This window comes from Ensifer sp. 22521 (assembly GCF_052044795.1).
In the GTDB taxonomy this organism is placed as follows: domain Bacteria; phylum Pseudomonadota; class Alphaproteobacteria; order Rhizobiales; family Rhizobiaceae; genus Ensifer.
This window is the reverse complement of record NZ_JBQENM010000023.1, coordinates 56110-109927: the sequence shown is the minus strand read 5'-3', so window position 1 is coordinate 109927 and position 53818 is coordinate 56110. Positions and strand designations below refer to the sequence as shown.

Sequence of the window (53818 nt, the reverse complement as noted above, 5' to 3'; positions counted from 1 at the left end):
CGACCATCAGCGAGCCGCAGATGGCCGCGCGCAGCCGGCGGCCATTCAGCACCATGGGCAGGACGTTGACGCCGACAAATCCGGAAATGATGCCCTTGTCGTTCACGTGCACGAGCGGGCGTATCTGCGGATCGCAGCCGGGCGCATCGAGGTAAAGCTGCTGCATGTAACCGGCAAGTGCCGACGGCGGCGTGCTCTGGTCGTTGCGGAACACCCGCTGGAACATGCCTGCGATCGCTGGGATGTCCGCGCGTTCAAGCGAACGGATTTCGCTCATTTTCACCCGTTTCCGGCCGCAAAAAGATAATCATACCAAATATAAACTTTCTATCGGTCCCGCCACATCGAGTTATGAATCTAGTACTTTAAGTCGGGCCAAATATTCGATTTGTGCGAAACGAGACCTAACTCTCTGAAAGAAGACGAATAAAGGCTCTTCATCATTGGTGCAATGCCCCCAGGATGGTGACATCATGTCATCTCCCACTTTGGAGCCACGTCTGCGGCCGCTGAGGGTATGACGCGATAGTTGCATTAACATAATCTCACACTCAAGCTTGTGCCAAGTAGAATTACACCTAAACGAGCCCAACCCGGAATGGCATTGAACGGACTGACGACAGACATATTTGGCGCTTGCGACGCCGCAGAACTGACAATTCGCGAAGCGCATCGAAGCCCACGGCAGGAATTAGTCAATTGGAAAAGACCCCGGGGATAGGGAAAATGAGGGCCGCGCCCGGCTATCCTTTTGGCCGGGGCGGCCATATCGCCTCCACCTCGAACTACCAGGTTTGGCGACCGTACCAGTCATCAACTTCGCGGCGAACCCGGTCCCGTTCGATCCCGTAAAGCTCCTGAATTCGGCCTTCGAGTTGCTCGCGGTTACCAGCGATCTGATCCAGATCATCGTCGGTGAGCTTGCCCCATTGCTCCTTGATTTTGCCTTTGACCTGCTTCCAATTTCCTTCGATACGGTTCCAGTCCATTCTAGGATCCTCCTCAATTTACAGACGCCACCCCAACTCGCGAAGGCCGAATTGGTTCTTGCCAGGCCGACAAAAGATTGAGCGAAAGAAAGCCGGAACCGCCGAGAGCCAAATCCAGGATCAAGGTGGAACGGCAGAGCAGAACGATGCAGCCCAAAGTCAGAAATCGGCAACCAAGGCTGGCATCGTGCAGCCTCCCAATAGGGTGAAGCCACTCAACTGGCCAAAGCAAGTCCAAGGCGTCTGATCAAGGGCAGAGCGCCAAGTCTGCGACCAACGTGGCAGTCGAACGAGCAACGCGAGACCGCGCATGGTCGTAATGAACCAAGACGCGATGCGCCGTCGCACAAGGGCGGAAAGATCGATATAGATGGCTCCGTCCGGCGATCCAGGACGAATTGTGCTATTTCTCCGAAGGAGGCACCGAAACGCGCACGCCGATAAATGACCGGACCTCGCGCTGACGCGGCCCAAGTCCCCCATGAAAGCAGTTCGAATTGCCGCGCAGCGGAACATTTTCGAATGTCGAACGTACTAATTGGGCCAGGTAACACGAAACCGCACATGAATGCCCGGTGGGAAGCGAGCAGAACCGATGCCGTCACGCCCGTTCGATGAGGACGCAGTCGCCGACGACGTCCTTCGCGCGCGTTTCGCTGCGATCGTGGAATCGTCTTTCGATGCCATCGTCAGTAAGGATCTGGATGGCACTGTCCGTACTTGGAACGGAGCCGCGGAGCGGCTCTTCGGCTACATGGCAGACGAAATGATGGGGCAATCCATCCTCACCATTATCCCGCCGCATCTTCACGAAGAAGAAGTGAAACTACACGACCGCTTAAGGCGAGGGGAGCAGATCGAGCCGTTCGAGACAGTACGCCAACGCAAGGCTGGAAGCTACGTTGCCGTTTCGCTGACGGTCTCGCCTATTCGAAACGGCGTGGGCAAGATCGTGGGTGCGTCGGTGGTTGCCCGCGACATTACGTCGACCAAAGAAAAGGAACGGCGCATTCGCCTTCTTCTGCGTGAGGTCAACCACCGAGTTCGGAACCAGTACGCAATCATCCTTGCAATGATCAGGCAGAGCCGCAGCGAGGCATCCAATGCCGCCACTTTCCAAAAACGTCTCGAAGAGCGCATCTGGGCATTGGCGGCCTCTCACGATTTGATTGCGTCGGCCGACTGGAAGGGGGCCGATCTCGGTAATCTCGTCGAGACACAGATGGCGCCCTTTCAACCGGGTGATACCTATGAGATTGCAGGGCCGTCGCTTGCGTTGGTACCAGTCGCGATCGAGAACCTCGGCATGGCGATCCACGAGCTGGCTTTAAATTCGCTGCGCAGCGGCGTCCTGAAAAATCGAACCGGAGCGATCTCCGTGCAATGGGCGCTTGCCCAACGGGGGCCAATCCGAGGTTTCTCGATCACATGGGAAGAGCGGGTCGCACCGGGAAACAAAGGTCCGAGTTTTCCGCACTCCGGGTTCGGAGCCGTCGTGCTGAGGCGCAGCGTGGCGCAAGCGCTGAGCGCGACGGTGGACGTCATCTGCGGTGACGGAGTGCTCCGGTGGCGGCTGGCGGGACAGGCGGATCGTTTCCTGGAGCCATACCAGACTGCCGCGGAGCCACGCCCGACCGATGGGTCATAGCGGCACAGCGGTTCGCGCAGTCATCCTGCTAGGTGCTGGCGACGTTCGTTCATGTATTTGTCCAGGTCACGGCGCGCTGGCCCGACAAGACCGAAAATCTCGCGCGCAACCAAGGGCGTCAAACCGTATTTAGCAATGAATTCCGCGAGGTCGTAATGCCCGGAGTAGACGGCTTCCGACGGATTGATGATCTTCGCGCGCCCTCGTTTTGCAGGTGCAGACGGTTTGCTCCCATAGGAAGCGGGCTGGTCCTGTGCCATCTCAGATCTCCTGATGCCCTATGACGTCGGTATTCGCCTTGCAGCCCACGCCGACCCGTGGGGCATTGCGTAACTGCGCCCAAGTGCTCCAAACGGCTTTTTGTTCCCTGTAGAAACCTTCGAGCACGACGGAAGAAGCTGGTCGACGCTGTCGCATCGTCAGGGCGGTGGCGAGAGGCGGTCGGTTGAGGTTGGTCAGTCGATCTTTCCCATCAGCGCCGTGCCGAGACTGCCCATGGCAAATGAAGCGCCGAAGGCGAAGATCTGCATGAAAAGGGCGACGGGTTCGATTGAGCCGTTGTGTCCAAGTGCCTGGGGGTTCTGGGCAACGATCACCAGGGCGGTCATTGCGCCCAGCAGGAAACCGGACGACAGGTGCCAAAAAAGAAAACGCAACAAGCTAGGCATTTTCCACCTCCGAGAGGCGAGTGCCTTCGGCAACAAGGGCTGTCGCGACCAAGCGATCAATCGGAACTGATCGCCTCGCGGCTCACACGTTCCTCCAGCATCACCAGGTAGGATTGCAGGCGGAGAAGCTTCTTCCGATTGTCGGCAACGAGCGCTTTGATCACCTTGGCGCGGTTGACGCCGGGCGCCGCGCGAACGACCTCGCTCGCATCCGCAAGGATTGCGTCGATCTCGTGTTCGAGCCCTTTCGTCATTTGTCGCAGCATTACCAATTGGTCTTCGAGCCGATGTGCATCCGCATCTGCATCGAGATAAGGCTGGTTGCGTCGTCCAGCATCGAGCGTCGGCGCTTCTTTGCCCATCATCGTGCACTCCTCCGGCAGCCGAACCGACTAGCACGCAATTGGTTCCCGGCATGTGATTTCGCTGGGTTAACGTGCGGCCGCAATGCTGCAATTGATCGTCGTTGCTAACCGGAAATGAGCTTCACAGCCTCCGGATCATGGACGCCCGATCGAAACAGTTTTTGAGGAGGGGAGCACCGACGAGGCGACGCCGGTGCGTGGCCTCGTCGGATCTATCGAGACTTCTTCCGCCCGCGCCGTGTTAGAAACCGGGCAAACTGGGCTTCCTCCGTTCGAAGGCCGTTGGCCGACTTCCCCTTGCTGCTTCCACGCGGGATTGTTTCTCCCGGATTTGAAAGAGCGAGAACGGCCGGATGGACATAGCTCTTGCGACAAACGGCAGGCGTGTTGTGGAGGACTTCCGCCGCCGCCTCGCACATTTGCTTGACTGTTGGGTGCCGGCCCTCCTGCAGGGCTTGTCGCGCGACAGTAAAGGCAGCAACGCTTCCCGCCCAGGTTCTGAACGTCTTGGCGGAGATCGGGGCACCGGAAATATCGGCAAGGTAACGATTGAAACGCCCGGACTCGATAGGTTTAGCCTTGCCATCGGGCCCCACTGACACGAAGAGCTGCCGCCCAGGAAGCTCGGCAATCTCCTCCAGAATCCGCTGTAGTCGGGGATTGCGCAGGCGCCTCCGGACCCGCTGCCCACCCTTTCCCTTGAAGTTCAGTTCGATGCGCCCGTCGCGGATCCTGAGATGTCGCTTGAGAAGGGTAACGGCGCCGTAGCTGCCGTTCTGTTCCACGTAGCTCGAATTCCCGATGCGAAGAGGCGCTTGGTCGAGCAAGGCAGTCAGTACCGCAAGAATTGTGGTCGGGTCGTCAATCGGCCCATTCATCTGTTTGCGGACGGTTCGTCGCATCCGCGGGAGCGCTTTGGCAAAGGCAGGAAGTTGGTCGTACTTGGCGCGGCTTCGCAATTTCTGCCAGGCATCGTGATAGCGATATTGCTTACGGCCGCGCGCATCATAGCCGGTCGCCTGAAGGTGACCGTTCTTATTCATGCAGATCCAGACACGGTCGTAGGCTGGCGGTAATCCAAGCGCTTCGATACGCGCAATGATGCTGGGGTTCTTCAGGGGCGCGCCGTTCGGACGTCGATAACAAAAGCCGTTCGCCGTGCGCGACCGGCTGTAGCCCGGTTCCTTGTCTGAAACGTAGACAAGGTCGGGCTCAGCCGATGATGCACTCTGGCCTATCTCCAATCAGATCCGCCCCATCAACAAGAGGACCAACAGGACGACGACCAGAACGCCCAGGAGACCGGACGGCCCGTAGCCCCAACTCGAAGAATGGGGCCATGCGGGAAATGCGCCGACCAGCAGCAGGATCAGGATGATCAGCAGTACGGTTCCAAGCATCTTGCGGTCCTTCCGCTATTCATGCCCTTGGTTGATAATCATTGCAGGACCTCGATGACCTCGCGGGTCTGCGGATTGATGAGCACTCTCCGGTCGTTAAGGACGACGTAGCCATAGGTAGGCTGATCCGGGATCGTATGGATCTCGACGGTGTCGGGAAGGCGTGTTCCGACCACGAGGTCACCCTGATAGACTACGGAAGGGCTGCTCTGCTCGAGGACGTATGTTTTGACTTCACCGGGCACGACCACGGTCGTCTGCGCCACGGCGATACCGCCGAAGGACAGACCCGCGAATACACTTGCTAGGATGATTTTCTTCATGATCAAGCCTCCTGACTTGCGGGGACTAACCGACGAAAGCGGGAATGGTTCCGAAATGCCGCAAACAGCACCGGGCGGAGCGGCGCGGGTGGGCGAGCGTCTTCGGTCGGTTGCAAGGGTGCGGTGACGATGTCTATTAGCGGCTCAGAATCTGTTGCCTATCCAAGGGAAATATCGCGCTTTACCTCCGGGTCTGATCGATGCCGGAACCCGCGGTCGTCCTCCGAGTTTATTGTCGAACAGGAGGAACGATGGTGAAAACGATCGAAACGAATGTCGACGCCGGTGCCGAACGTGGCTTCGAGTGTCAGTTGGCAATGAGCGATCAATTTCGGCTCCTGACGGAATTTGCCGAACGTGCCGGTTGGTCGTGGGACGAAATCGCGATCGCGTTGCTGGAGTTGACCGATGACTATGTCGCCGCCATGCGCATGCCATTGGAAGCAGCCGTGGAACGCGCCAAATTTGTCCCGAAGAGCAACACACGGCACTGAGCCGCGAAGCTTGGCTTCCACTTCTGTGGGGCGTATCCTTCGTACGGTTTCGCCACCAGTGGCGACACGCATGCGCGACACAGGGACTGTAGGAACGACCAAAGGTAGAAGGAATGGCTTCGGGCAAGAAGACAGATGATGAAAACGTTAGCTTGCTGATGGGCACTTCGGCTCCTCGTGCGGTCGAGCCGGACGTGGGACGCGTGGATGATGTCCCGGACGGGCTGTTGATACTCGCCAACAGGCTGCAGAGGGCTCTCGATTCCCGGCGAGCCGCAACCGCGCCCAGCGCCAGAAGGACTGAGGTGGACAGAAAGACCGAGGACGAACAATGATGCCGGGCCTGCAGCATTTGCGGGTGCTGGTGGCGGAGGATGAGTTCTACGTCGCAAATGACATCGCCCTGTGGCTCGAGCGGGCCGGGGCGACCATCGTTGGCCCCACACCCACAGTGCAAGAAACCTTGAAGAGCCTGTCGACGGTGGACGATATTCAGGTTGCCATCCTCGACATCAACCTGAATGGAGAGTTGGTCTTTCCCGTAGCGGACGAACTCGCACGCCGTTCGGTGCCCTTGATCTTCTTCAGCGGCTACGATGATTTGAGCGTTCCTGAGCGGTTCAGGTCGGCGGCACGTCTTAGCAAATGCGCGGGCTCCTCAGACCTGGTGAGCGCCGTTTTTGAGCAACACCTCCTGAATGTGTCGACCCTTGCCCCAATCTACGGTGGCCTATCCGATCAACTCGTTACAGATCTCGTTCCTGGCCTGCGACTCCGGGCCAGGGTGCTGATGTCGAGCGTCAAGGCGGCGGATTTTCTCGTCGAGCGCACACTCGAACGTGCGATTGTCTTGGCTGCCACGAGAGAGAGGGCACAGCCGCTCGATACGTGGCTACATGAGTTGATGACGATCATTTACAGCGAAGGCCCATACGGGCCGAACTGAGAGCGACCATACCCGGTTACCCAAATGATGGGGTGGGTGTGAATGGGTGGTTCACGGACTTCGTCCGGGTTGGGCGTTCGCTTTTCATCCGGCAGATCTTCGGGTTCTGGTTCCTCGATCGGGCGCGGTGTCCGGTTCGGCTCTGGTACTGGGCGCGGCTGCTGGCCGGGTCTATATGGGCTCGGGCTCATTTCGCTCTCCTCGTTTCCATGAAGAACCGGCGTTTTCCCGCATGGTTCCGAGACGATTTCGAGGATCGTTGCGGGCGGCGCTTTCGAGGGTATCGGACAGATCCGCCGATCCTGCTCGTTCGTCGTCAGACGGGGGGCACCGCCGACGATCGGAGCACTGCTTCCAAGACAATGCGGGAACGGCATGCGTGCCTCACCTGGCGCGTGATGGACGGATTCCGGCATTGTCACAGAACCCTTGTCGGTGCGGAAATCGGCCGAGGCGGAAACGGAACAAATCCAGGTTTTCAGAGTTTGCAGAGCAACACTTGAGGAGGTCAGTGCCATGGACGACAGGGATGAACTCATTCGCCGGCGTGCCTATGCGATATGGGAAAGCGAAGGACGGCCCGAGGGTCAGGACGCGCGACATTGGGAACAGGCAAGCCGGGAACTAGCTGAACGTGAGCGTCCCCATCCCACGCAAGACGCCGACGACGATACCGGAACAATTGTTGCGCCGTCGACGGCTCCGCACGGAAAGGCCGGTCGCCCCGCCGATGAATCCTGAACGTGGAAGGAGAACTCTCATGCGAATTGCTGACATCATGACAAGGGACGTTCACGTCGCCAGCCCGGACGATACGATCTCAACGGTGGCGCGGGAGATGGCCGCAAACGATATCGGCTTCCTGCCGGTCGGCGATAACGATCGCCTGGTCGGCATGATCACCGACCGCGATATTGTCGTACGCTGTGTCGCAGACGGTCGCGACGACAAGACCCGCGTCGGCGATATCATGACTGCCGACGTCAAGTACTGCTTTGACGACGAAGACGTGTCCGAGGTTGCCCGCAACATGGGCGACGAGCAGGTGCGCCGCCTGCCGGTTGTCGATCGCAACAAGCGCCTCGTTGGCATCGTTTCGCTGGCAGATGCGGCACGACGAGATCCTGCTTTGGCGGGCATTGGCCTCAAAGGTGTAACCGCCCCTGGCGGCGCTCACAACCAAAGACCATAACGATGGGTGACACCCGTGATCGGCGCTCACTATGGCGCTCCCCAGTCCTGCTGTCCGCGCCCGAGGAGCGTGCTTGGGCGCGAGAAGTCGCCGTTCACGCTCATGCCGGCCAGCGCGACAAGGCGGGCGATCCCTACATACGGCATTGTCAACGCGTTGCCGATGCCGTTCAGGGCGACAAGGCCAAAACCGTTGCCTTTCTGCACGATGTCCTGGAAAAGTCGCCGGGATGGACAGCTGAAAGGCTGCTGGATTCCGGCTTTTCGCCCGAGGTCGTTGCCGCCGTCGAATGCCTGACGCAACGGCCCGGAGAAACGAAGGATGCGTTGACGATCCGTGCCGCCGCCAACCGGCTTACCCTTGAGGTGAAGCGGGCGGACCTCGGCGACAATCTCGCCCAGATTGAACGCCAAGGCAAAAGCGGCGCGGAATACAGGCGCAGGTTGCATCTGCTTGAGGAAGTCGTCAGCGATAAGCACGCGACGGAAGACGACGAAGACGCTGCGGCAGGCCTAACGAGCCAGGCGCGGCTTGCCCGCATTGATGCCGCTCGCCGCGCACTTCGTAGCCAATATACCGCTCGTGTCGCGAAACGATCTTTCGTCGTTCTTTTCGGCCTGGCGATCGTCGGTGCGTTCTATTTGACCTTCATGCAGTGATCCGAACGTGCCGGTTCATTCAACCGGCACGCCGTTCATGCGGTAGGCGAGCTCGTCACGAGCTCGACTGAGCCGGCTCTTGATGGTTCCAACGGCGCAGTCGCAGATATCGGCGGCCTCCTTGTAGCTCAGGCCATAGCCGGCGACGAGGACCAGGACCTCCCGATGCACGGGGGCCAGCGTTTCCAGCGCAGTGCGCAATTCGCAGTTTAGCACACACCACTCCTGCGGTGGCGCCATGGGTATCGGCAACTCGGCGCAATCGATGACGCCTGGCGCTTCACGCCGCCGCAATTTGTACTGTGTTCGGAACGTATTGTGCATGATGGTAAAGAGCCACGACTTCAAGTTTGTGCCGGGCTCGAAACCATCGATACCGCGCAGCGCGCGGAAAAGCGTTTCCTGCAGGAGATCGTCCGCCTCGAAGTTGGAGGTGACAAATGTGCGTGCAAACGCTCGCAACGCCGGAATGAGTTCAACGACCTGACTCTCCAGCGGCTGAGTTTGCGCTTCCTTTTTGAGGGTGGAAGGCATCGGAAAAACTGCCTTTCTGAATAGCTAAGTTGTTCTTTTAACAATGCGCGGCTGGCTTTTATGTTCCCTCGCCCGCGCTACGCGTTCCAAAGGGCCAGCGCACCTCTAAGCCTCAGGAACAAATCTCAACGGAACTCCAGCAGCCAAGGCGAGGTTGTCGAGCCCGTAAAGTGCTGGCCGCGCTTTTGTGGGGCTGCCCGTGATGACGCGTGCTGGGAAAGGCTCATGGCACGACCTCGTCGTCCAGGAACACGTGGAAGACCTGGGCATCATTCCAGGCCCAGAACGCCCTCAGCGAATTGGTGGACATCGTCAGCCGCGCGGAAATCCGCGCCCGATGACGAAGGCGACCGCGGCATAGGTGAAGAGTGAAAGCGTGAGCCATTTCAAAAACGTGGCATAGAGTCTGCACTGCGCGAAAATCCCAAGAAAAACTCACAATATGCCAAATATCACGCCGTTGGGAACGTCGTGCCGCAGGTTAAATTCGCAACGAAAGGCAATGCGCGCCATTGAGATGAACACATCTTCCACCACCAATTGGTTATATCGACGCATACCACCTAGGTGGGATATTTGATACCTATATCATCGGAACATACTCGGATGGCGTACTTCCTTTTTCATTCGCAAGGGTCCAATTTGATCATATTCCAGAGGAGACCTTTGTAGTAGGGTGAAATCTGTTGCTTACTGTAGAGTATGCGTGTTTCGCGACAGAGGAGAGCCGCAGTCAAGTTAATGCACCAGTATGCTCTCTAAGTAGTTTCCGAAGTATATCGTATGACCGAGTAGTGTGGCGTGAGGGATGCATTGCCGCGCGTGGTCTCAATATTTTCGGATCGGGGAGCATCGAAGTTATGATCTTAAAGGCATCGAACGGAAAGCAAATCGCTCGCGATACCACACACTCATTGGCCAGCGAACACTTCGAAACCGTCAATCCGCCAGAGCCGTCAACACAACAGGAGCACTTGCTCGTTATTATCGACGGGCGCGCGCTTGACCGGCAATGCCTGGCGAAGAGTATCGTCGCACAAAAGTCGGACATGCGTGTGCTGGCCCTTGGTTCAATCGAGGAATGGAGACAGCAACACAGTCAACAACCGCGACTGTCCGCGATCCTGTTAAATATCGGGAGCAGGAAGATCTCGGAACACACCGTCGCCGAAGAGATTCGTAGGTTGTCGTCGGAATTCGACCCCGCGCCAGTCATTGTCTTGGCCGACACGGACGAGCTTGGTCAGATCATGAAGGCGCTCGAATGTGGGGCGAAAGGATACATTCCTTCCTCCGTCAACATCGACGTATGCATAGAGGCCGTCTACCTTGCCTTGGCGGGTGGCATCTTCGTTCCCGCCAGCAGCGTATTTGCGGTGCGGCAGTTGCTGGAGACGGGCAACACAGTCGCGCGGCCGTTTGCCAGCATGTTCACTGCCCGCCAGGCCGAAGTGGCTGAAGCCCTAAGGCGCGGAAAGGCCAACAAGATCATTGCCTATGAACTCAACCTTCGGGAGAGCACAGTCAAGGTTCATGTCCGCAACATCATGAAAAAGATCAAGGCTACGAATAGGACCGAAGTTGCATACAAGATAAACGATCTGTTCCCCGATCACGTTCCAGCAGACGACGCCAACCGACGCCATCGCTGATGAGATTAAGATCGATGCATAGTGCGTTTCAATCTGTGAAGCAGTTCCGCGCGCACTTCTCTTGCATAAGTAAAGGCTTCCGCCTATTCTGAGCGTCCAGACAATCAGCAGCTGCGCCATTGGCGATAAAGTTGCCCTGCCGGCGCCGAAAGCGAAAACGTACCAGACATGCGGGGGATACTCACCTGCAGTGCGGTAGCGTATTCAGATTTTCCAATAGCGTTCAAAACGACAATTAGTTCCAGTCTACTGCTGGACATCGGCTGTTTCGAAAGTCTGCTATCTGAGACGGATCCCCTCCCGGAACTCAAAGCGAACCCGCCACCATATCGGTTGACCCGTATCGTACCCTTGCATCGTTCAGGTGAACTTTGCTTCAACTCTCCCTTCTGCTGCTGATTGCGTCGATCTGGTTTCCGGGCGCCACACGGATTGCCGGGACGGATGGTTCGCTTTCCTTCCTGTTGGCTCTGTCTTGCGCCGTGGTCGGCATAGCATCCTATGGGGCGCTCGGAAAACGCATCCACCGAACTGAGGCGACCTTGGCAACGGCATTGCTTATGACAGCCGGCCTGATCATCATTTTGTCCCTTTTGTCGATGCTCCACGCCGACAATCCGATGCGGACAATGCGGGCGATCTTCGCGCAGATCTTCGGTTTTGCCACGATCCCTGCGATCGCTGCGATCTCTGTCAGGCCGAACGGCGGTGTTCTGATCGAACGGCTGGTTTCGGCGATGATCATCATGAGCGTCGCAACAGCTTGCATCGTTATCGCCGGGCTCGGCGGCGCCAAGTTCGCGGATAGGGCAGAAGGCTATTTCAAGCACGCAAATCAGTTGGGAATAGCGCTTTCGGCTGGCCTGCCGCTGATTGCCGCCCGACTGGTTAGCGCGCGCAAACACCGAATGTTGCTCGCCGGCTGTCTGGTTGCGGTACTCCTGGGCCTGGTGAAGTCCGGTTCCAAGACCAATTTCGTCGTCGGCGTCAGTGGCCTCGGGCTCTTCTTCGCCTTGTATGCCACCTATCTCGTGGTCAGGAGACAGCGCCCGTTGACGGTCATCGCTGGAGTGGTCGCGGCGCCTTTGGTGCTCCAGACAGCACTGTTCATCCTGCAATCCCTCAATCCGCGCGCGCACCGACTTCTGATGACCCAATTGTCCGGCGGCGAGGCGCATTCGATGATCTCGCGCGAGCGGCTGTGGTCCATCTCGATTGATCTGGGTCTTGCGCATCCGTTCACGGGCGTCGGCGCGGGCCAGCCAATCGGCGATATCGCGCCCCACAGCCATAACCTGTTCATCGAATATTTTCGCACCCTGGGTGTCCCCGGACTCGGGCTGATCACCATCATGGTGTTGCTGGTCGTTGTTGTCCTTGCCGGTGCTGTTGTCCCCACGGTGATAGGCGAAGGCAAGAGCAAGTACGCGACCAGCACCAATGCCATGCTGCTTGGATCCGCAGTTTGTGTTTGGAACTATCTTGTGGCCAACCAGATGAGCGACTCCTTCGGCCCATCGACGGCGCCGTTCTTCTGGATCCCGCTCGCGCTGCTGATCGCCTATCGCAGCATGCGGCGATCGCCGGCGCCAGAGACAGGTGAGCGCCTGACTTACCGCGAGGCGATCCCACAGGCTGCGCAGGCTTTGGCACATGAGGGTAGCCGCCTTGGATAGGGATCCTGCGGGGTCGCTGCGGCTGCGCGCCATGGCGGGGGCGGAACCCCAAGGCATCGGCGCCCGACCGCTTCCAGCGGGTATTCGTTTCATCGAGTTCTTCGGTCTTCCGGGAATCGGGAAGACAACCGCTTCGCGCCTGTTGGCTGAAAGGCTGCGGCGTACCGGTTCACTCGTCGATGAAAAAAGGGTGACGTGGGAAGACAAACCTTTGGTCACGCGTCAGCTGAACAGGCTGAGGCTTGTCCTGCCAAGGTTGCGCAATCATGACTTCCGCTCGATCGCATTGCGAACGGCAAGGTTTGTCGCCGAGGATGGTCAGGAGGCGCCTGCGGACCTGATGCGCTGGATTTGGTATCTGTGGTCGGTTGCCGCTTACCTTGTCGAAGAGCGATCGAAGGAAACCGACTTCACAGTCCTTGACCAGGGACTGCTGCAAGGCTTCTGGTCTGTCCTGCTGAAGAGCCGACATAGGGGAACTTCAGAGCACTGGCTGGATATCATGTCCGCCATTGGACTGGACGACATCGTCTTCGTCGACTTGCGCGGTAGTACCGATCTTGCGCGCAATCGGATCCGAGGCAGGGATGATCGCGCCTCCAGGCTGCAACGCGAGCCTTCAACGGGCGAACTGTCGCTCTGGACCAAGGCGGAACGCGCCTATTGTACGATTGCAGCCGACCTTTGGAAGACACAGACCGCAGCGCGCGGCACGCCGATGCTTGCAGTCGTGGACATGACCGCTTCTGCCTCACCGGACGAGGTAGCGGACAAGACGTTGCAAGCGGTGCTTCTGGCCTGCCAGCGTAGGCATAATGCTATCGAACCCGGAGGCCATTGAACGTGAAACTCGATCGTCGATCTTTCATGCGCCTTGCTGGTGTCGGTCCCGCCCTCGCACTGTTGACCGGTTCTGGCGTGACCGACGACCGGCAGGCACCACGCGACGAAGACGATCTGCACGGTACACGCGTCGTGTTAAGAGGCGAATTCGGCTACGCGCAGAAGATGTTGCGCAACCTTCCGCCCGAAACCACGGTTGATGCTACGCGGGCTTTTTTCACTGTCGCCAACAGCCGGAACACGGCTCCGAATGCGATCCTTGGATGCGATATCGGTATGCAGCCGGTCAATCCCTATCCCGTCGTCCTTCGCGATTGCCCCGAGGTTCATTTCGTCGGTGGGCGCATCAACGGCGAAGTGCCGCTTGATACGGACTGGGCGCACACCTACTGCAACAGTGCTGGCCTGCTCGTCAAAAACGGGACGACGCGGCCGACAATCGAGGGCCTGCGGGCGCGACGTTGTTGGGATGGCATTCGCCTGACAGACCAAGCAAACGGCTTTCTGCTCAAGAGCTGCTGGCTGAGCGAGATCAGGGACGATGCGGTGGAAGATGACTACCTCCTCGGCGGTGCCATTCAAGATTGCCTGTTCGACGGCTGCTTTTCGGGCGTAAGCCTCGACCCGGCATCGAATGATCGCGATGGCAGCAAAGAGCTCGTGACGATAGATCGATCACTGATCCGCATGCAGGCTTACCTTGCCAAAGGCGACTTAGTCCACCAAGCGCCAATCAAAGCCTCCGACGTATCCCCACAGCTGAAAATTACGAACTCGGTATTCGCGTTTTCTTCGCCAAAGATGCGAGGTTTTCGGCGTTTGGAACGAACCTGGCAAAGAGTGTCTGAAAGCCAAGGCAATATGCTTTTGTGGCTCCCAGATGAAGCGATGCCACCAGAGCTGCCGCTTCCACCCGCAGGATTTGATTTGCTGACGGGCAATGACGCCCGCAACTATTGGAACAAGTCCCGCCGACAATGGATCACCGCACATCCGCAAGTTCCCCGATTTTTCAATGACGAACTGTGACGTCTTCAAACCGAATGCGCGAGTTGTGCCGGGCAGGGCCTCTGACAAACGCGCTCATGATCTTGAAGAGCATTGAACCCGATCTGAGGTGAAAGCCATGAAAGCAAGACAAGTCGAACTGCTGTGCACTCTGGGTCCGGCATCGCTCAACGACAGGGTGATCCATTGGTTGGAGCGGACAGGCACATCGCTCCTGCGTCTCAACCTGTCGCACACGAAGGTCGAAGATATCGAGCGCATTGTCGGCTTCATCAAGCAGCGTACATCCGTTCCGCTTTGCCTGGACACAGAAGGCGCCCAGGTCCGCACAGGGCCATTTGCCGATGGCAAGGTGACCGTGCGAGAAAATCGGTTTCTGACTGCGCATGCCCGACCAGTCGCGGGTGACCAGTCCGCCATCAGTCTCTACCCGGCATACATCGTCAGCAAGCTCGAAGTCGGCGACTTCGTCAGCATCGATTTCAATGCGGTCCTGTCTCAGGTTGTCGAGAAAGGCGACGGCGAGGTTGTTCTTCGGGTTCTGAACGGCGGAGAGATAGGGCAGAACAAGGCCGTGACGGTGCAGCGTACCATCGAGATGCCGCCGCTCACGGAGAAGGACATCGCCGCGATTGCCATCGGCCGGCGAATGGGCATTCGCCACTTTGCGCTTTCCTTCGCCCATCGTGCCTCCGACGTGGATGTCATCCGCTCCCATGCCGGCAGCGACGCGACGATCATATCGAAGATTGAGTGCCTCAGTGGACTGCGTCATCTGGCAGCCATCGCCGAAAGGTCTCAGGCGATCCTCATCGACCGCGGCGACCTTTCGCGCGAAGTTCCGATCGAACAGATCCCGGCCATACAGAAGATGATCATCAGTCAGGCGAAGGCGCATGGCGCCAAGGCCTATGTCGCAACGAATCTGCTCGAGTCGATGACCAGCGCGCCCACTCCCACACGCGCCGAAGTCAACGATATCTACAACACGTTGGCCGATGGCGCCGATGGTCTTGTTCTGGCGGCAGAGACTGCGATCGGCCAGTATCCAGTCAATTGTGCGCGGATGGTGGCAAAGGTCGCCCAGCAATTCCTGCGGAACGCTAACAATAGCGGGCGGCCCATCCGCGTGCGCCCTTCGGCGCTCACTCCGGGAGTGGAACCCCATGGCGGGCGCCTCGTCTGTCAGGCGGTAGGTTCGGCCGAAATCCGCGACATCAAGCATTTGCCGGTGATCACGGTCGCTGATGAAGAGTTGACCGACGTAGAGCAAATTGCCCGCGGCACCTTCTCACCAATTCGCGGTTTCATGGAAAAAGCCTGCCTGGAGAGCGTGCTCGAAAAAAAGCGGCTGCCTGGCGGGCCAATCTGGACAATGCCGGTTCTGCTGGCCGTGCCGAAAGAAACAGCGACCCGCTACGCCAAGGGCGACCGCATCCTGCTATCCACGCAAGGCGGATCGCCACATTCCGTACTTGATGTATCCGAAGCCTACGAATTCCAACCTGATCGTCTCGCGCGCAAATGGTTCGGCACGGACTCAAGCGAGCATCCCGGCGTCGCCCGCGTACGCGCGCGCGGGGGGCATTTTCTCGCTGGCCACGTCACGCTCGTGCAGCCGCTGCAATTGCCCTGCCGGCGTTATGACCTGACCCCGTCGCAATTGCGGACAGTTTTTGCTCACAAGGGCTGGAACCGGGTGGTCGCATTCCACGGCCGCAACCTCGTTCATCGCGGTCACGAGATGATTCAGCTCGAGGCCCTGGAGCGCACTTATGCCGACGGCCTGTTGATCAACCCCATTGTCGGACCTACCAAGCGTGGAGACTTCCTGCCGCACGTGATCCTCGACGGCTATCAGGCCATGCTGGACTACGGCATTTACCCAGCGGGCAAAGTGGTGCTGTCAAGCTTCATCACCTATCCACGATTTGCTGGTCCCCGCGAGGCCGTATTCACGGCGCTATGCCGCAAGAATATGGGCTGCAGTCACATCATTGTCGGGCGCGATCACTCCGGCGTTGGTGACTTTTACGGAGTAAATGCCGGTCGCGAACTTTTCGACGAGCTCGGTGATATCGGCATCGAACCGATCTTCTTCGATGCCATTGGTTATGACACCCAATCCGAACGCTATGTCGACTTGAGCGCCTGCAGAACAGCCAGCCCCATCAGCGGTACTGAAATCCGGCGCGCGCTGAAGGCAGGCGAAGCATTGCCGAACTGGATGATGCGTTCCGAGGTGCAGGATGTCGTTCGGGCAGAGCTGATGATGAAACACGCGCTGTTCCAGGAATAGTGCGAGGATGGGGAGGATAGATTGTGCAGACAAGGACGCATCTACAGCCCGAAAACCGGCACGTGCGCGCGCTTCCGCAGGCCGGAACGGTCCTATGGTTGCTTGGACCAACTTCGTCCGGCAAGACCACGCTGGCAACACGCGTGGTTGCCGATCTGAGGAGGGCCGGGATTCCCGCCATTCTCTTCGATGGTGATGAGGTGCGCGGCTTCTTTGGCGCTCAGCTTGGTTTCGGTGCAGAAAGCCGGCTCCTTGTGGTTTCGGTTCTTGCGCATCTGGCGAACAAAGCGGCCGAGGCCGGCCTGAATGTGGTTGTCGCGGCGCTCACAGCGGGTGAGGATGCACGCGAATACGTGCGCAAGAATGTCAGAAACCTGACGACGGGCTATGTTGCCTGCTCCATCCAAGGCTGCGCAGAGAGAGACCCGAAAGGGCTCTACGGCAAGGCGATGCGCGGCGAGATCGATACCCTCATCGGCTACAATAGTATCTACCGGCCGCCGGAAAACCCAGACTTCGTTCTCGATACGGAACTCCATTCGCTCGATGAATTGGCTGCCCGTGTCGTCGCCACCTACACAAGGATCGACGGTCGTGCGTGACACCCGCGGCTGTATTGTTGACCGTCCGGTCGCGCCGATATCCGAGGACGCGTTGTGAGCGATTCCGAAACTGCTCGTTTCTTCCTGTCCCTGGTGTTGCTGCTCGTTGCAGCTCTTGCCGGAGGTCATCTGTTTGAGCGGCTGAAGATGCCGCGGGTCATCGGCGAGATAGCCGGCGGCATCGTCCTTGGCCCATCGCTGCTCGGCGCGATTTCGCCCGAAGCACACAAATCGCTGTTTGTGGCTTTCCCAGCGCAGGCCGCTCTGCTGACCGCGTTCTATTGGTTCGGCCTTGTCCTTCTAATGTTCACGGCAGGTTTCAAGGTTCAGGCAGAGGGAGTTGGGGGCGCTGGCCGGATTGTTGTCGCGCTGGTGGTCGGCGCGCTGATGATCCCGTTCACGTTCGGTTATGCGAGCGCCTCGCTTTTTGCAGATACCCAGCTTGGCGATCCCTTCGCCTTTAAATTGGTTATGGGCATAGCTGCCGCCGTCACGTCGATCCCGGTCATTTCGCGCATATTCCTTGATCTCGGCGTGATGGGAACGCCTTTCGCACGCAACGTTATTGGTGCCGCCACGATCCAGGATCTCATCCTCTGGACGATCCTTGCTGTCGCTACCGCAGTCCAGCACGGTGAGGCGGCGAATGCGCTCGGAATCGGGCGCGTGGTCGCCATTACGCTCGGTTTCGTGCTCGCCTCTCTCTTCTTCGCACCCGCAGCCGTAAGAGCACTCCGCCGATGGATGCTCGGCAAATTCAGCGAGGCGCCTTTCACCGGTTACACCATGTTGCTGTGCCTGATCTTCGTCGCTGTGGCGAGCCTGTTGAATGTGAACATCGTTTTCGCAGCGCTTGTCGCGGGCCTTGTTATGGCTCGGTTTCCCTCGCGGCACCTTGCTCCCGTCAAGCAACACATCGCCGACATCGCGATCTGGTTTTTCGTCCCGATCTATTTCGCGCTTGTCGGGCAAAGGCTAAATTTGGCGCAGGAGTTCGATGCCGGTCTGACTGTTCTGTTCATAGGCATGAGCACGGCTATCAAGCTGTTGAGTTGCACGCTTGCCGCGAGAGCCGCCGACTGCGACTGGGTGAGAGCATTCGACTACGGCGTCTCCATGAACACCCGCGGCGGGCCAGGCATCGTGCTGGCCAGTGTGGCGCATGCCGCTGGCATCATCGACGGACGGATGTTCACGGCCCTCGTGCTGGCCTCGATCCTGACCTCGTTTGCCACGGGGCTCTGGTTGCGTTGGCGGATCGTGCGTGATCCGAAGGTGTTTGCCGAATTGGCCGGGTCGCCGGCCGAGTGAGGGTAGGTGGCCGCCAGTACCGCGGGTTGAGGGGGGGACGGAAGCCGATGCAGGCCCATTTGCGAGCGCCAGGCGAGGGTGCGTCGGCGCGCTTCGTTACCCAGGCGCGGCTCGTGCGTATCAGGGGGCAGAATGTTCTGTTCAGTGCGTCGCAGCACGCGATCTTCGCCCTGAACGATACGGCCGCCGATATCTGGCGGTTGTTGGAGGAGGGACTGCCTGCCGAAGCCGTTGCGCGTGGTATTGCGCGTGACCGCATTGGCACCCGGGATGCGCACGGGCAGGTCAAGGCAGCGCTGGAGGATTGGCAGCGTCTCGGGCTGATCCGGCCCCATATCTCGCCGCACGACGTTGCGGCACAGGGGTATGTGAGCCAGATGCTGAGCGTCGCCGGCCGCCGCATGCGCATCCTCTATCCAAAAGCCCACGCTCTTCCGACGATGACCATATTCAGGCACCTCGAAGTCGGCGAGGGCGATACCGACGTCGTATTCCAGTTGGCGGCCTATGCTGGCCGGCTGCACCTGTTTCGCAATGGCGAGTGGATCGTGGCGTCGGCTCCCAACGAGATGGCGACGATCTTGAAGGGGGAAATGCTGAGTGATGTCCTTAGGGCCGCCACCTATGAACTGGCTCTCCACGCGGCCGCTCTTTTAAAGAACGGGCGCCTTGTTCTGCTGTGCGGCGAGCCGGGGGCGGGCAAGACAACATTGACGCTTGCGTTGGTTCATGCCGGGTTCGGCTTCGCGTCGGACGATGTCGCGCTGCTGAATGCTGATGGATGCTGTGTCGGGCTTCCATTCGCACCGGCCGTCAAGTCGGGTGCCTGGCCGCTGTTGGCGGATTACTTCCCCGACCTCGACACCACGCCAACGTTCCGCCGCCCGGACAACCGGCGTGTACGCTATCTTGCGCCAAAAGCGTCCGCCGCGGTCACAACGGAGTCTTGGCCTGTGGGTTGGGTCATTCTGCTCCAACGAGATCGCGCTGCCCATCCCGGCCTGGATCCGATCAACCCGGTGGATGTCCTGAGGGGCCTGGTTGGCGGCGCATTCGCGCCGAGCGGTGAACTCGGCGACACCGGCTTCGACGTCCTGACCCGCGTCATAGCGTCGGTGAGAGCCTACCGCCTGACCTATTCAGGGCTCGACGACGCGGTCGGGCTGGTCGAGCGAGCCTGCGAATGATACCTGTCGCGAACTCGCTCGACGCGTTGATCGCTGGCCTGTGCGGTCGGTTGGAGGAGCCGCCGGACTGGCAGGGAATGATCGCGCTGGCGAACCAGACCCTGCTTACGCCGGCCTTGTTCGCGTCATTTGAACGGGCGGGTCTCTTGGAACGCGTGCCGGGAGATGTGCGTGACTATCTTCAGTTCATTCGCGACTGCAATCGAGAGCGCAACCAACGCTTGCGAAGGCAATTGCATGAAGCCGTTGCAGCTCTGAACGCAGTTGGCATTGCTCCGGTTTTATTGAAGGGTGCAGTGCCGCTGTTTCTCTCCCAAGCAATTCCGGACCGGATAACGAGCGACATCGATCTGGCCGTCACGGCGCGCGACGAAGCATTGGCTCAAACCTGTCTCGAAGTCCTGGGTTACGTCCCCCTGTCCCATGGCCGCGGCCTGGCGCGCGATCAGGACGTCGGCGTGCTGGAGCTGCGCGCGCATCGTACCGATGGCTTTTCGCGTCCCAAGCTCGTCCGGCAGAACGATCTGCTGGTGAAGATCCCTCCGGCTCAGTCTCGCGCCCTGCACTGGATCGTGCATGACCAGCTCAAGGAAGGTGACTACTGGCGAGGACGAATAGACCTCAGGCACATGTACGACCTGGCCCAGCTTGCCGAAAGCGAACCTCTCGACTGGGCTGGACTTCGAGCGACCGTGGTGGACAAAAGTGTACGCAATGCGGTCGATACGCAGTTGCTGGCCCTGTATCGCTTCTTCGGGACGAGCATTCCGCGCGAGTGCGCAGAGCGCCCAACGATCCGGTTTCAGCATTGGAGACGCGTGTTTGCCTCGCGTCACCCGATCTTGGGCGCGCCGTTGCGACTGGCTGGCAACGTGGTCTGGGGCGCAAGACGGTTTTCACGCGTGCGAGACCTGGCGCGGCACGATCCGGCCTATCTCGCTCGCCGGATCGCGATCGTTCTCTTAAACAGAAATATTCGCTCTAAGGTATGAAGTATGTATATATTGATGAAAGTTGTTGATTGCCTTGCTTCATTCAAGGTGTTAAAATCCAGAAACAATCTTAAGTCGCGTCATCGGAGAGTGTCATGTCTATAAGTTCTCAGCATGATGTGAAAAAAATACAAGAAGAACTTAGCGCTGAATCCGAGGCGCGTCGAGATTTTCTCTTAAAAGCAGGAAAATTTGCTTCGATAACTCCGCCCGCCATTACGTTGTTGCTCGGTACAAGCTTGAGCTCACGAGCGATTGCCAAATCCTGTGGATCGCGCCCTAAACAAAAAGCGCACTCGGGAAAGGGATGGGGAGACAAGAAACATGCCCACTACGGGTCACGCGGCCAACTGAAAAAAGTCGCCGGCCTGGATTTTGAGAAGCGCAAGAAATAAACCGCACTGACGCAAGTCAGGTGTCTTGGGATCACGCGGTGATCCTTAAGTGTTGACGAAGCCGGCGGAAATGCCGGCTTCTTTCGTTTCATCATATCTCATGCTCAAAAGCGGCAGACCAAGTCCCTTCAGACAAGCAGGCTTGCGCGGACGAAGTTGTCGTCGTGGAGTTGTTCGGCATGCACGCCGAGCAATGTCAGGTGGTCTGTGCCGCTGAGATTGGCCACCACGTTCGCGCCCTGGTTCGACGCCACTTGCCGGAACTCATTGGCGCTATCGATGCCGTAAGCACGCAGATCGAGTGCATCCCCCGTGCCGGCGCCGGCGCGGAAATTGACGATCGTGTCGTTGCCGTCACCAGCCTGGAAGACAAAGAGATTGCTGTTCTTGCCGCCGACGAGCGTGTCGTTGCCGCGCCCGCCCGTTAATGTTGCATTGCTTCCGAGCCCCCAGAGATAGTCGGCAGCTGTCGTGCCGTTCAGCACATAGCCTCCGTTTGAGATTGTCGGGGCACGGCCTGCAGGCGTCGCGATGAAGTAGGTATCCGTCAAAGAGCTGGTGACGGTGGTGCCGTTGAAACTGGTCACGTTGTAAAACTCGATCAACATTCCCTGATCGGTGATTGTTACGAGGCTGGCGCCGACATTGGGGACGTCGCGCCCCGCACCGCCAATGCCCGTGGTGGTGTAGGGAAGTTGGAGCCCGTCGCCGTTATCGTCTCGGTTTTCGCGGTAGTAGTTGTGCTGGTGCCCAGCGAAAACCGCGTTCACGCCCCAGGGTTCGAAGGGCCAGCGCATCGTGCTGGTGCTGCCGCTCGGATTGTAGGCCGTGTGGTGGAAGTAGGCGACGTTGAAGCTTGCGTTCGACGCGTCGAGCGTTGTGTGCATCCACTGGCCCTGGACCGACGTCGAACTACGGCCGTCTGGATCCTCCTTGTTGCTGTTGAGGGCAAAGAAATGCACCGGCCCGATCTGAAAATCGTAGTAGCGTTCGTTGTCGGGCAGAGTGAAATAATTCAGGTAGTTGGTGACATTGTTCTCGCCATATTCGTGGTTGCCGAGTACGGGGAAGAAGCGGTTGACGGCGCTGCCGGCGCCATAAGCGCCCTGATAGTTGCCGATGTAGTCGTGATATTGCTGGCCTACCGCCCCATCCAGGGTTTGCGGTGCGTAGACGTTGTCGCCGACAGTAAGGGCGAAGTCGACATTCCAGCTGTGAATGAGAGTCGAGACCGCCTTTTCTCCATTGAGGCTTGTGTCTCCGAAATCGCCGAAGACCGCAAAGCGGTAGAGGGTCTGCGGTCCCGCTTGGGCTGCGACGCTGACGATGTAGTCGTGCTCGGCCGTGCTACCGTCTAAGGACGTTGCCGTTACGTGAAGGGTGATCGAAGGTTCGGTCTGGGCATTGAGAGTGCCAGTACCCGATCGTGTAATCACGCCGTTGGCATCGATGGTAAAGCGGCTATCGCTTAGATTGTAGGTGACAGTGGAGCCTATATCGGGATCGCTTGCCGAGGCGGTGATGCCAACTCTGGTGCCGGCGGGAGAACTCTGGACGATCCGGTTGGTGGCTGTATCGGCGTCGGCCGGCGTTCTGAAGGTGACGGGTTCATCACTGTCGAGAACGCCGAGAGTGTAGGTCTGGGTGGCGGTGCTACGATCGGCCGAGGTTGCCGTGACAGTCAGCGTGATCGAGGCCTGGGTTTCGAAGTCGAGCGTGCCGACACCGGAGCGGGTAATCACACCATTCGAGCCAATAGAGAAGCGTTGGTCGTCGACGCTGTAGGTAACGGTCGAGCCGGCATCCGGATCGCTGGCCGAAGCGGTAATGCCCAAGGCCGTGCCCGCGATGGCCAGCTCCGCGATCTGGTTCGCACCGGGATCTGCATCGGAGGGTGTGTTGAAGACAACGGGCGCGCTTGCCGGCGGTACGTAGTATTCAATGTGCAGCAGCGGCGCTGCCGCGGCATTGCTATCAAATGCTCTTGCGGTGCGCGTGCCGGTACCTGTTACAAGGAGCACCATGTCGTTGAGCGCCGTCCAGCCGTTGCGGTCGATGATCTCCTGAACGATCGCCTTCAGGTCCGGCGTTCGCTGCGCGAATCCTGCCGCTCCCCGGGTTGTCCAGTCCGCAGGCGCCCATGCGACCGATGCGTCGGTTGCGGCACGGTTAGACACATTGAACTGAGCGGTCGTAAACGCGGCGGCATCGTCCACATCCTGGCCGCGGATCATGAGCGACACAGCTCCCGTGCTCACCTGGTCGACGGTAAACTGAATGTAGGCATTGGTGATGATCGCGCCCTTTGGGATGTCGATGCCGGTGAAGCGCATGCCGACGGTTTGGACCTTGGCGCCGTCGACCGTCAGTTCCAGATCGCTGCTATTGGCAGAGACCGAGCCCGAAGCGGCTTCTTCAACATCGTCGAGGCTGGCGATCACTCTTTTCTCGAAGACCAAGCTGTTGGTGGCAGGCGGACTGGTGATGACAGTGTAATCGTGGGTGGCTGTGCTGCCATCGGACGAAGTCGCCGTTACATGCAGCGTGATCGTCGGCTCGGTATCTGCATTGAGCGTTCCGATCGCGGAGCGCGTGATGACGCCGTTGCCGTCGATAGCGAAACGCGGATCGTTGAGGCCGTAGCTCACCGTCGAGCCAGCATCCGGATCACTGGCCGAAGCAGTGATGCCTATCCGGGTGCCGGCGGCAGCATTCTGGTCGATCCTGTCGGCGGTCGGATCGCTATCGGCCGGATTGCGAAAGGCGATTGGCTCCTGACTGTTGAGAACGCTGACCGTAAAGGCCTGAACGGCCCTGCTTTGGTCGGATGAGGTTGCCGTGACCGTTAGCGTGATCGAGGTCTGAGTTTCGAAATCCAGGGTGCCTGTGGCCGATCGGGTGATGACGCCATTTGCGTCGATGGTAAAGCGTGCGTCGTCGATGCTGTAGGTGACGGTGTCGCCGGCGTCGGGATCGGCCGCCGAAGCGGTGACGCCGATGGCCGTGCCGGCGGACGCGAGCTCGGCGATCTGGTTTGCGCTGGGATCGCCGTCAGAAGGCGTATTGAAGACGACCGGATCACTGGTCGGCGGCACGGAATATTCGACATGCAGGAGCGGTGCGGCAGCCGGGCCGCCATCATAGGCTCTTGCGGTACGCGTACCGGTACCGGTGATCAGGAACACCATGTCGTTGACCGCTGCCCAGCCGTCGCGGCTGACGATTTCCTGGATGATTGCGCTGAGGTCAGGGGTGCGTTGGGCAGGGTCGGCCGCTCCGCGCGTCGCCCAATCCACCGGTTCCCACGCAACCGATGCGTCGGTGGCCTGACGAGAGGTGACGTTGAACTTCGCAGTGGTGAAGGCCGCAGCGTCGTCCACGTCCTGGCCGCGGATCAAGAGCGAAATCGTCCCCGTGCTCACCTCATCGACGGTAAACTGGATGTAGGCGTTGGTGATGATTGCTCCCTTGGGGATGTCAATGCCGGTAAAGCGGATGCCGACGGTCTGGCCCACGCCGTCATCGACGGTCAATTCGAGGTCACTGCTGTTCAGGGACACCGAACCGGTTGATCGCTCCTCCGCGTCGTCTGCGCTTGAGGCCACGCGCGCCTCGAAGATCGGATCGGCCGCAAGTGCCGTGACTGCAGCACTGTTTAGAGACGCCGTGTCGGTATCGGGTGTCTGCGACATCGGCTCCGTTGCCGGCGCGATCGACCGCCGCAGTCCACTTGGCTGCGTGTCAAAGTTCGTCGTCTGCTCAGGGGCGCCGGCTGGCGCTGGGTTGCCGATCGTCGCGACGACAGGGCCCTGGTCATCGTTCGCAACGGTGGAGGGACGCTCGCTGCGGTTGACGGATGCGAAGAAACCCCAGGGGTCGCTAAGGTCAATTATCGATCGTGGTTGAACTGCCCTCAGCCCGATGAAGCCAATCGGATCGGCGTCGAGATCATCGAACACGTAGTTGCCGTTGACGTCAAAACTCAGCGCAAAATCCAGCGCGAGCAGTTTTGGGTCGTCGAGGGCGGACGGGATGCGAGACAGCTTGGACATGTCCAATCTCCTTTCCGCGGGTTGCGGACAATTGGGGCAAGCCGGCAAGGCCGGTGCTTCCAGGCCCGCCGTGCGGCCAGGCGCACGACGGGGTCACGTCAGGCTGTGGCCCGACGGCCGATCATGTACGTTGGTCGCGCTCACGCAAGCAGCCAGTGGTCGAGCTGGAACTCGTAAAGCTTGCCGTCATTTTCGTTCGGGTTGGAATCGTTGTCGACGCCACGGTCGACGATGTAGAGGCTCATCTGGTTCGCGTCATCGCTGCTCGGCGCGAGGGCCAGACCGGCCACTTTGCGGGCATTGGCCGCCGAAATATCGAGTGTGCCCAGCTGCTGTCCCGTCGTCGACATCATGACCACCTGAGTACGCGACTTGACGACATAGAGCAGGTCGTGAACAGGATCGTACTCGACGCAAGGATCGCCATTCGAGAGCGTGCCGATCGAAAAGCTCGTCACCACGTCATCGCCGCCGGTGGAAGCCACTCCATCGAACTTGCCGTTCGCGCCCGGATTGATCGTGTAGATATTTGCCGAGCCGTCCGCGAGATAAAGCACACCGCGCTTCGTATCATAGGCTAGGCCCTCAGGGTCAGAACTCCCGAAGGCGGACGTCTTGAACGAAGTCACGATGTCATCGGCTGTGCTGTAAAGTCCGTCCGTTCCCGGGTTGAGTTCGTAGACGCTCTTCGTGCCGGTATCATCGGAGAAATAAAGGTGCCGATTGGTTGGATTGTAGGCAACGCCACTTGGCTCGTCCGAGAAACTGGTGGTGGTCATCGACCTCACCAAGCTACCGTTCAGGCTCATCTCAAAGAGGTTCTTTCCCTGGAATATCGACATCTCATCGACTTCGCCGTCGGAAATCATCAAGGTGCCGAGATGGGAAATGTAGGTTACACCCGATGGGTCCGGGCTTGCCGGCGACCACTGCGAGGTCAGAACGGTATGTACGAGCGTCGCCGACGTGGGCGGACTGGGCGTACCTGAGGTGACGTTGACGCTGTAGTCATGGGAGGCGGTACTGCCGTCCGAGGATGTCGCGGTGACGGTCAAGGTGATCGAAGGCTGGGATTGGGCATTGAGCGCACCCGTGCCCGAGCGGGTGATGATGCCGTTCGAATCGATTGCGAAACGCGTATCGTTCAGGCTGTAGGTGATGGTCGAGCCGGCATCCGGATCCGCCGCTGACGCCGTGATGCCGATCTTGGTGCCCGCGGGTGCGTCCTGGGTAACCTGATTTGTGGCCGCATCGGCATCGGCCGGGGTCTTGAAGGCGACCGGCTCCTGGCTGTTGAGAATGCCGAGAGTGTAGCTCTGGGTGGCCGTACTCTGATCGGATGATGTCGCTGTCACCGTCAGAGTGATCGAAGTCTGGGTCTCGAAGTCGAGGCTGCCGACGCCCGAACGCGTAATGACACCGGTCGCGGCGTCGATGGTGAAACGCGCATCGTCTATGCTGTAGCTCACCGTATCACCGGCGTCGGGATCGCTTGCAGAAGCGGTGATGCCGACGGCCGTTCCGACAGCAGCCAGTTCCGCGATCTGGTTGGTGATGGGGTTGGCATCGTCCGGAGTATTGAAGGCAACAGGTGCGCTTGCCGTGGGTATGTAATATTCGATGTGCAGAAACGGCGCGGCCACGGCATTGCCATCGAAAGACTTGGCAGTGCGGGTGCCGGTCCCCGTGACCAGGAAGGCGATGTCATTCAACGCCGCCCAACCGCCACGATCTATAATCTCCTGAATGATCGCCTTCAGGTCGGGCGTACGTTGCCCGGTGCCAGCCTCACCGCGTATCGTCCAGTCCGCCGGTGCCCAGCTGACCGATGCGTCTGTGGTCGGTCGTGAGGAGACATTGAATTTTGCGGTGGTAAACTCGGCAGCGTCGTCCGAATCCTGACCACGGATCAGTAGTGAAGCTAACCCCGTGCTCACCTCGTCCGTGGTGAACTGGATGTACGCGTTGGTAATGATCGCACCCTTCGGGATATCGATGCCGGCAAAGCGCAAGCCGACCGTTTGGCGCGTGCTGTCATCATATCCAAGTTCAAGATCATTGACATTGCCGGTTATTGAACCAGAGGCCTTTTCCTCGGCGTCATCGGCCGCACCTGACACGCGTGTCTCGAAAGTCGTCGGTGTGCTGCTGCTGGAAACCGCAAAACTCTGAGCGCTCATCGTCTTGGCGGCTCCTGCGTCGCCGTCAGACGCCAGGGTTGGGGATACGGTCTCGGTGTGGTTCGCCACCCCGCTTTCGGCTGGAGCCGTGGCGTCGTCGTGGTGCGTTGGCGCGCCCCATGGATCGAAGCCAGTGGGCCAGCGGTCCCAGTCGCCGATCCCCTCGAACGAGACCGTCGCTCGCAGTATGTCTTGGAAAAATGAAGCCAATGCATCGGCAGCGGAGATGCCGGTCAGTGTCATTGATCCGTCAGCGGTCAGCCCATCGCCCTTGAGGCCATAGTCGAGGTCGATATCTGCCAAGAGCTGTTTGACGCTAGGAAACCGAGCCAGGCTGGTCATGTCGTATCTCCAATGAAAGAACGCAAGGGGCAAAACGCGTTGAACCGGCGGCTTTTCCTTGGGTTCGGTTCGGTTTTGATCGGCATTGGCGCCGATCGGCTCAATTGTCTCTGGCCGCTGGACCGGTTGTTTCTCCGTCCTTCGGTTCTGAACCAATCTCCAATGCGTGACCTTATGCCTTGGCTTCGGTCACAGAGGGCTCGGTTCCCGGTTTCCCATTCTCCTTGAAGAGCGCAGCCCAATCCTGCCGGGCTCGATACGAAGTCATCAGGACAGCCGGGATATCGCCCAAGCGCCTTCCTCCTGGATTTTGCCGCGCCGCTCGTAGGCGCGCTGGTCACGCAGGATCTGGATGGCGATCGTCAAAAGCTTGCGTGCAATCGCCCCACGCGCCTTATTGATTTCTCTGATCTTCAGGTGCTCGTGCTGGGCGCGAAGCTCAGGATCGCTGGCGACGGCCGGTGCGACCGCTTCGACGAAGGCCCAGCGCAGCCACTTGTTGCCCTGCTTGATGATCTTGCCGTAGTGGGTCTTACCGCCACTCGAATAGGTCGACGGTATGAGGCCCGCATAGGCGGCCAGCTTCTTCGGGTTGCGGAACCGGCTGATATCGTCGATCTCCGCCTCGATCAGCCTTGCGAAGAACTCGCCGATGCCGGGGATCGTCTTCCCGTGTCGAACGCCAACCGGATAAGCCGAAAGGCTGCAAGCGTGACTGTCCCCCGATCATCACCTGCATCTCAGTGATCCGTTCTGTCCAGAGGCGACCTCTTTCATGTCACCTCCTTTTTCCGAGGCGGCTCTGCGAGCCAGCCTTTGCGGGTCTGCTATCCGTGTGGATGCTCGCCGAACGCCGGGCATCCCGGGGCAACGCCGAAGCCCGCGGCTGAAGGAGCGGCGCCGTTGGTCAAGGCGGCGTCGCACGTTCAGATCGCGGGGATGGGCTTTAGAACGCTGGAGCATCGTCGGCGGGACTATGCCCGCCGAATGTTGAAGAGCGACCTCCTTATCCTGGCCGGCTTCGACGCAGCCACGCCGGCGCCATCCCTGCGATCAGGCGAAGCATCGACTGTCCGTCCCGCCCAAGAAACAGCGTCGGCAACAGCCAGCATGACACCAGCCCCGACGCGCCGGCGGCAATCGCCACATTGAGAAGGAGAACGAGGGGCGCCACTTGGACTTGGCGCAATTGATCGACCGCGATCCAGGCACACGCACCGACCACGCTTGCAAGTGCAAGCGCTGGCGCATGTGCCCCGATGAATTCGGACCAACTGATCCCGGTAACGCGCAGGCTCAGATGCGCCATCAGCATGAAATTGGACGCGACTGCCGCGACGACGCCGGCCGCCACACCTGTCACGCCCCAGAAATGTCCAAAGAAGGCGCCAGTCGCCACGGTGACCACGAATATCGCCTGCCGCCATGCCCTTGCGTATACGACACCGGTGGCACGCGAGATGGAGTCGCTGAGCTTGTAGCTTGTGCGGAACAACATACCGACGGCCAGGATCTGCAAGGGAGCGACGACCGCGTTCCATCCCGGACCGAGCAGGACCAAAACGAGCTCGGGCGCTGTTATCGCGACGACGACGCTTGCCGGCAGCACCACAAGTGCGCAGGCCGCCACCGCACTGCGATAGGCGCGAGCGAGCCGGGCGGGCTCCTGTTGCACGAGGGCCATCGTTGGAAACAGGACGCGGTCGAGAATCTGGCCGATGATGACCGCCGGCGTCGTCATGAGCTGCGAGGAAAGCGAATAGATGCCGAGCGCTTCCGCTCCGAGCCAGCGCCCCACGATGATTTTGTCCACTTGGGTTGCGAGGTAGTTGCACACGCGAGCTATGGTGAACCCGCCACCGAAATAAAGCAGCTCTCCGGCTGCCCGTCGCTCAAGCAAGAGCCGCTTGGGATGTGGTTGGCCGATGAGCAGCACGACCGTGCGCAGCAGGTTCTGGGTCATGAGTGCACCGACAAGCGCCCAGACGCCGAAGCCAGCCAAGGCAAAGATCGGTGCTGCGATCACGAAGCCGACGGCAAAAGTCGCCGCGTCGACGGCGGCCAGCCACTCGAACCGCAAAGCCCGCTGGGCAACGGCTTGCGCCACCAGTGCGATCCCTTGGCAAAGGAAGACCACACTGGTGGCACGCACGACCGTTGCCAGTTCGGTAAGTCGCATGGCGTGGGCGATAGCCGGTGCGACCAACCAGACCAGTCCGGCGATCAGGAGGCTAAGGACCAGCGACAATGTAAAGCCGACCCGAAGGTGACGCTCGTCGAGTTCGGGTCGCTGCACGATTGCCGGCGCAACACCGAGGTTTTCGAAGATGGTTGCGAGCTTGATAATGACAAGAGCCGCGGCATAAAGCCCGAACTCACTGGGAGAAAGGAGCCGGGCGAGCACGAGGAGCGCGACAACCTCCGCCAGGGCGAGGGCCCCCATGGACAAACCCGTCCAGAACATGCCCACGACACTGCGCTTTGCCAGTCCCTGTCGGATATCGCTCACGCCTTGCACTCCTCAGGCGAAGGACCTAACACGGCGCCCTTGCCGGCCTTCTCTGATCGAAGCGGAAGGGGTACTTCGTAGCCATATACGCGCATCTCTTCTTCGACTTCCGGCAGGATCGCCTGCAGTTGTTCTGGATCGAAACGAAGCCATTTCTCCTGGCGCGTGGGGTCGACCATCTCCTTGGCGACACGAAGGATATCATCGCTGCAGACGAGCCCGCAGTGGTCGTAGATGCGGCGCAAGGTCGTCTCGGTATCCTGCATCAGGTCCTCATAGCGACAGGTCAATACGCGGCCTTCTCCGAGCTGGGCGAGATCTTCTCTCGCCCGGCGGTTGCCACGCGCCCATTGGCGGGCAATTACGGTCAGCTTGTCGTGTTCCCTCAGATCCTGATCGATCCCCTCGTATTTCGGCCCGTAGATCGGCGCGTATTTCTTCCGCAGTATCTTCTTGACGAAGATTTGTCGGATCAACGCGCCGGCATAATGGTGAAGCTGTGTTATTGGAGTTGTCGCAAGCGTTCTCTTCATTCCCTTCAGCGTCTTCGTTCGCTGCCATTTCAGTTCCATGGAGCTGATATAGGAAAACGGATTTCTCGTGATGAAGAGGAAAGTCGCCTCAGGGAAAATCTGGTGCACATAGGATGAGCGAAGGACGTTGGACGGGGTGTTCTCCATGATCTGCCGGCCACCGTTCCTTACCTGAAACTCGAGGAAGCGGCCGCGGATGTAGCGGATAACCTTTTCCGTCGCATCGCGCTCGGTAAACACGTCGTGGCACCGCCCGGGATCCGCGTAGAGCCAGAGCGCCCTCGGCTCATACCAGGTCACCACATCAGGATGCAGGCCGATCAATTTCTGTGTGATGGTCGTGCCTGATCGATAGTTACCAATCAGGAATATCGGGGGTCTGAGTTTGGTCGCGATCACGGCAAACCTCGTTCTGTGGAGATACCGGGCAAAGCAAACGGCAATGGTGGCCCAACCTGGGTTGAGCCTATTCGTCCCTGAAAGCGCGCATCATCTGGTCCGACAAAGGCTTCATCAGATAGGACATCACTGTCCGATCCCCGATCGTGATGAACACTTCGGCGGGCATGCCGGGAACGAGGGCCAAGGGGCTTGCGTGTGCCGGACTATCGAGCGTCGGCGTGATCCGCGCGACGTAATAGCTCTCGTTCGTTCGCTGGTCATGCGTGACGTCGGCCGAAATCAATGACACGACACCTTGGAACTCCGGCGTAATGCGCTGATTGAAGGCGGTAAACCGCAGCAGGGCGCTTTGGCCGACTTGAATCTGGTCGATGTCTTGGGGGGCAACCTTTGCCTCGACCGCCAAAACATCGTGATCCGGAATGATCATCATGATCGGCTCGCCCGCGCCGATCACGCCGCCAATGGTGTGCACCGTCGACTGATGGACGGTACCGCTTGCGGGTGCACGGATATCGACGCGCAGAAGTTGATCCGTGGCCGTAACCTGGCGTTCCTCGAATTCAGCGATCTTTGCGTCGACGTCACGTAATTCGCTGCCGGTCGAGCTCGAGAATTCTTTGTCCAGCTGCAGGATTTGGAGAAGCACCTCAGCGATCGCGCCCCGCGCCTGTGCAGTGCTGGCAATCAACTGTGCCCGCTCGCCCTCAATCCGGGTCGCGTCGCGTTCGTAGGCCGTCAGCTTCGACAGCGGCGTGAGTTTCCTTTCAACAAGATCGCGAATTCCCTGGAGTTCTTCCCGGATCAGCTCGATCTCCTTTTTCTTGGCCCTTCCTTGGGCCAGGTAGCCCTCGATCTGCTTCTGCAGTTGCTCGATGCGCTCACGCAGCCGCGCCTTGTTCCCGGATCGTTCGAGGCGACGTATCTCGAACAATCGCCGCTCGCTCTCAACCAGTGCCGCGACCTCCGGTTGGCTCATCCGCGCGGTGAGTGTCGGGGCGATGGTCAATTGTTGGTCGCCATCGCGCTCAGCCTCGAGGCGTGATTTTCGAGCGTAGAGCTCGTCCAAGCTCTTGGTCACGAAGGCCAGATTGGCGCGGGGCACGACGTCGCTGAGCTGCACGAGAAGATCGTCGGCTTCAACATGCGCGCCGTCTCGCACAAGGATCCTGCTGACGATGCCGCCAGTCGGGTGCTGGACCTTCTTGCCATTGGAAGCGACAACCACCACGCCGTGGGCGATGATTGCGCCCGAAATCTCAATGGTTGCGGCAAATCCGCCGACCACGCCGAAGAGCAGGGCGATGATAGTCACCCCGCCCAGAAGGTTACGGCGAATGGAGCGTCGGTGGGAGTGTGTCGCGTTCATCTGAGAGTCGGTAATTGTCTTGGCGACCATTCAATTCGATGGTTTGGACTGTGCGGCAACGCGTTTCAGGCCGTCAATGTTGGCGGGGTGGAACGGGATGAGCTTGGAAAGCACCCGTTCTCGCGGGCCCAACATCTGCATCTGCCCTTCCTTCATTTCCATCACCAGGTCGACGGCGGCGAGGATGTTGGGCCGATGCGTAACGATGACGACGATACCGCCGCGGGCCTTGATCTTTCTTATGGCATCGCCAAGTGCAATCTCGCCATCTGCGTCAAGGTTTGAGTTCGGCTCATCGAGGACGATCAGGAATGGATCGCGATAGAGCGCGCGGGCAAGAGCAATGCGCTGACGTTGTCCGGCCGACAGAGCGGCCCCGCCTTCGCCAATCTGGGTTTCGTATCCGTTGGGCAGGCTGACGATCAGATCATGGACACCTGCGGCACGGGCGGCAGCGACAACGGCATCGGCATCCGCCACCGGTTCGAAGCGCGCGATATTGGCTGCCACCGTTCCTGCGAAAAGCTCAACGTCCTGCGGCAGGTAACCGATGTAGCGCCCGAGATATCCCTGCGGCCATTGTTCGAGTGCCGCCCCGTCAAGCTTTATGCGGCCGATGGTTGGTCGCCACGCGCCGACGAGGGCACGCACGAAGCTTGATTTGCCGGAGCCGCTGGCGCCGATAACCCCAAGCCCGACGCCAGCATTGAGATCGAACTCAATCCCCTGGACGATCAGCCGTTGTGTGCCGGGCGCGCTAACGGCGACCCGATCTACGGTGAGGTTGGAGCGCGGAGCGGGAAGAGCCATCGGTGCAATATCCTCAGGCAGCCGCGCGAGCAACTGGCTCAGTCTGCGCCAACTTTGGCGGGCCGAGATGAAGTTGCGCCAATGGGAAATTGCGAGATCAACGGGCGCAAGGGCCCGCCCTGCGAGGATTGACCCCGCGATGATGACCCCGGCCGTCGCTTCGCCATGGATGACCAGCCACGCGCCGATGCCCAGCATGGCCGATTGAAGCATCAGTCGCAACGCCCTGGACAGGCTGCCGAGGCCTCCAACGACATCACTGACGCTTTGCTGTTGGGCGATATGTTCGCGGCTCGTTTCCCGCCATTGGTCGTGCAGGTGCCGGCGCATACCCATGGCCGCCAATACCTCGGCATTGCGGCGGCTGGCTTCCGCCAGGTTGTTGCGCCGGATCCCGGAAGATGTCGCCGCGCTCGCAGGCTTTCGCGTCAGCATCTCGGTCGTGATTGTCAGTGTTACAAGTACGATTGCGCCGCCGATCGCGGTCAGCCCCAGGATGGGATGGAAACCCCAGATGATTGCGATGTAGAAGGGCAGCCACGGCAGTTCGAAAAGCGCATTGGGACCCGGGCTGGCGAGAAAGGTCCGAATGCTATCGAGGTCGCGCTGAGGCTGCAGACCGTCGCCTTGTTGCCCGACGAGGAGAGGTAGACGTGCAATAGCGCTGAACACTCGCGCGGAGACTGTTTCGTCCAGTTCAGCGCCGATCCTCGTCATGATCCGACCGCGCAGGAGATCAATGAGCGCTTGCCCAAAAAAGAGCGCAGCGGCCAGTATCGACAGGCCGACAAGTGTTGGCACGCTCCGGCTCGGTAGGACCCGATCGTAGACCTGCAGCATAAAAATCGCGCCATTCAGCATGAGGATGTTGCTGACGCCGCTGAATATTGCCACACCTACAAGTGCGCTACGGCAGGAACGCAAACCGCTCGCAAGTTCCGTACCAGGCGCGGGACGTTGAGCGGCCGAAAGCATCGCCGCAGAGGTGTTGGCGACGGAGACTTTGATTTTCCGCCTCCGTGGAACGAGCATTAGCAGCAGACCCAGTGCCGTGATCGCTATCCAAAGCAATGTGCCATCCAACGCAACACCCGTCAGCTTGGTTAGCTGATCGCTTATGAGGGTGGCGCTTGCGTTGAGGCTTTCCATCCAGGCTCGCCATGGAGCGACGGAGAGCTCGGACCTTGCTGTCTTCCACGCGCCGCTGGTCGGCAAGAACTCAAACGCGAACCGGCCAAGTGCGAGTGCGAACAAGAACGCACCGAGCACTTGCAAGGTTGTGAGCGGGCTTGTGCGATGGCGCGATCGGCGCCGCGGCCCGCGCAAAAGATGAGCCTGTTTTGCCGGTGCGGTTGGGTGACGAGGTTCTGAGCGCATGCGACTTCCCACAACAACGACGGCCGCACCTGAAAGGAAGGTCAAAATGCCTGCGATATTTGGGCCGCTGAAAACCATCTCTAGTGCATCCCGGCCGCCCAAAAGGCCGGAAACCAACGACCGGCAAGCCGCATCTTGCGAAACTGTTGCACCACTGTCATTGTTCTCGTCGATCGTTGCTACGATATTTGCCCGTGACTCTAACTGTGGCTTCGGATGAAGATTTCAGCCTGAGGAGTGACTGGTGTTAGAGCTCGCAATCCTTCTGACGGTTGGTTTCCTCGGAGGATGCTCCAGGCGGGTTGCCTGGATCTTCCTTTCGTCCGTTGTCGTATTGTTGATCACACCAATTTACCTGGTGCAGTATCGAGAGATCGTCAGCCCTCTCCCTGTGATCTTGCTGACATTGCTCGCTGTTATGACCGTGCAATTGGGTTCTTTGACGGGTTTGCTGGTGCTGCGCCCGTGGCGCATAACGCGTAAATCGGCCGCCGAAACGGTGGACAGCGTCTCAACCCCACCTCAAAAAGCTTTCTTCTCCATGTCGGCCGCCGGGTCCGGACGGGATGCTGCTGACGAATAGAAGCCCTTGCTTGCCACCACCGAGACCTCTATGAGGTCGCCGGCATTGACTTCGGTGTTCTCATTTGCGGCAACTTCCTGGCCCGTTTCTTTGCCGCGCCGGAAGATCAGGATCTTTACGGAGCCCTGCAGGTCTTCGAGTGTCCGGTGCTCGCCATATTCGAAGACGAAAAGCAGTTTGTCCGAAAGGTATCGTAGCTGGCTTGCCAGTTTCGCCAGTTGAACTTGTGTTTCCTGCGTGTCCGAAATCAGCTGAAACGCGTGCTCTTGGTGCTTCTTGCGCAACTCGCTCTCCATGTTGAGCAGATCCTGCTGCAGGCGCGTCTGCTGCATCTCGAACTGGGCAAGGTCGAGACGGTAGTTGTTGTGCGCGCGCTCCAATGCCATCACGTTCGAGTTGGTGATCAGACCTTTCTGGCGCAGGGTCCTGATGGACTCCAGTTCGTCGAGCTGGCTTTTCACCGTCTGCTGCCGCTCGCCCTTGGCGCCGGCCAACATTTCGGCTTCCTTGTTCAAGCGTGCGAGCGAGGCTTGAAGATGGGATATGTCGTCGCGGAATGCGGTCAGCCGGGCCGTTAGTTGTGCCTGCTCGGTTGCTATGATCTCGTCAATCAAACTCTGGCCAAGTTCAGCTGGGGGATCGGCCGGAACAACAATGCTGTCGACGAGTTTGCTCTCTGCATGAAGCCGGCCAAGGCGAACCTTCAGGCGATATTCCTCGATCAGCAGGTTTGCCCGCTCGCTGCGCAGGTCCGCGATCTGTAGCGCAGGCACAGTTTCTCCAGCTGTCGTTGGACGGAAGCCGCCTGCGAGAGCCAATGCGTGCCTGACGGTTATTCCCGGCTGGAACGGATAGGAGCCAGGATGGGCAACGGCGCCGGAAATGAAGAACGGCCGGTATTGCCCGATCTCGACTTTGACATAGGGGTCGAGGATCAATTTCCGTTGCTGGTAAGCGCTCCGGATATCCTGAGAAAGGGCGCCGGTCGTCAGGCCACGGGCCCGAACGTCTCCGAGAAGTGGAAGCGCGATCGCGCCGCGATCATCGACCACAACCTCCAACGGATAGGCTGGTTCCCCGAAGACCAAGACACGCACCACGTCGCCCGTGTCGAGGAGATACCCGTCGGCGCGGGCGAAGTTCGCGGCGAACAAAGCGATGACGAGCGCAAGAGTTCGCAGCCAAAGGCGACCGCAATCAATCCCACTGTCAGGTCGATGGAAGCCCCGGTATTCGCGCCCGAACGGAACTGAGACATAGGTTGGATCGACACACCGTTTCATCGCCGCCTCCTTCGTCAACGCTCAAGGCGTGACGATACTCGATACACTTTAGAATGCGTTGCTGTGCACAAGGACGCGCATCGTCCTCAACAGGATCTTCACATCCAGCCATGGCGACCAGGAGTGGATGTATTCGAGGTCAGCTGCGACCCGGCTTTCGATGTCGCATCGCTTTTCGGTCGGGCCCCGATAGCCCCTGATCTGAGCGAGGCCCGTCAGGCCAGGTTTCATCGCGTGACGATGCCAGTAATCCGGCACCACTTCCCAATAGAGCGCACCCTCCGCGGATGCACCAAGCGCGTGCGGCCGCGGACCGACGAGACTCATCTGTCCCAAGAAGACGTTCCAAAGCTGCGGCAACTCATCAAGGCTGGTATGGCGCAGGAAATGCCCGAGCCGTGTTATCCGGGGGTCGTTCCGTTCGGTAAGGTGGTTGCCGGCTGTGTCTGTCAGGTCGACACGCATGGTTCTGAACTTGATGCAGTTGAAGTATCTGTTGTTGGTGCCGATGCGTTTCTGCACGAAGAATGCTGGACCGGGCGAGTCCGTGCGCACGAGAACGGCGAGAACGGCGACGAGGGGCACCATCACCGGCGCGGACAAGAGCACGAGCAGCAGGTCAAAGGCGCGCTTGAAGGCGCGCTTGTGCAAAGTCAGCGGTCCCGTGGAAACAACCAGCGTGGGTGTGGAGTCGAGGTAGCGGAGAGCCAATGGTTTCAGGCCAGCAAGACCTGGTTCAAGTAACTCGGTCTCAAATCCGAGTTCGCCGAGTAGCTTCGCCCATTTCAACTGTTCCTTGAAAGCCCTGAACGACAGCACGATCCGGTCCGCGTCAGCGACGGCAAGCGACAGATCATTGAGGAAATTTGGGTCGGTTTCCACCGGATGCCAGTCGCATGCCCTCACGTTGATCGTCGCCGCGACTTTACGCTGCCGATTGGAACGGACGCTGTCGTCGCCGAGCAGAACGACCTTTGCCTCCGTCTGATCCTCTCGCCGACGCAGTCCCGCCGCTATGCCGCAATGAAGGACGGTGAGGCCAACGGCTGCAAGGCCGAGGAAGAGAAGCGTTTCTTGCGACAGAAAATTGCCGATGACATCGAAGGCGTGTGCGGCCAGCAGCGAAAAGCCGGTTGCCGCAGCCAGTGAGGCAAGGCAGCTTTTGATAGAGTTCGTGGCCGAGCGTAAGGTCGGCAAGTGGTACGCGCCAAGGCTCCAGGCTGCGACCAGGTAGGTGGGCAAGACGACGTAGGAAAGCTTTGGGCTCTGGGCGAAGCCGACCACGTCAAAGCTGGTGACGTCGGCCGTGATCGCTGCCGCAACGATCATGCAGAGATCGCCGAGCATCGCCAAGGAGCACAGCAGGCATCTGAGCACGTAGCGATTCTTGACTTGCTCCATTGGGAACGAAATTGCCCTGTGCCAGGGATGTGTGGATTCGGCGGGTATTTGAGTCACGATATATCTCCCAGGGGAAACGGGACGAACCTATTGCCTTTGAAAGAAAGGAGTCGGCGACCGGCTTGGCACAGACGGCGGCGCCGGGATCGTTGCATCAAGCGTTGACTGTGGTGTTGCCGTCGTTAGTGGTATGCCTGCGCGCCTGAAGGGCGGTGGGCAGCGGGTGCCCCCAGAACGCATTGGTAGACCATCTCGACGCTGTCGCACATCGCATCGAGTCCCCAGGATGTGAGGTCGGTGCGCCTTGCTCCTTCGGCCAGATGGGCGCGAAGCGGTTTGTACTCGAGGACATCGGCAACGGCCGCTGCCGCCGCGCCCACATCACCCGCTGGCGTCACGACGCCGTTGATCCCGTGCTTGACGACTTCGCCTAACCCGGGCAGCTCCGACACGACACAGGGCCGGCCGCCAGCCAGATATTGCATGACAACGCGCGGCAGTCCTTCCCGCATCGACGTCAGCACGCAGACATCGGCCAAGCTGATCAGTTGCTCCGGCTCGGAGTGATATCCGATCAGGTGGATACTTTGCGCCACCGGCGAACGCGCAATGGCAGCTTCGATATCAGGCCGTGCCGGCCCTTCGCCAGCAAGAATCAACCGTGCGTCCGGAACGCGTTGGACAACCTGCGGGAATTCTTCAATGAACTCGATATGGCGCTTCCTGGGCTCGAGCGCCGCCAGCATCAAAACGACCGGTGGCTTGGGTTCGCCCGGGGCAATGCCAAGAAGCCGCGGCGCCTCCTTCGGCCACTTTGCGCCGGAGAAGCGAGCAAGGTCGAAGCCCGAATGAACGACATAGTGCTGGGCGGGACTGCCGATGCGGTGGAAGAGGCAGATATCGCGCATCGATTGGCTGACATCGATAAAGGCACGGGTGTACCTGGCCGTCAGCCGCTCGGCGGCCAGGAACGTCATCTTCTGCGCGCTGCCGACCTGCACGAAAGGTATGATGTGGACGCCATGGATGATGCCTGAAACATTCGCCTGCCTGGCGGCGAGCCGACCAATGATGCCGGCCTTGCTTTGGTGGGTATGGACGATATCGGGGTGCCATTCTTGGAAAAATCGGCTGAGCTGCCTCAGGGCCGCGAAATCGTTGGAGGGAGATATTGGATGGACAAGCGCGTCGAGGCCAACAACACGCATGGTCTTGGCGACCGAAGCCTGCAGGCTGGGATCGTATTGGTTGCCGTGAACCAGCAAGACCTCATGGCCGTGTTTCACCTGAGCGTGGCAGCAGGCCAGGGTATTTTCCTCCGAACCTGCGCGATACAGGCGGGTTAACACGTGAACGATCTTCATCTTTTTGTTATCTCCGCGACATTAATGACTGCGGATCCTTCAGACGGGAGCCGTGGCCTGGGAACGACGGGTCCGCGTGGGGTTCCTCAAAACGTTGCAATCCAGGGGACATGCAGTTGGCCCCGCCGCAGGCGTGGTGCGTATTGGTCTGTCCGGGGCTGTCTTGAGGACGGGGCGGCTACAGGGACAGCCAGATTTGCTTGAAAAGGTTCCGGTTGATGGTCTCGGTATTGGCGCTTGCGTCGATGACCCTGATGTCCTTGTCGAGTGCGCGAAGCTCGGCCATCAACGACATCCGCGCCTCAAACCCTTCCTTGCTGATTTCGCCAGGCTTTCGGCTCTGCGAGACCGCGAAATCCGATACGAGGTGAAGGGTCAGGTCTGGCTTGCACTCATTCATCTTCTGGTAAAGCCATTCTTCGAACCGGGCGAGGGCCGCAATTCCGGGAACGGCGGGCAGGTTCGACGGGATCATCGGCCCGTCCAGATAGCCCTTTTGAAGCGTCTGTGGCCAGCGGTCACAGACGACGATGAGGCCGCGTGTCGCCCAGCGATGTGCGCGCTTGACGACCCCGTATCTTTCAATCGCAATCAGCACGCCCCAAAGGGCCAACCCGGCCGCAAGTGCCTTGCTCTTCGCCCCGCTACCTGGCTCCTTCCGATCACGCTGGATCACCGCCTTGAAATGGCGTCTACGGGGTGCAAGCAGGTTCTGTAGTCCTTTGCGGAACCACCAACCATTGCCCTCTCCGGTGCCGACATAAACCTGCGCACAGCCGAACTTCCAAGCGAAGGTCCGCGCCAGCAGATTGGTCTGGGTGCTCTTGCCAAGCCCGTCCGGTCCCACGAGAGCCACCACGAGCCCGCCTGTCAATGCGCGCCTTTTGGCCGGAACGCTGCCCGGAAACACGCGTCCGAGTACCCTTAACGAAAGATAGGAGGCCTTGCGGATCACGTGGATTGTTGCGTCCGCCAGACCGCTACCATTCGAAAACCCGCACCGGTGACGGATCGAGCGCCTCAGCCGCGCAAGATCAGCGCGATGCACCTCGATGCCGCTGTCGCTCGGCCGTATTCTGCAGGTTACTTTGCCGTTCCAGCCGCCATCGTATTCGATGACGCATTCTCCCGGTTTGCTCGATAGTAAGGGCAGCCGCGCGAGTTTATTACCCCAATCTCCAGGTACAGCCAGCCATTGTGTCCACGGCCATGCTCGCAAACGAAACGCGAAACGGCCAATCGCCAACCCGATCTCAGCCTCCGCAGAGGCGACCGGTATGGATATCCCAGCGATAGACAGGTGCTCCCATTGCTCAATTGCCGCGTAGTCGAACGCGAGATAGCGCTTGCGGAACTCCCAACCAACGCGGATGCCAACATGAAGATCTATATGAAGATAGGCACTGCGTGAAAAATCAGGAACAAACCAGTCCTCTCGACCTGCGCAGGCATTGTCGTAGCAGGAGAGGCTCACACTGCGCAGACCGTGCAATCGCGCCATGATCCCGCAAAAGGCCGTGTAGTCCTGCTTATCGAGCAGCATGTCCATATCGTCACGGCCAGCGAGTGCTTCGGGCAGGCTTGCCGTGTCTTGGATCATTCCATAACGGATGCCGGCTGCATCAAGCGCCGCGAATAGTTCAGCGGCAGCCGCCAGCGGCGAAACTGAAGGCGGCGATGCGCTCAAAGCTGGATCGCAGCGCAACGCTGTCACATGATCCAGGCTGTTCGCCGCCGAAGGCGTAGAATCCCGTGCAACGATGTTTTCTTGCCAAGTGGACATGGGCTGTGAGCTCATGGGAGCCACCGAAACCGTTCACGGCTGCCTGTTGGCTCCGTGGACCTCTTTGAGAGAGTGTGGTTCACCCCTCTCGCCCTGTTTAGGCATGGCCAACGGAGCCCGTCGCAATCGATTGTCGGGAGCGTCATCATTGAAAATCCATGGTGTGATGTTGTCGGTCGTTCGAGCCGACGCCGGCCTTTGCCAATTCTTCGCAGGCTACCGCACCGAAGGTGAGTCGATCGGACTCATCATCTGTGCATAAAATTCCATTAATAAGTAATAGAGCGCAAATTACGAGGAACAAAATCCCTGTTTCAATTTAATACTATGCATTTATCTCTGTCTATATAAATCGGAACCGCGCGATGCATAATGTCCATTAGCACTCTAACAGCGCCAGATCGACCGACATAGTCGAGTACACCTAGTTGTTCTGCAAATGGTCCGCTTGAGACCTTAACTGTTTTTCCAGTCTGAAATATATCTTTTGGGTGGAGGAAGCCGTCTTCGTCTGTTGCCAGGATCAAAGATTCTACAATCCCGTAGGGTACCGGTATCGGCTTGCGGTCGCTCATGACGAGCTTCCGTACACCAACGGTCGAATTGATCGGCGACCACCTCTGCCGTTGAATGTCCAGCGAGACAAAAAGGTAGCCGTCGAAATAGGCCGAACAAACGGTCTTTATGGTGTGCGCGTGACGAATGGTTCGGTGCCTTTTCGGCAGGTAGGTCCGTAAGTTTTGTGAGGACAAATGTCTTTCAGCCAGGCTCTCACAGTGTTGATGTGTCTGTACAACGTACCAGCGTTCGAGCTGAGTATCGTTCGTATCGTCCATCGACGCCGTAGGTGAGCCACCGCGTGTGTTGTCAGTTAGCATCTCTCCACCTCTATTTTCTATATTTATTTAAAATGTTCGAATCCAGGACAGTATATCGTTGTGAGTGTATTCGGTTGCCTGATGTTGTCTTATTGTTATCTTGACATTAACCATGTTGTTCTTGGCGCGTTATCTTCGCCAGCAGCGCGAAGTGCTCCAATTCTCAATTCAAGTAGCGGTTGTCATATCCGTTGCCGTCGAGCGACGCGTAACGCCCGTATTTGGGCAGCTTCGGTCCATCGACCATAGTCAGAGCAATTCCGGAAATCTTGGATCGGTTGCCGAGGTATCGAATGCCCTCAGCGACGGCTTCGCGCGCCGTGTCACGCCATTTCACGACGAAGACCACCCTGTCGGCATGGCCTGCGAGAATGGAGGCATCCGCCACCGGCCCGACCGGCGGCGCATCGATAATCACCGTGTCATAGGTGCGCCGGAACTCTTCGAGCATTGCCCGCATGCGTGCGGAGGCGAGAAGGGCCGGGGGATTTAAGGTCTTTCCGCCGGCAGGCAGAACGTGAATGCCGGAACGCTCATCCAGATGGATTGCCTTGGCGGGATCAATGGGGAGCGTCAGAAGATCGACCAGGCCAACATTCTCCGCCATCCCAAAGAAGGCGGTGGTGGCCGAAACCCTGAGGTCGGCGTCGATTACCAGCGCGCGTTCGCCGTCGGCAGCAGCGGAGTAAGCAAGGCTCAAAGCAAGGGTCGTCTTTCCTTCTCCAGGCATGGCCGAGGTGACGAGAGTGACTGATCGCGAGTGGTCGGCTTCGGATATGCCGCCCAGCCCCAGGCGCAGCCTTCTGATGGCTTCGCTGTAGCGCGACAACGGTCGGTGCTCCAGGTATGCTACTGGCTGCACCCTCGACTTCGTCCTCGACCATTCCGTCATTCGGGGCAGGGAGGCCAGAACTGGAACCGCCAAGGCTTCTTCCACCTGACGTCTCGCCATAAAGCCGGAAGCAAACAGCTCGCGTACAAGTGCGCCGGCGCCCCCCAACGCGGTGCCAAAAACCAGACCCACAGCCGCGAAAAGTGGCCTGTTCGGGAAGCTCGGTGCGAGCGGAACGCCAGCATGCGTAATGACGCGCACACCGCTGCTGAGCAGCGTTGATTTTTCCTCGGCGATCTTGGCTCGCGACAGGAATGTCTGGAACAGTTCTTTGTTTGCGGCCGCGATACGCTCCAAATCGCGCAACTGTACCCCCACCTGATCCTCGACCGCCGACTGGCCAGAGACCGATGCGAGCGCCCGAGAAAGCGCAGCTTCACGCGCTTCCGCGGCTTCCACCTCGTTTCTAAGGTTGCCGATGAGCCGCTGGGTTTCGGCGGAGATTTGCTGTTCAATGTCGCGCCGCTCCGCCTGGACCGTCATCACCTCCGGATGCTGTTCGCCGTACCTCAGGCGCAAGTCTGCCTCTTTGCGCGTCATCACGCCGGCCTGGGTGCGCAGCGCGCTCACGACATTGGATTGCAGCACGTCAGGCAAGGTTTGAGCGTCGCCGCCAATGCGAAGTATTTTCTCTGCCTGCTCGAACTTCGAGCGTTTCGTTGCCAGTTCGGCGCGGGCGTTGATGAGGGCTATGTTCAGCTCTGACAATTGCTGCTCGGTCAGGCTCCCCGACTGCGTTGCCAGGAGATTGTTCTCGGCACGGAACTTTTGAACGGCGTTTTCCGAGTGGCTCAGTTCTTCGCGCAGAATTCCGGCCCGCTCGCTCAACCATGTGGAAGCTTTCTTGGCGCCCTCGTAGCGGGACGCAATGCGGTCCTGCACATAGACCTCGGCAAGGGCATTGGCCAGACGGGCCGCTTCTTCTGGATCATGCGAGGTTACAGACAGTTCGATGACATCCGCCAGTCCGACGCGCGAAACTTCTAGCGCACCTTCCAGCCATGCCAGGGCTCCGGCGCTAAGGTCGGGGTCTTCTTCCGCCAACCCTTCGCTTTCGACAACCTTCTGGAGCAGCGAAGCGGACGTCAGGACGGCAATCTCGCTTTCGATGAAGGTGGAGTTGTCGCGCAGCTCAGGCCCTGCGTCCTGAGACAAAATGTAGTCCTTGGGAGCGTCGAGCAGGATCCTGGAAAACGCCGTATATGAGGGTGTGATGGCGAGCGAAATTGCAACGAATACTGCGAGCGTTAGGGCGGCAGTGCACGAGATGAACCTCCAACGCCGGCGAAGAAAATCGATGATCTCCCTCACGTCGAGCAGCGCCGGTTCCGGTGTTACGATCACACGGTCGGTCGAGCTCTGCATCTTCAAATCCCCTCAAATAACCGTAATGATAAGGTCCGCCGGTGCTGCACCAGCGGAAGGCCTGCAGTATTGAACGTTGGGGAGCTAACGGTCAGTCGCACTCACACGCGGCAAGCTGGGGTTTGGCGCCCCAAATTGCGGTACGTCCAAGTCATCCTGCTCCGCCGTTGACCGATCCAAACTGCCGGCCAACCGGGAACATATCAGGTTCGCTAATATACGTGCCATCAGCACTAGGGCGTACGATGACTAAGCAATGGATGTGGCGACCAGTACTTTTGATCGAGCTCAACGCCAAAAGGCGAATGTCGCGTACCGCTATTGTGGTAGATGCATTGAGCACATACACGGGATGAGACTGCTGACGATCAGAGCATCAAAATGTTAATCGTGAAGCCCGCGTAGGCTTGGACGGCGGCCAGAGACCGCTCCGCGTCCACTTTAGCCAATTGCGATGACGCTTTGATGAATGCCCTTCGATGAAAACACCGACTTGCTTCGAAGTGGAACTTTCGGTTGATCAATCGCCAAACTTGAATTGTCTCACCGAGCCGCGGGTAGCTATGGATACGCTCATCGAATTCGTTTCGCAGGCCATTGGAGACAAGTCCGGGGTTGTAGAGGTCCTGCTGGCAACTTTTCCGGCCGTTCTATTCCTGAGCGGCGGTTGCAGCCTCAGATGCAGCGCTATCGCAATCCTAATCGGCGCCGCCACATTGGTCCTGTTTGGCATTGGAGGCGTTGCTGGGGCGGGTGTCGTCGTGATCGCCGAAATTGTCGTGGTTTCGACAGCAGTACTCAACCTGCGCAAGAGACTGTTGAAGATCCAGGCGGACCTCGATGCGACGAAGTCGGCAGTCCGTGACTTGGAGATCACAGAAGGACGGCGCCAAGTCTTCAATGCAAATGCGCGGGATTAGGTAGGGAACCCGGGTTATCGAGCGGCACCAGGCGCGTTCGATGTCGTTGTCTTAGGAGCAGGATTATTCGCCAGTGTCAGGATCAGCGCTGCCTTTTCCTATGTGCAAGCAGCGGCTGCAGGGGCGGGCGAGCGAATGAAGCAGAAGGCCTTGTGAGCCTACGCCTCATCGACAGATCGAAGGTTCCAGGAGTGACCGCCCGTCTGTGGGTTGGCTGCCCGCAATATTTCCACTCTTCCAGGTGCGTCCACTTCAACAGGTGGTGGAGCGCCACTGCGCAATGAGGTCGCGCATCCCCTGGAGGCTAGTTGATGCAACAGGACGTCGCCAAAGTCGGCGATCGTAAGGAAATTTGTCGCCGTCGTGTTATCCTGAACATGCTCCGCCGGTGCTTTGTGCGATCGCCATTGTCGCCCAATGCCCCGTCTTTTGGACCGGATCCACAATGATCGGCCCTCCATTACTTGAGTCAGTTCAGCGTCGAACGGCCTTGCCAAGCGATTGTTCCCTCCCATCCTTCTGCTCTCCGGCGCTCCCATTTTGCCGCGTGATGAAACTGGCGACCCCTTCGCGCCATTCGGACTGCGCGGAGGGGTCGCCAGATGAGAGAATGTCCGCTGCTATGCGGTGACGTTCAGCTTCCCGCTGATGTATCGAAACTCTTGCGTTTTGCCGCCGTAGCCGTAGGCGGCGGCCGGCACCTCGTGCACGAGAATGTAGCTCTCCGAATGCAGCCTGCCGAGAAGTTGCGCGAAGCGGCCGTATACCGCCTCCAGATAGGCAGCCATTTCCGGCTTCGTGTTTGTCCCGTCGACAACTTTGATGTCCAGCCAGAAGCTGTTCAAGTCCTGCTCCGCCAGTGACTTGCCGCCGGCGAACCAATGGGCGGGATCGATGTAGGCGACGGCGATCGCAGTGATCGCCGGGTCCTTGCGCAGGTGTGTTGCCGTCAGCTCGCTGACCGCGGCGGCGATCCGGGAAGACAGAGCCGCGTCGGCCTTGCCGCTGACCGTGATGTTGATGATGGGCATGGAAGGCTCCTTTTGGTGATTTGTGATCCCTGTTGAAATCCAATCTGCCACTTCATTTGATGAGATAAAATCGAATTGTATGATATTAACACTTCGATTATATTGAAGTTATGCAAACCTTCGATCCTGACCTGCTCCGAACGTTCCTTGCCTTCGCTGACGGTGGCTCGCTTGCTCATGCGGCTGCCGCGGTGGGGCGCACCGCTTCCGCTGTCACCGCTCAGATGCAGCGATTGGAGGCAATGGTGGGAGAGCCGCTGCTCGCCCAGTCGGGAAGAGGACGTGTCCTCACGCCGGCCGGGGAGGATCTGCTCGTTCATGCGCGGCGGATTCTCGAAGTCCATCGGGATGCGTGGCTCAGCCTTAAGGGCGCGAAGGCCGATGGTCGCCTGACGCTCGGCTGCACCCAGGACTTTGCCGACAGCAACCTGCCTGATCTCTTACGTCTCTTTGCGCGCACACATCCACGCGTGCGCCTCGATCTGCGGGTCGGGCGCTCCCGGGAGCTGACGGCAGCCTACGACCAAGGAGCGATCGATGTCCTGATCGTCATGCGGGACGGCGCGCAACCGGACGAGATCGCGATGCTGAGCGAGCCGATGCTGTGGTTAACTGCATCGGCTGATCCGGTTCCCGCCGGTGGTGAGCTGCCGATCGCGGTATTGGACCCGCCCTGCGGGTTTCGCTCAGCGGCCACAAGTGCGCTCGATGACGCCGGACGTGCCTATCGTATCGCGGCGACCAGTCCGAGCCTTTCCGGGTTGCGTGCTGCGGTCCGAAGCGGCATCGCGATCACGGCGCGGACTGCACGATTTGTAGGCGAGGGGGTCGCCGTCGCGCCCCAAGCCCTCTCGTTGCCGGCGTTGCCGAAGGCGGAGTTCAGCCTGCGGCTCAAGCCGAAGGCGGACAAGGCCGCCTCCAGTCTCGCGATGCTTCTCGCAGAAGAATTGCCGAACGAGAGCAGCAGACCATGATGTTATCTTGGGGCCAACGGCAGCTACATTTGCACGGTCATGCCGCCATCGACGGTCAGTGTAATGCCGTTGACGAAGCTTGCAGCGGGGGAAGCCAGGAACACGGCCGCAGGCGCGATCTCTTCCGGTCGGCCCCAGCGTTTTAAGGGAATGCGGACGTCAACGAAAGCCTGGAGCGCCGGATCGGCGGCAAGCGCCGCATTGGTCTCCGTCGCAAACCAGCCAGGCGCGATAGCGTTGACCGTCAACGTGTCGGAGCCGAGCTCGACTGCAAGCGAGCGGGTGAGTGCATCAAGGCCGCCTTTTGCGGCGGTGTAGGCTGGGTCTCCAGGGCGCGCGGCGAAGGCGGCGATGGAGGTAACGAAGATCAGCCGCCCGGAAACGGAGCGGCGAAGGTAGGGAAGCGCCGCCTTCGCCATCGTGTAGGCGGCCGTCAGGTCGGCGTTGATCAGGGCCGCAAAGGAGGCGGGGTCCATGGCGTCGGTGCCACGCCGGTCGCGCTCGCCAACCGCATGGATCAGGATATCGAGCTGCCCCGTCGCAGCTACAGCCGCATCGACAATCTGTGCCGCATCCGCTGCGACATCGCCCGGAGCAATATCGAGTGCGATGTCATCTTCGGCAAGCTGTTGGCGCACAGCTTCAAGTTTCTCGCGGTTGCGACCGTTGATTGCTACCGCAGCGCCGGCTTCGGCGAGAGCCTTTGCCATTTCAAGGCCGAGCCCGCGACCGCCGCCTGTAATGAGTGCCCTCTTTCCGCTGAGATTGAACATGCCGGCCCTCGGTGCCCGTTGTTTCCTGGTCGAAGCGAAATCAGAGCTTCAGGAACGAGGTTTAGCGCCTGTCACTCTATCCGCCAACCTCGGATCCAATCAGCCATGCCGGTGCCGCTGGCGTGCAAGGCCGGGAACCTTGATGCCAAATTCTGTGATCTCGATCTCGGCACCTGCCGGAGTTTGGATGCTCACCTGGAGCGGGCGAGCGAGCATATCGAAGGGTAGGGGTTCCGAGCCGCGGCGCCCGAGCCTTGTCGCTGAACGCCTGCGCTCGTTCAACTATTTCCGACGACCTGTCGATGGTGGCTGGCAGGGCGAAGGCAAATGTCTCGAAGGCCACTCGGCCCCTTAGTCGCTCATAGGTGATTCCGAATTCGCGGCCATCGTGGCGCGGCAACGTGCGACGCGTAACGATTGGGAGGTGACCGACCGCGCCCATGGAGACGCGGTCGGATTTCTCAAGGGGCTGGCTGATGCCAGGCGCCTTACTTCATCGTGTAGACGTCGATCGAGAAGTATTTGTCGTTGATTTTCTTGTAGGTGCCGTCGGCACGGATTTCGTCGAGCGCCTTGTTGAGTTTCTCGCGCAGGTCATTGTCCTCCTGGCGAACGGCGATACCGACACCGTCGCCGACAAACTTCTTGTCGGTAATCGGCTCGCCGATGAGTTCGCAGCAGTTTTTGCCATCGGCGTTCTTGGTCACCCAGTCGAGCAGCGGCAGCATGTCGCCGACCTGGAGGTCGAGGCGGCCGTTGACCATGTCGAGATTGGCTTCGTCCTGGGTCGGATAGAGCTTGATCTCCGCATCGGGATAGGTCGCGGTGATGTACTCGGCCTGGGTGGTGCCGGATTGAGCGCCGATCACCTTGCCCTTGAGGGCCTCATTGGTGAACTCGGTGATGCCGGAGCCCTTTGGCGCAGCATGCGTCATGGCTGCGAGATAATAGGGATTGGTGAAGGCAACCTGCTTCTTGCGGTCCTCGGTGATGAACATCGAGGCGATGATCAGGTCGTACTTCTTGGCAAGCAGGCCCGGTATGATGCCGTCCCAATCCTGGGCAACCACTTCGCACTCGACCTTCATGCGCTCGCAGAGTGCAAGCCCGATATCCACATCGAAGCCGCCGATCTTGCCGGCAGGATCAATGAAGTTGAAGGGAGGATAGGCGCCCTCCGTGCCGATCTTGATCTTTTCCGCGGCATGAGCCGACGAGGCGGTCGCTGCCATGATGGCCAGCATGGCTGCTGCAATCTGCTTCTTCATTTCGCGTTCCCCTTTGGTTTGCATCATTCTTGATGCTTCCAGGGAAGACTATGTTGCTCCGGCCTATAAGCGAAATAGATAGGCGCGATAACCGGTATTGTTTTGGTTGATTGACGCTGTTTGTCAGGTGTCACTTGTAGCGACCGTGGCGCTGAAGCACCTCGATCTTGTAGCCGTCGGGATCAACCAGGAAGAAGAAACGAGCGAGCAGGGCGCCATCGCGGTTGAAGGCGACGATCTTGCCAGGGTTCAGGCCCGCATCGGCGGCACGTTGATGCTCTGCATCGAGATCGTCGACCGAGAGCGCCAGATGGCCATAGCCATCGCCGAGCACATAGGGCTCGCTTCGATCCTTGTTGACCGTCAGTTCGAGCTCGAATTCGCTCTCCTCATTGCTGAGATAGATGAGGGTAAAGGTTTCGAAGTCCAGCCTTTCGGCGACTTCAAGCCCAAAGGCCAGGCGATAGAACTCGACCGACTTGTTTTCATCGAGAACCCGGATCATCGAATGGATCGCCTTGGCCACCAGCCTCTCCTTCAGCGTTTTGTTGCGGGCGGGGTAGCAGAGAGCGACGCTCAATGAAACCCAGCCTGGCTGCTCAGGACTTTGCCTGCCGCTTCTTCAGTTGTTGCTCGCGGAAGAAGATGAAGAGGCCCGAGGCGACAATCAGCGCCGCACCGATGATCACGGTCGGGCGGGGCGTGTCGCCGAAGAAGACCCAGCCGAAGACCACGGCCCAGAAGAGCAATGTGTATTGCAAGGGCACGACGGTCGCGGCATCGGCAAGCTTGAGCGAGCGGTTGACCAGGATGTGCGCCAGCATCGCAACGATGCCGAGCATGCCGAGCTGCAGGAGTGCCTCGCCGTCGACAGGCGCCCAGCCGGAAGGGTTGGCCGCAACGCCGACGAGTGAGAAAATCAATGCGCCGACGATCTGCCAGAAGACGAGGGTGGTATCCGGCGTCGACCGCAGCGTACGACCAAGCATCAGTGCGAAGGCGAACGCTGCGCTGCCGGCAAGCGCGATCAGCGCCGGCAGGCTGAAGCTCTCCTTGGACGGTTCAAGCGCAATCAACACGCCGGCGAAACCGACGAGGATCGCCGTCCAGCGCCGCCAGCCGACCTTTTCGCCGAGCAGGAACGGCGAGGCGGCAGCAACATAGATCGGCGCCGCCAGCCAATAGGTCATGGTATCGGCAAGCGGCATATAGGCGACGGCGAAATAGAAGGCCGAGGCATCGATCGCGAACAGCAGCGAGCGAAGCGCTTGCAGTCCCGGCCGCTCGACCTTGAACATCGAGCGCAGGCCACGCCTGAGGATGAAAGGCGACAGAAACAGAAGTGCCGCGACGCTGCGGATCACCATCAACTGGCTGACGGAATAGGTCGCGACCAGCCATTTCCCCATGACGTCGTTCAACGAAAACATCAGCATGCCGAGCAGCATGATGAGGACACCGGTTCGGGCGGCGTTCGGGGCGGTTACGGGGGCAGTGATTACGGTCATGTTGGGGCCTTCAGCAAGTTGCGCACGCCATGACACATTCCGCCGGGTCGATCCATTGCCGTCTGCATATGGAACCATAAGTTTTGCAAATGAATCGGTTTGGGTGTTGCGCCTCCACCCAAGACACGGACGAGCAAGGAGGATCCGGCCGGGGGCTAAATTGATCTCACCGTTTGCGGCACATGCTCAGATCAAGAAAAGCGCGCCGCCTCAAACACTTAGATCCCAGGAATGAGCAGAGAGCTTGCGGGCGCAGTGATTGCGCCCGCAACGGGCTATGAGATTACTTCTCTAGTGCTGCCTGTGGCGTGTTACGGAAGCTGATCGCCATGCGGTTGTAGGCGTTCATCAGGCCGATCGCGATCGTGAGGTCGGTGATCTCACGCTCGTCGAACAGCGCACGTGCGGCCGCATAAGCTTCGTCCGGCACACCAGTCTCGGCGACGCGTGTGACGGTTTCGGCCCAGGCAAGGGCCGCCCGCTCACGCGCGTCGAAGAGATTGCCGGCTTCTCTCCACGCCTGAACCAATGTGATCTTCTCGATCGGTTGGCCCTTCTTCAAAAGGTCGCGCGTGTGCATGTCGAGACAGTAGGCGCAATTGTTGATCTGTGAGATGCGAAGATAAACCAGATCCACCAATACTGGCGGCAGGCCACTTTGCAGGACGTAGCCGTAGACACCTCCAAGGGCCTTGGCACCGGCCGGTGCGATCTGGTTGTAGTCGAGACGTTTGCTCATTCTTCCGTTCCTTGGGTTCGGGTCTACTTGATCGGGGTGGTGAGTTCTTTTTCATCCGTGTCGGCGACGAACACCGCCAGCAGCTTTGCCGGCGTCGTCTGGCTCGCATTGCGGCTGACGAGGTGGGTGGACGCCGGCGGCTCGTACCAGCTCTCGCCGGCGCGGTAGGTCTGTGTCGGACCGTCATTGACCTTGGACACGATTTCTCCGGAGAGAACGTAGGCGAAGATGAAGGACGACTTTGCATGCGTGTGCGGAACCGAGGCACCGCCTGGGGGATAGTCGACGATCAGGGCGGTCAAGGTCTTGCCCGGAATATTGGGTATCGCCTTTTCGTAGTGCGGCGTGACAATATCGCCGGCATCGTGCGCTGCGGCCGGCAACGCCGAAGCGATAGCGGCAAAGAGTGCGCCTGTGACAAATCGAGTGCTCATGATGACATTCTCCTTAATGAGATCTGGCAAGAAGCGAGCCCGTAAGGGAGGTCGGCGGGCTCGCTTCTGCAGTGATCAGGCGACAACGATGCGGAGCGGGTCGGCAGCTTCCAGGGCTGCTGCGCGATCGGCACTCGGCGGATAGATCCAGGTGGTGTTGATCTTCGTCTTGAGCTCTTTTGCTTCGGCGCCGGTCAGCTTTACCTGACGGTCCCACCCTTCGGTGTAGACAGCACCCCACGGCCCGAGATCGAGACAGGTAACGTACTTTTCCTGGCTGTAGGGAATCGCGTTTACGCCGAGCAGATCGGCAGCCACGTTGTGCCCTGCGGAACGCCCGAGGTTCTGGGCATGCTGGCAGCTCATCATCGTTCGGTTGCCGATATCGTCCGTTGCCGCACACGCGACGTCGCCGGTCGCAAAGACGTTCGCGTGGCCGATGACCTTGAGGTTCCGGTCAACGTGAAGACGGCCGAACGAGTCCTTGTCCGCGTCGATCTCCTTGGTGATCGGATTGGCGCGGGCGCCCGCGGTCCAGATAACGGTGGCCGCGTCGATGCGCTCGCCGGATGAGAGGGTGACGCCGTTATGGTCGATGGCAACGATTGGAGACCGCAGCCGTGTCTCAACGCCCAATTCCGAAAGCGCCTGCTCGATAACCGGACGCGGGCCCGGCCCGAGATCCGGTCCGATTGCATTGCCGCGCTCGACGATCACGACGCGAACGTCTGCGTTTTCTCCAAGTGCGGCGCGAAGACGATGCGGCAATTCGGCGGCCGTTTCGATGCCGGTAAAGCCGCCGCCGCCGACGATCACGGTGTTGCGCGCACGGGTTTCCGGAAGACGACCCAATTGAGAAATGTGTTCTTCCAACTTCGCCGCATCCGCAAGCTGGTCGACATTGAAGGCGTGGGTGAGCCCCGGGATATCCGGGCGGAACAGGACGCTACCGGTCGCGAGAACAAGTTTGGTGTAGCTGATCCTCGCTTCCCGGCCGTGGTCATCCGCATAGGTAACAGCGTTGTCCGCCGTCGAGATGGACGTCGCATAACCCTTGATGAAACGCACGCCGGCGTTGGCAAAGATCTCGGACAGGGGCGCCTTCATCTTGGCCGCATGCTTTTCATAGAGGCGGGGGCGAATGTGGAGTTCGGGCTGCGGTGCAATCACGGCAACCTCGACGGAACCGTCTGCCCTTCCTTGCTGGTCCAGTAGCCGCATGGCGCCGAGTGCCGACCACATTCCGGCAAATCCAGCGCCGATAATCAGAATTCGTTCACGCATTTCTTTTCCTCAGACAAGGCTTCGCCATTGGCTGACCGGGGCCAGCCAAGGTGCGATTGCCGTTTCGGTAGAAGTCTCCAAACCGGAGACGGTTTTCGCGATGATCCAATGTCGTCGCTTAACTACGACTAACTCAGTCGTAGTTAATGAGCAATGCCGAATCCGGTCGATCTTGGAAACGCACTGTCAACGCAGGGAGGACGGCCAAGGACTTGCGTCGGTAAGGCTTCGATGTTATCTCCGACTGTATTTGTCGGTGTTTTGGTGTTTCCGTGGCTCATATAAGCGCAGGCGTCGAATACGCTCTCCACTGTCTCCTGTTCCTCATCGAGGCAGAGGAGACAGACCAGCCGGCAAGTGCACGCGATCTCGCCGAGCTGCAGAAGATTTCCGCCGAATTCGTTGCAAAGCTTTTCACCAAGCTACAAAAGGCTGGCATCGTCGTCGCCCGAGAGGGGATCGGCGGCGGTTTCGCGCTTGCCCGCCCCGCCACCGACATCACCGCGCTCGATGTCATCGAGGCCATCGACGGACGGAAGCCGCTGTTCGAATGCAAGGAAATCCGGGGACAGTGCGCGCTG

The 53818-nt window shown here is 59.4% G+C and carries 48 protein-coding genes and 3 pseudogenes (1 of these 51 cut by a window edge); 19 read left to right on the top strand and 32 right to left on the bottom strand.

Annotation, left to right across the window (positions count from 1 at the left end; genetic code table 11):
* Together ACTJKE_RS27910 and ACTJKE_RS27905 are read right to left on the bottom strand one after the other, a co-directional pair.
* A pseudogene (locus ACTJKE_RS27910) lies at positions 1-277 on the bottom strand (hypothetical protein); the annotation flags it as partial.
* 508 nt (positions 278-785) lie between these two features.
* Positions 786-989, bottom strand: a complete 204-nt coding sequence (locus ACTJKE_RS27905) for a CsbD family protein (RefSeq protein WP_057252190.1) — start codon at positions 987-989, stop codon at positions 786-788.
* Between the two features lie 595 nt (positions 990-1584).
* On the opposite strand from ACTJKE_RS27905, the gene ACTJKE_RS27900 reads away from it, so the two are divergent.
* Positions 1585-2637, top strand: a complete 1053-nt coding sequence (locus ACTJKE_RS27900; RefSeq protein WP_162764616.1) for a PAS domain S-box protein — start codon at positions 1585-1587, stop codon at positions 2635-2637.
* A gap of 20 nt (positions 2638-2657) precedes the next feature.
* Here ACTJKE_RS27900 and ACTJKE_RS27895 read toward each other — a convergent pair whose 3' ends face one another.
* The 6 genes from ACTJKE_RS27895 to ACTJKE_RS27870 all read right to left on the bottom strand — a co-directional run bounded on the left by ACTJKE_RS27895 (position 2658) and on the right by ACTJKE_RS27870 (position 5393).
* Positions 2658-2897 (bottom strand): hypothetical protein, encoded by a 240-nt coding sequence (locus ACTJKE_RS27895; RefSeq protein WP_058328533.1) that lies wholly within the window; start codon positions 2895-2897, stop codon positions 2658-2660.
* Between the two features lie 195 nt (positions 2898-3092).
* Entirely contained in the window at positions 3093-3305 is a 213-nt protein-coding gene (locus ACTJKE_RS27890; RefSeq protein ID WP_156436948.1) for a hypothetical protein, read from the bottom strand.
* Between the two features lie 56 nt (positions 3306-3361).
* On the bottom strand, positions 3362-3670 hold the full coding sequence (locus ACTJKE_RS27885; RefSeq protein ID WP_058328531.1) for a hypothetical protein: 309 nt from the start codon (positions 3668-3670) through the stop codon (positions 3362-3364).
* 212 nt (positions 3671-3882) lie between these two features.
* Positions 3883-4914 (bottom strand): DNA topoisomerase IB, encoded by a 1032-nt coding sequence (locus ACTJKE_RS27880; protein ID WP_440693108.1) that lies wholly within the window; start codon positions 4912-4914, stop codon positions 3883-3885.
* Complete coding sequence (locus tag ACTJKE_RS27875; protein WP_082663635.1) at positions 4915-5070, bottom strand: DUF3309 family protein; 156 nt, start codon at positions 5068-5070, stop codon at positions 4915-4917.
* A gap of 38 nt (positions 5071-5108) precedes the next feature.
* Positions 5109-5393 (bottom strand): DUF1236 domain-containing protein, encoded by a 285-nt coding sequence (locus ACTJKE_RS27870; protein ID WP_058324721.1) that lies wholly within the window; start codon positions 5391-5393, stop codon positions 5109-5111.
* A 251-nt stretch (positions 5394-5644) separates the two neighbouring features.
* On the opposite strand from ACTJKE_RS27870, the gene ACTJKE_RS27865 reads away from it, so the two are divergent.
* From ACTJKE_RS27865 to ACTJKE_RS27845, 5 genes are all read left to right on the top strand, one after another.
* On the top strand, positions 5645-5887 hold the full coding sequence (locus ACTJKE_RS27865) for a hypothetical protein (protein WP_113511790.1): 243 nt from the start codon (positions 5645-5647) through the stop codon (positions 5885-5887).
* A 331-nt stretch (positions 5888-6218) separates the two neighbouring features.
* Entirely contained in the window at positions 6219-6833 is a 615-nt protein-coding gene (locus tag ACTJKE_RS27860; RefSeq protein WP_058328528.1) for a response regulator, read from the top strand.
* Between the two features lie 516 nt (positions 6834-7349).
* The gene (locus ACTJKE_RS27855; protein WP_440693106.1) at positions 7350-7574 is read left to right on the top strand and encodes a DUF2934 domain-containing protein; all 225 of its coding nucleotides are present in this window, start codon (positions 7350-7352) and stop codon (positions 7572-7574) included.
* 19 nt (positions 7575-7593) lie between these two features.
* Positions 7594-8025 carry a CBS domain-containing protein gene (locus tag ACTJKE_RS27850; RefSeq protein WP_058328527.1) on the top strand — a complete coding sequence of 144 codons (432 nt, stop codon included), beginning with the start codon at positions 7594-7596 and terminating at the stop codon, positions 8023-8025.
* 2 nt (positions 8026-8027) lie between these two features.
* Positions 8028-8684: a hypothetical protein gene (locus tag ACTJKE_RS27845; protein WP_440693104.1), complete on the top strand. Its 657-nt coding sequence runs from the start codon at positions 8028-8030 to the stop codon at positions 8682-8684.
* A 15-nt stretch (positions 8685-8699) separates the two neighbouring features.
* Here ACTJKE_RS27845 and ACTJKE_RS27840 read toward each other — a convergent pair whose 3' ends face one another.
* Positions 8700-9218 carry a sigma-70 family RNA polymerase sigma factor gene (locus ACTJKE_RS27840; RefSeq protein ID WP_058328526.1) on the bottom strand — a complete coding sequence of 173 codons (519 nt, stop codon included), beginning with the start codon at positions 9216-9218 and terminating at the stop codon, positions 8700-8702.
* A gap of 860 nt (positions 9219-10078) precedes the next feature.
* On the opposite strand from ACTJKE_RS27840, the gene ACTJKE_RS27835 reads away from it, so the two are divergent.
* Positions 10079-10870 (top strand): response regulator transcription factor, encoded by a 792-nt coding sequence (locus tag ACTJKE_RS27835; protein WP_082663633.1) that lies wholly within the window; start codon positions 10079-10081, stop codon positions 10868-10870.
* Between the two features lie 499 nt (positions 10871-11369).
* On the opposite strand, the gene ACTJKE_RS27830 is transcribed toward ACTJKE_RS27835, so the two are convergent.
* Positions 11370-11615 (bottom strand): hypothetical protein, encoded by a 246-nt coding sequence (locus ACTJKE_RS27830; RefSeq protein ID WP_210179065.1) that lies wholly within the window; start codon positions 11613-11615, stop codon positions 11370-11372.
* On the opposite strand from ACTJKE_RS27830, the gene ACTJKE_RS27825 reads away from it, so the two are divergent.
* The 9 genes from ACTJKE_RS27825 to ACTJKE_RS27785 all read left to right on the top strand — a co-directional run bounded on the left by ACTJKE_RS27825 (position 11608) and on the right by ACTJKE_RS27785 (position 21183).
* The gene (locus ACTJKE_RS27825; protein WP_197423496.1) at positions 11608-12546 is read left to right on the top strand and encodes an O-antigen ligase family protein; all 939 of its coding nucleotides are present in this window, start codon (positions 11608-11610) and stop codon (positions 12544-12546) included. The two genes, ACTJKE_RS27830 and ACTJKE_RS27825, sit on opposite strands and share 8 nt — an antisense overlap.
* A complete protein-coding gene (locus ACTJKE_RS27820) occupies positions 12539-13387 on the top strand; it encodes a hypothetical protein (RefSeq protein ID WP_440693101.1) in 849 nt (282 codons plus the stop codon). Before ACTJKE_RS27825 ends, ACTJKE_RS27820 begins: the two co-directional genes overlap by 8 nt.
* 2 nt (positions 13388-13389) lie before the next feature.
* Positions 13390-14418 (top strand): hypothetical protein, encoded by a 1029-nt coding sequence (locus ACTJKE_RS27815; protein WP_440660908.1) that lies wholly within the window; start codon positions 13390-13392, stop codon positions 14416-14418.
* 97 nt (positions 14419-14515) lie between these two features.
* Positions 14516-16696 carry a pyruvate kinase gene (locus tag ACTJKE_RS27810; protein ID WP_440693099.1) on the top strand — a complete coding sequence of 727 codons (2181 nt, stop codon included), beginning with the start codon at positions 14516-14518 and terminating at the stop codon, positions 16694-16696.
* A 23-nt stretch (positions 16697-16719) separates the two neighbouring features.
* On the top strand, positions 16720-17298 hold the full coding sequence (locus tag ACTJKE_RS27805; RefSeq protein ID WP_440660905.1) for an adenylyl-sulfate kinase: 579 nt from the start codon (positions 16720-16722) through the stop codon (positions 17296-17298).
* Between the two features lie 54 nt (positions 17299-17352).
* Positions 17353-18609 carry a cation:proton antiporter gene (locus ACTJKE_RS27800; RefSeq protein ID WP_082663631.1) on the top strand — a complete coding sequence of 419 codons (1257 nt, stop codon included), beginning with the start codon at positions 17353-17355 and terminating at the stop codon, positions 18607-18609.
* Between the two features lie 47 nt (positions 18610-18656).
* Positions 18657-19796, top strand: coding sequence for a PqqD family peptide modification chaperone (locus ACTJKE_RS27795; RefSeq protein WP_440693096.1), 1140 nt, complete (start codon positions 18657-18659; stop codon positions 19794-19796).
* Positions 19793-20788 carry a nucleotidyltransferase family protein gene (locus ACTJKE_RS27790; RefSeq protein ID WP_440693094.1) on the top strand — a complete coding sequence of 332 codons (996 nt, stop codon included), beginning with the start codon at positions 19793-19795 and terminating at the stop codon, positions 20786-20788. The genes ACTJKE_RS27795 and ACTJKE_RS27790 overlap by 4 nt, the downstream gene beginning before the upstream one ends.
* Positions 20789-20883: 95 nt before the next feature.
* A complete protein-coding gene (locus tag ACTJKE_RS27785; protein WP_162764614.1) occupies positions 20884-21183 on the top strand; it encodes a hypothetical protein in 300 nt (99 codons plus the stop codon).
* Between the two features lie 128 nt (positions 21184-21311).
* Here ACTJKE_RS27785 and ACTJKE_RS27780 read toward each other — a convergent pair whose 3' ends face one another.
* The 14 genes and pseudogenes from ACTJKE_RS27780 to ACTJKE_RS27715 form a co-directional block, all read right to left on the bottom strand.
* Positions 21312-25235 (bottom strand): metallophosphoesterase, encoded by a 3924-nt coding sequence (locus tag ACTJKE_RS27780; RefSeq protein ID WP_440693092.1) that lies wholly within the window; start codon positions 25233-25235, stop codon positions 21312-21314.
* A gap of 140 nt (positions 25236-25375) precedes the next feature.
* Positions 25376-27757 carry an RTX toxin gene (locus ACTJKE_RS27775; RefSeq protein WP_440693090.1) on the bottom strand — a complete coding sequence of 794 codons (2382 nt, stop codon included), beginning with the start codon at positions 27755-27757 and terminating at the stop codon, positions 25376-25378.
* Positions 27758-28024: 267 nt separating this feature from the next.
* Positions 28025-28426: pseudogene (locus tag ACTJKE_RS27770) on the bottom strand (transposase); the annotation flags it as partial.
* Between the two features lie 337 nt (positions 28427-28763).
* Positions 28764-30266: a lipopolysaccharide biosynthesis protein gene (locus ACTJKE_RS27765; protein ID WP_440693088.1), complete on the bottom strand. Its 1503-nt coding sequence runs from the start codon at positions 30264-30266 to the stop codon at positions 28764-28766.
* Positions 30263-31198, bottom strand: coding sequence for a sulfotransferase family protein (locus ACTJKE_RS27760; RefSeq protein ID WP_440693086.1), 936 nt, complete (start codon positions 31196-31198; stop codon positions 30263-30265). Before ACTJKE_RS27760 ends, ACTJKE_RS27765 begins: the two co-directional genes overlap by 4 nt.
* A gap of 67 nt (positions 31199-31265) precedes the next feature.
* Positions 31266-32570, bottom strand: a complete 1305-nt coding sequence (locus ACTJKE_RS27755) for an HlyD family type I secretion periplasmic adaptor subunit (RefSeq protein ID WP_440693084.1) — start codon at positions 32568-32570, stop codon at positions 31266-31268.
* Positions 32571-32600: 30 nt separating this feature from the next.
* Positions 32601-34355, bottom strand: a complete 1755-nt coding sequence (locus ACTJKE_RS27750) for a type I secretion system permease/ATPase (protein WP_440693112.1) — start codon at positions 34353-34355, stop codon at positions 32601-32603.
* A 924-nt stretch (positions 34356-35279) separates the two neighbouring features.
* Positions 35280-36113 carry a hypothetical protein gene (locus tag ACTJKE_RS27745; protein WP_245296191.1) on the bottom strand — a complete coding sequence of 278 codons (834 nt, stop codon included), beginning with the start codon at positions 36111-36113 and terminating at the stop codon, positions 35280-35282.
* Between the two features lie 60 nt (positions 36114-36173).
* Positions 36174-36623, bottom strand: a pseudogene (locus ACTJKE_RS27740) (polysaccharide biosynthesis/export family protein); the annotation flags it as partial.
* Between the two features lie 48 nt (positions 36624-36671).
* Positions 36672-38024, bottom strand: coding sequence for an exopolysaccharide biosynthesis polyprenyl glycosylphosphotransferase (locus ACTJKE_RS27735; protein ID WP_440693082.1), 1353 nt, complete (start codon positions 38022-38024; stop codon positions 36672-36674).
* Between the two features lie 182 nt (positions 38025-38206).
* Positions 38207-39388, bottom strand: a complete 1182-nt coding sequence (locus tag ACTJKE_RS27730; protein ID WP_440693080.1) for a glycosyltransferase — start codon at positions 39386-39388, stop codon at positions 38207-38209.
* Between the two features lie 178 nt (positions 39389-39566).
* On the bottom strand, positions 39567-41171 hold the full coding sequence (locus ACTJKE_RS27725) for a hypothetical protein (RefSeq protein WP_440693078.1): 1605 nt from the start codon (positions 41169-41171) through the stop codon (positions 39567-39569).
* Positions 41172-41485: 314 nt separating this feature from the next.
* Positions 41486-42007, bottom strand: coding sequence for a transcription termination/antitermination protein NusG (gene nusG, locus ACTJKE_RS27720; RefSeq protein WP_440660924.1), 522 nt, complete (start codon positions 42005-42007; stop codon positions 41486-41488).
* 205 nt (positions 42008-42212) lie between these two features.
* Entirely contained in the window at positions 42213-44306 is a 2094-nt protein-coding gene (locus tag ACTJKE_RS27715; protein WP_063893389.1) for a GumC family protein, read from the bottom strand.
* A 479-nt stretch (positions 44307-44785) separates the two neighbouring features.
* Between ACTJKE_RS27715 and ACTJKE_RS27710 the strand changes: the two genes are divergently transcribed.
* Positions 44786-45226 (top strand): hypothetical protein, encoded by a 441-nt coding sequence (locus tag ACTJKE_RS27710; protein WP_440637909.1) that lies wholly within the window; start codon positions 44786-44788, stop codon positions 45224-45226.
* 620 nt (positions 45227-45846) lie between these two features.
* On the opposite strand, the gene ACTJKE_RS27705 is transcribed toward ACTJKE_RS27710, so the two are convergent.
* Entirely contained in the window at positions 45847-46257 is a 411-nt protein-coding gene (locus ACTJKE_RS27705; protein WP_058328511.1) for a tautomerase family protein, read from the bottom strand.
* A gap of 110 nt (positions 46258-46367) precedes the next feature.
* On the opposite strand from ACTJKE_RS27705, the gene ACTJKE_RS27700 reads away from it, so the two are divergent.
* Positions 46368-47231 carry a LysR substrate-binding domain-containing protein gene (locus ACTJKE_RS27700; RefSeq protein ID WP_113511752.1) on the top strand — a complete coding sequence of 288 codons (864 nt, stop codon included), beginning with the start codon at positions 46368-46370 and terminating at the stop codon, positions 47229-47231.
* 23 nt (positions 47232-47254) lie between these two features.
* Here ACTJKE_RS27700 and ACTJKE_RS27695 read toward each other — a convergent pair whose 3' ends face one another.
* The 7 genes from ACTJKE_RS27695 to ACTJKE_RS27665 all read right to left on the bottom strand — a co-directional run bounded on the left by ACTJKE_RS27695 (position 47255) and on the right by ACTJKE_RS27665 (position 53237).
* Complete coding sequence (locus tag ACTJKE_RS27695) at positions 47255-48004, bottom strand: SDR family oxidoreductase (RefSeq protein WP_440637912.1); 750 nt, start codon at positions 48002-48004, stop codon at positions 47255-47257.
* A 488-nt stretch (positions 48005-48492) separates the two neighbouring features.
* Positions 48493-49272, bottom strand: coding sequence for an ABC transporter substrate-binding protein (locus ACTJKE_RS27690; protein WP_058328537.1), 780 nt, complete (start codon positions 49270-49272; stop codon positions 48493-48495).
* 130 nt (positions 49273-49402) lie between these two features.
* Positions 49403-49798, bottom strand: a complete 396-nt coding sequence (locus ACTJKE_RS27685) for a VOC family protein (protein WP_113511812.1) — start codon at positions 49796-49798, stop codon at positions 49403-49405.
* Positions 49799-49871: 73 nt separating this feature from the next.
* Positions 49872-50780, bottom strand: a complete 909-nt coding sequence (locus ACTJKE_RS27680; RefSeq protein ID WP_058328508.1) for a DMT family transporter — start codon at positions 50778-50780, stop codon at positions 49872-49874.
* Between the two features lie 283 nt (positions 50781-51063).
* Entirely contained in the window at positions 51064-51519 is a 456-nt protein-coding gene (locus ACTJKE_RS27675; RefSeq protein WP_058328507.1) for a carboxymuconolactone decarboxylase family protein, read from the bottom strand.
* Positions 51520-51542: 23 nt separating this feature from the next.
* Entirely contained in the window at positions 51543-51953 is a 411-nt protein-coding gene (locus ACTJKE_RS27670; protein WP_058328506.1) for a cupin domain-containing protein, read from the bottom strand.
* A 75-nt stretch (positions 51954-52028) separates the two neighbouring features.
* Complete coding sequence (locus tag ACTJKE_RS27665; RefSeq protein WP_440637917.1) at positions 52029-53237, bottom strand: NAD(P)/FAD-dependent oxidoreductase; 1209 nt, start codon at positions 53235-53237, stop codon at positions 52029-52031.
* Between the two features lie 272 nt (positions 53238-53509).
* Here ACTJKE_RS27665 and ACTJKE_RS27660 point away from each other — a divergent pair, with 272 nt between their 5' ends.
* Positions 53510-53818: the 5' portion of an RrF2 family transcriptional regulator gene (locus ACTJKE_RS27660; RefSeq protein WP_058328504.1), read on the top strand. The gene runs 231 nt beyond the window's last position; 309 of the gene's 540 nt are visible here — the first part of the coding sequence; the start codon lies at positions 53510-53512; its stop codon lies beyond the right edge, outside the window.

What these genes read in the sequence shown, in the direction of transcription:
- ACTJKE_RS27905 (WP_057252190.1), bottom strand. Translation starts at nt 989, where the DNA reads ATGGACTGGAACCGTATCGAAGGAAATTGGAAGCAGGTCAAAGGCAAA.
- ACTJKE_RS27900 (WP_162764616.1), top strand. Translation starts at nt 1,585, where the DNA reads ATGCCGTCACGCCCGTTCGATGAGGACGCAGTCGCCGACGACGTCCTT.
- ACTJKE_RS27895 (WP_058328533.1), bottom strand. Translation starts at nt 2,897, where the DNA reads ATGGCACAGGACCAGCCCGCTTCCTATGGGAGCAAACCGTCTGCACCT.
- ACTJKE_RS27890 (WP_156436948.1), bottom strand. Translation starts at nt 3,305, where the DNA reads ATGCCTAGCTTGTTGCGTTTTCTTTTTTGGCACCTGTCGTCCGGTTTC.
- ACTJKE_RS27885 (WP_058328531.1), bottom strand. Translation starts at nt 3,670, where the DNA reads ATGATGGGCAAAGAAGCGCCGACGCTCGATGCTGGACGACGCAACCAG.
- ACTJKE_RS27875 (WP_082663635.1), bottom strand. Translation starts at nt 5,070, where the DNA reads ATGCTTGGAACCGTACTGCTGATCATCCTGATCCTGCTGCTGGTCGGC.
- ACTJKE_RS27870 (WP_058324721.1), bottom strand. Translation starts at nt 5,393, where the DNA reads ATGAAGAAAATCATCCTAGCAAGTGTATTCGCGGGTCTGTCCTTCGGC.
- ACTJKE_RS27865 (WP_113511790.1), top strand. Translation starts at nt 5,645, where the DNA reads ATGGTGAAAACGATCGAAACGAATGTCGACGCCGGTGCCGAACGTGGC.
- ACTJKE_RS27860 (WP_058328528.1), top strand. Translation starts at nt 6,219, where the DNA reads ATGATGCCGGGCCTGCAGCATTTGCGGGTGCTGGTGGCGGAGGATGAG.
- ACTJKE_RS27855 (WP_440693106.1), top strand. Translation starts at nt 7,350, where the DNA reads ATGGACGACAGGGATGAACTCATTCGCCGGCGTGCCTATGCGATATGG.
- ACTJKE_RS27850 (WP_058328527.1), top strand. Translation starts at nt 7,594, where the DNA reads ATGCGAATTGCTGACATCATGACAAGGGACGTTCACGTCGCCAGCCCG.
- ACTJKE_RS27845 (WP_440693104.1), top strand. Translation starts at nt 8,028, where the DNA reads ATGGGTGACACCCGTGATCGGCGCTCACTATGGCGCTCCCCAGTCCTG.
- ACTJKE_RS27840 (WP_058328526.1), bottom strand. Translation starts at nt 9,218, where the DNA reads ATGCCTTCCACCCTCAAAAAGGAAGCGCAAACTCAGCCGCTGGAGAGT.
- ACTJKE_RS27835 (WP_082663633.1), top strand. Translation starts at nt 10,079, where the DNA reads ATGATCTTAAAGGCATCGAACGGAAAGCAAATCGCTCGCGATACCACA.
- ACTJKE_RS27825 (WP_197423496.1), top strand. Translation starts at nt 11,608, where the DNA reads ATGATCATCATGAGCGTCGCAACAGCTTGCATCGTTATCGCCGGGCTC.
- ACTJKE_RS27830 (WP_210179065.1), bottom strand. Translation starts at nt 11,615, where the DNA reads ATGATCATCGCCGAAACCAGCCGTTCGATCAGAACACCGCCGTTCGGC.
- ACTJKE_RS27810 (WP_440693099.1), top strand. Translation starts at nt 14,516, where the DNA reads ATGAAAGCAAGACAAGTCGAACTGCTGTGCACTCTGGGTCCGGCATCG.
- ACTJKE_RS27795 (WP_440693096.1), top strand. Translation starts at nt 18,657, where the DNA reads ATGCAGGCCCATTTGCGAGCGCCAGGCGAGGGTGCGTCGGCGCGCTTC.
- ACTJKE_RS27790 (WP_440693094.1), top strand. Translation starts at nt 19,793, where the DNA reads ATGATACCTGTCGCGAACTCGCTCGACGCGTTGATCGCTGGCCTGTGC.
- ACTJKE_RS27785 (WP_162764614.1), top strand. Translation starts at nt 20,884, where the DNA reads ATGTCTATAAGTTCTCAGCATGATGTGAAAAAAATACAAGAAGAACTT.
- ACTJKE_RS27780 (WP_440693092.1), bottom strand. Translation starts at nt 25,235, where the DNA reads ATGTCCAAGCTGTCTCGCATCCCGTCCGCCCTCGACGACCCAAAACTG.
- ACTJKE_RS27775 (WP_440693090.1), bottom strand. Translation starts at nt 27,757, where the DNA reads ATGACCAGCCTGGCTCGGTTTCCTAGCGTCAAACAGCTCTTGGCAGAT.
- ACTJKE_RS27755 (WP_440693084.1), bottom strand. Translation starts at nt 32,570, where the DNA reads ATGAACGCGACACACTCCCACCGACGCTCCATTCGCCGTAACCTTCTG.
- ACTJKE_RS27750 (WP_440693112.1), bottom strand. Translation starts at nt 34,355, where the DNA reads ATGCTTTCGGCCGCTCAACGTCCCGCGCCTGGTACGGAACTTGCGAGC.
- ACTJKE_RS27735 (WP_440693082.1), bottom strand. Translation starts at nt 38,024, where the DNA reads ATGGAGCAAGTCAAGAATCGCTACGTGCTCAGATGCCTGCTGTGCTCC.
- ACTJKE_RS27730 (WP_440693080.1), bottom strand. Translation starts at nt 39,388, where the DNA reads ATGAAGATCGTTCACGTGTTAACCCGCCTGTATCGCGCAGGTTCGGAG.
- ACTJKE_RS27725 (WP_440693078.1), bottom strand. Translation starts at nt 41,171, where the DNA reads ATGTCCACTTGGCAAGAAAACATCGTTGCACGGGATTCTACGCCTTCG.
- nusG (WP_440660924.1), bottom strand. Translation starts at nt 42,007, where the DNA reads ATGGACGATACGAACGATACTCAGCTCGAACGCTGGTACGTTGTACAG.
- ACTJKE_RS27715 (WP_063893389.1), bottom strand. Translation starts at nt 44,306, where the DNA reads ATGCAGAGCTCGACCGACCGTGTGATCGTAACACCGGAACCGGCGCTG.
- ACTJKE_RS27710 (WP_440637909.1), top strand. Translation starts at nt 44,786, where the DNA reads ATGAAAACACCGACTTGCTTCGAAGTGGAACTTTCGGTTGATCAATCG.
- ACTJKE_RS27705 (WP_058328511.1), bottom strand. Translation starts at nt 46,257, where the DNA reads ATGCCCATCATCAACATCACGGTCAGCGGCAAGGCCGACGCGGCTCTG.
- ACTJKE_RS27700 (WP_113511752.1), top strand. Translation starts at nt 46,368, where the DNA reads ATGCAAACCTTCGATCCTGACCTGCTCCGAACGTTCCTTGCCTTCGCT.
- ACTJKE_RS27695 (WP_440637912.1), bottom strand. Translation starts at nt 48,004, where the DNA reads ATGTTCAATCTCAGCGGAAAGAGGGCACTCATTACAGGCGGCGGTCGC.
- ACTJKE_RS27690 (WP_058328537.1), bottom strand. Translation starts at nt 49,272, where the DNA reads ATGAAGAAGCAGATTGCAGCAGCCATGCTGGCCATCATGGCAGCGACC.
- ACTJKE_RS27680 (WP_058328508.1), bottom strand. Translation starts at nt 50,780, where the DNA reads ATGACCGTAATCACTGCCCCCGTAACCGCCCCGAACGCCGCCCGAACC.
- ACTJKE_RS27675 (WP_058328507.1), bottom strand. Translation starts at nt 51,519, where the DNA reads ATGAGCAAACGTCTCGACTACAACCAGATCGCACCGGCCGGTGCCAAG.
- ACTJKE_RS27670 (WP_058328506.1), bottom strand. Translation starts at nt 51,953, where the DNA reads ATGAGCACTCGATTTGTCACAGGCGCACTCTTTGCCGCTATCGCTTCG.
- ACTJKE_RS27665 (WP_440637917.1), bottom strand. Translation starts at nt 53,237, where the DNA reads ATGCGTGAACGAATTCTGATTATCGGCGCTGGATTTGCCGGAATGTGG.